This window comes from Pseudomonas sp. MWU347 (assembly GCF_017947305.1).
In the GTDB taxonomy this organism is placed as follows: Bacteria; Pseudomonadota; Gammaproteobacteria; order Pseudomonadales; family Pseudomonadaceae; genus Aquipseudomonas; species Aquipseudomonas putida_A.
In genome coordinates, this window is sequence record NZ_JAFGZB010000005.1 from 1 (window position 1) to 56,445 (window position 56,445).

General features: G+C 61.3%; 52 protein-coding genes and 2 pseudogenes (1 of these 54 only partly in view). 34 read left to right on the forward strand and 20 right to left on the reverse strand.

Annotation, left to right across the window (positions count from 1 at the left end):
- Positions 1-269 precede the first annotated feature (269 nt).
- The 5 genes from KCG87_RS11890 (at position 270) to KCG87_RS11910 (ending at position 5,470) form a co-directional block, all read left to right on the forward strand.
- Entirely contained in the window at positions 270-1,199 is a 930-nt protein-coding gene (locus KCG87_RS11890) for an amidohydrolase family protein (protein WP_007965237.1), read from the forward strand.
- A 4-nt stretch (positions 1,200-1,203) separates the two neighbouring features.
- Positions 1,204-2,109, forward strand: coding sequence for an amidohydrolase family protein (locus tag KCG87_RS11895; RefSeq protein WP_003224037.1), 906 nt, complete (start codon positions 1,204-1,206; stop codon positions 2,107-2,109).
- A 242-nt stretch (positions 2,110-2,351) separates the two neighbouring features.
- On the forward strand, positions 2,352-3,737 hold the full coding sequence (locus tag KCG87_RS11900) for a UbiD family decarboxylase (RefSeq protein WP_210557775.1): 1,386 nt from the start codon (positions 2,352-2,354) through the stop codon (positions 3,735-3,737).
- Positions 3,738-3,748: 11 nt separating this feature from the next.
- Positions 3,749-4,363: a UbiX family flavin prenyltransferase gene (locus KCG87_RS11905; protein ID WP_210557783.1), complete on the forward strand. Its 615-nt coding sequence runs from the start codon at positions 3,749-3,751 to the stop codon at positions 4,361-4,363.
- 66 nt (positions 4,364-4,429) lie between these two features.
- Positions 4,430-5,470, forward strand: coding sequence for a GTP-binding protein (locus KCG87_RS11910; protein WP_210557772.1), 1,041 nt, complete (start codon positions 4,430-4,432; stop codon positions 5,468-5,470).
- Between the two features lie 69 nt (positions 5,471-5,539).
- On the opposite strand, the pseudogene KCG87_RS27450 reads toward KCG87_RS11910, so the two are convergent.
- Positions 5,540-5,665: pseudogene (locus tag KCG87_RS27450) on the reverse strand (DUF4381 domain-containing protein); the annotation flags it as partial.
- A 48-nt stretch (positions 5,666-5,713) separates the two neighbouring features.
- Between KCG87_RS27450 and KCG87_RS11915 the strand changes: the two are divergent.
- The 3 genes from KCG87_RS11915 to KCG87_RS11925 all read left to right on the forward strand — a co-directional run bounded on the left by KCG87_RS11915 (position 5,714) and on the right by KCG87_RS11925 (position 8,903).
- The gene (locus tag KCG87_RS11915; protein ID WP_139055946.1) at positions 5,714-7,069 is read left to right on the forward strand and encodes a nucleobase:cation symporter-2 family protein; all 1,356 of its coding nucleotides are present in this window, start codon (positions 5,714-5,716) and stop codon (positions 7,067-7,069) included.
- A 13-nt stretch (positions 7,070-7,082) separates the two neighbouring features.
- Positions 7,083-8,471, forward strand: coding sequence for an amidohydrolase family protein (locus KCG87_RS11920; RefSeq protein ID WP_098968237.1), 1,389 nt, complete (start codon positions 7,083-7,085; stop codon positions 8,469-8,471).
- A gap of 222 nt (positions 8,472-8,693) precedes the next feature.
- On the forward strand, positions 8,694-8,903 hold the full coding sequence (locus tag KCG87_RS11925; RefSeq protein ID WP_003224027.1) for a hypothetical protein: 210 nt from the start codon (positions 8,694-8,696) through the stop codon (positions 8,901-8,903).
- 130 nt (positions 8,904-9,033) lie between these two features.
- Here the strand turns inward: KCG87_RS11925 and KCG87_RS11930 are convergent, their stop codons facing one another.
- Both KCG87_RS11930 and KCG87_RS11935 read right to left on the reverse strand, forming a co-directional pair.
- Positions 9,034-10,317, reverse strand: coding sequence for a Zn-dependent hydrolase (locus tag KCG87_RS11930; RefSeq protein WP_115990118.1), 1,284 nt, complete (start codon positions 10,315-10,317; stop codon positions 9,034-9,036).
- A gap of 144 nt (positions 10,318-10,461) precedes the next feature.
- Positions 10,462-11,946, reverse strand: a complete 1,485-nt coding sequence (locus KCG87_RS11935; protein ID WP_210557770.1) for an NCS1 family nucleobase:cation symporter-1 — start codon at positions 11,944-11,946, stop codon at positions 10,462-10,464.
- Positions 11,947-12,569: 623 nt separating this feature from the next.
- On the opposite strand from KCG87_RS11935, the gene hydA reads away from it, so the two are divergent.
- The 3 genes from hydA (at position 12,570) to preA (ending at position 16,810) form a co-directional block, all read left to right on the forward strand.
- On the forward strand, positions 12,570-14,009 hold the full coding sequence (gene hydA, locus KCG87_RS11940) for a dihydropyrimidinase (protein ID WP_210557768.1): 1,440 nt from the start codon (positions 12,570-12,572) through the stop codon (positions 14,007-14,009).
- A 158-nt stretch (positions 14,010-14,167) separates the two neighbouring features.
- Positions 14,168-15,535 (forward strand): NAD(P)-dependent oxidoreductase, encoded by a 1,368-nt coding sequence (locus tag KCG87_RS11945; RefSeq protein WP_210557766.1) that lies wholly within the window; start codon positions 14,168-14,170, stop codon positions 15,533-15,535.
- Positions 15,536-16,810 (forward strand): NAD-dependent dihydropyrimidine dehydrogenase subunit PreA, encoded by a 1,275-nt coding sequence (gene preA, locus KCG87_RS11950; protein WP_007965265.1) that lies wholly within the window; start codon positions 15,536-15,538, stop codon positions 16,808-16,810.
- Between the two features lie 329 nt (positions 16,811-17,139).
- Here the strand turns inward: preA and KCG87_RS11955 are convergent, their stop codons facing one another.
- The gene (locus tag KCG87_RS11955; protein WP_007965266.1) at positions 17,140-17,760 is read right to left on the reverse strand and encodes a TetR/AcrR family transcriptional regulator; all 621 of its coding nucleotides are present in this window, start codon (positions 17,758-17,760) and stop codon (positions 17,140-17,142) included.
- A 138-nt stretch (positions 17,761-17,898) separates the two neighbouring features.
- Here KCG87_RS11955 and copC point away from each other — a divergent pair, with 138 nt between their 5' ends.
- Positions 17,899-18,261, forward strand: coding sequence for a copper homeostasis periplasmic binding protein CopC (gene copC / locus KCG87_RS11960; protein WP_098968231.1), 363 nt, complete (start codon positions 17,899-17,901; stop codon positions 18,259-18,261).
- Between the two features lie 3 nt (positions 18,262-18,264).
- A complete protein-coding gene (gene copD / locus KCG87_RS11965) occupies positions 18,265-19,122 on the forward strand; it encodes a copper homeostasis membrane protein CopD (RefSeq protein ID WP_210557764.1) in 858 nt (285 codons plus the stop codon).
- 118 nt (positions 19,123-19,240) lie between these two features.
- On the opposite strand, the gene KCG87_RS11970 is transcribed toward copD, so the two are convergent.
- Positions 19,241-20,383: an HlyD family secretion protein gene (locus tag KCG87_RS11970; RefSeq protein ID WP_027613204.1), complete on the reverse strand. Its 1,143-nt coding sequence runs from the start codon at positions 20,381-20,383 to the stop codon at positions 19,241-19,243.
- Positions 20,380-22,035 carry an MFS transporter gene (locus KCG87_RS11975; protein WP_027613205.1) on the reverse strand — a complete coding sequence of 552 codons (1,656 nt, stop codon included), beginning with the start codon at positions 22,033-22,035 and terminating at the stop codon, positions 20,380-20,382. Before KCG87_RS11975 ends, KCG87_RS11970 begins: the two co-directional genes overlap by 4 nt.
- Before the next feature lie 266 nt (positions 22,036-22,301).
- On the opposite strand from KCG87_RS11975, the gene KCG87_RS11980 reads away from it, so the two are divergent.
- The 7 genes from KCG87_RS11980 to KCG87_RS12010 all read left to right on the forward strand — a co-directional run bounded on the left by KCG87_RS11980 (position 22,302) and on the right by KCG87_RS12010 (position 29,664).
- The gene (locus tag KCG87_RS11980) at positions 22,302-23,252 is read left to right on the forward strand and encodes a polysaccharide deacetylase family protein (protein ID WP_210557762.1); all 951 of its coding nucleotides are present in this window, start codon (positions 22,302-22,304) and stop codon (positions 23,250-23,252) included.
- Between the two features lie 165 nt (positions 23,253-23,417).
- A complete protein-coding gene (locus KCG87_RS11985) occupies positions 23,418-24,713 on the forward strand; it encodes an OprD family porin (RefSeq protein WP_098968228.1) in 1,296 nt (431 codons plus the stop codon).
- Between the two features lie 282 nt (positions 24,714-24,995).
- Positions 24,996-25,820, forward strand: a complete 825-nt coding sequence (locus KCG87_RS11990; protein WP_134786066.1) for an NAD(P)-dependent oxidoreductase — start codon at positions 24,996-24,998, stop codon at positions 25,818-25,820.
- Positions 25,821-25,850: 30 nt separating this feature from the next.
- The gene (locus tag KCG87_RS11995; RefSeq protein WP_210557759.1) at positions 25,851-26,744 is read left to right on the forward strand and encodes an SMP-30/gluconolactonase/LRE family protein; all 894 of its coding nucleotides are present in this window, start codon (positions 25,851-25,853) and stop codon (positions 26,742-26,744) included.
- A 64-nt stretch (positions 26,745-26,808) separates the two neighbouring features.
- Positions 26,809-27,780 carry a TRAP transporter substrate-binding protein gene (locus KCG87_RS12000; protein ID WP_210557757.1) on the forward strand — a complete coding sequence of 324 codons (972 nt, stop codon included), beginning with the start codon at positions 26,809-26,811 and terminating at the stop codon, positions 27,778-27,780.
- 76 nt (positions 27,781-27,856) lie between these two features.
- On the forward strand, positions 27,857-28,384 hold the full coding sequence (locus KCG87_RS12005; RefSeq protein WP_210557755.1) for a TRAP transporter small permease: 528 nt from the start codon (positions 27,857-27,859) through the stop codon (positions 28,382-28,384).
- The gene (locus KCG87_RS12010; protein ID WP_202370769.1) at positions 28,384-29,664 is read left to right on the forward strand and encodes a TRAP transporter large permease; all 1,281 of its coding nucleotides are present in this window, start codon (positions 28,384-28,386) and stop codon (positions 29,662-29,664) included. Before KCG87_RS12005 ends, KCG87_RS12010 begins: the two co-directional genes overlap by 1 nt.
- A gap of 102 nt (positions 29,665-29,766) precedes the next feature.
- Here the strand turns inward: KCG87_RS12010 and KCG87_RS12015 are convergent, their stop codons facing one another.
- The 3 genes from KCG87_RS12015 to KCG87_RS12025 form a co-directional block, all read right to left on the reverse strand.
- Positions 29,767-30,567 (reverse strand): sulfite exporter TauE/SafE family protein, encoded by an 801-nt coding sequence (locus KCG87_RS12015; RefSeq protein WP_103369163.1) that lies wholly within the window; start codon positions 30,565-30,567, stop codon positions 29,767-29,769.
- 9 nt (positions 30,568-30,576) lie between these two features.
- Positions 30,577-31,821, reverse strand: coding sequence for an FAD/NAD(P)-binding oxidoreductase (locus KCG87_RS12020; protein ID WP_210557753.1), 1,245 nt, complete (start codon positions 31,819-31,821; stop codon positions 30,577-30,579).
- Positions 31,822-31,987: 166 nt separating this feature from the next.
- On the reverse strand, positions 31,988-32,329 hold the full coding sequence (locus tag KCG87_RS12025) for a metalloregulator ArsR/SmtB family transcription factor (RefSeq protein ID WP_007965280.1): 342 nt from the start codon (positions 32,327-32,329) through the stop codon (positions 31,988-31,990).
- A 91-nt stretch (positions 32,330-32,420) separates the two neighbouring features.
- Here KCG87_RS12025 and KCG87_RS12030 point away from each other — a divergent pair, with 91 nt between their 5' ends.
- Entirely contained in the window at positions 32,421-33,284 is an 864-nt protein-coding gene (locus KCG87_RS12030) for an MBL fold metallo-hydrolase (RefSeq protein WP_210557751.1), read from the forward strand.
- A gap of 93 nt (positions 33,285-33,377) precedes the next feature.
- Here KCG87_RS12030 and bkdR read toward each other — a convergent pair whose 3' ends face one another.
- Positions 33,378-33,866, reverse strand: a complete 489-nt coding sequence (gene bkdR / locus KCG87_RS12035; RefSeq protein ID WP_027613216.1) for a Bkd operon transcriptional regulator BkdR — start codon at positions 33,864-33,866, stop codon at positions 33,378-33,380.
- A 185-nt stretch (positions 33,867-34,051) separates the two neighbouring features.
- On the opposite strand from bkdR, the gene KCG87_RS12040 reads away from it, so the two are divergent.
- The 5 genes from KCG87_RS12040 to KCG87_RS12060 all read left to right on the forward strand — a co-directional run bounded on the left by KCG87_RS12040 (position 34,052) and on the right by KCG87_RS12060 (position 40,296).
- Entirely contained in the window at positions 34,052-35,287 is a 1,236-nt protein-coding gene (locus KCG87_RS12040) for a 3-methyl-2-oxobutanoate dehydrogenase (2-methylpropanoyl-transferring) subunit alpha (RefSeq protein ID WP_003224001.1), read from the forward strand.
- A gap of 1 nt (position 35,288) precedes the next feature.
- Positions 35,289-36,347, forward strand: a complete 1,059-nt coding sequence (locus KCG87_RS12045) for an alpha-ketoacid dehydrogenase subunit beta (protein WP_123462612.1) — start codon at positions 35,289-35,291, stop codon at positions 36,345-36,347.
- The gene (locus KCG87_RS12050; protein ID WP_210557749.1) at positions 36,348-37,628 is read left to right on the forward strand and encodes a dihydrolipoamide acetyltransferase family protein; all 1,281 of its coding nucleotides are present in this window, start codon (positions 36,348-36,350) and stop codon (positions 37,626-37,628) included. It begins immediately after the preceding gene.
- Positions 37,629-37,632: 4 nt separating this feature from the next.
- Entirely contained in the window at positions 37,633-39,006 is a 1,374-nt protein-coding gene (lpdA, locus tag KCG87_RS12055) for a dihydrolipoyl dehydrogenase (RefSeq protein ID WP_210557747.1), read from the forward strand.
- A gap of 270 nt (positions 39,007-39,276) precedes the next feature.
- On the forward strand, positions 39,277-40,296 hold the full coding sequence (locus tag KCG87_RS12060) for a branched-chain amino acid aminotransferase (RefSeq protein WP_027613221.1): 1,020 nt from the start codon (positions 39,277-39,279) through the stop codon (positions 40,294-40,296).
- Between the two features lie 54 nt (positions 40,297-40,350).
- On the opposite strand, the gene KCG87_RS12065 is transcribed toward KCG87_RS12060, so the two are convergent.
- Positions 40,351-41,229 (reverse strand): LysR substrate-binding domain-containing protein, encoded by an 879-nt coding sequence (locus KCG87_RS12065; RefSeq protein WP_210557745.1) that lies wholly within the window; start codon positions 41,227-41,229, stop codon positions 40,351-40,353.
- Positions 41,230-41,334: 105 nt separating this feature from the next.
- On the opposite strand from KCG87_RS12065, the gene KCG87_RS12070 reads away from it, so the two are divergent.
- Complete coding sequence (locus tag KCG87_RS12070; protein ID WP_134786058.1) at positions 41,335-41,943, forward strand: LysE family translocator; 609 nt, start codon at positions 41,335-41,337, stop codon at positions 41,941-41,943.
- A 23-nt stretch (positions 41,944-41,966) separates the two neighbouring features.
- Here the strand turns inward: KCG87_RS12070 and KCG87_RS12075 are convergent.
- The 3 genes and pseudogenes from KCG87_RS12075 to KCG87_RS12085 form a co-directional block, all read right to left on the reverse strand.
- Positions 41,967-42,785 (reverse strand): annotated as a pseudogene (locus tag KCG87_RS12075) (TIGR03915 family putative DNA repair protein); the annotation flags it as partial.
- The gene (locus KCG87_RS12080) at positions 42,782-44,002 is read right to left on the reverse strand and encodes a putative DNA modification/repair radical SAM protein (protein ID WP_047601560.1); all 1,221 of its coding nucleotides are present in this window, start codon (positions 44,000-44,002) and stop codon (positions 42,782-42,784) included. The gene KCG87_RS12080 and the pseudogene KCG87_RS12075, both read right to left, overlap by 4 nt.
- Before the next feature lie 147 nt (positions 44,003-44,149).
- Positions 44,150-44,908: a helix-turn-helix transcriptional regulator gene (locus KCG87_RS12085; RefSeq protein ID WP_098968215.1), complete on the reverse strand. Its 759-nt coding sequence runs from the start codon at positions 44,906-44,908 to the stop codon at positions 44,150-44,152.
- Between the two features lie 78 nt (positions 44,909-44,986).
- Here KCG87_RS12085 and KCG87_RS12090 point away from each other — a divergent pair, with 78 nt between their 5' ends.
- Complete coding sequence (locus KCG87_RS12090) at positions 44,987-46,090, forward strand: cytochrome P450 (protein WP_134786055.1); 1,104 nt, start codon at positions 44,987-44,989, stop codon at positions 46,088-46,090.
- On the opposite strand, the gene dmeF is transcribed toward KCG87_RS12090, so the two are convergent.
- The gene (gene dmeF, locus KCG87_RS12095) at positions 46,087-47,016 is read right to left on the reverse strand and encodes a CDF family Co(II)/Ni(II) efflux transporter DmeF (protein ID WP_210557743.1); all 930 of its coding nucleotides are present in this window, start codon (positions 47,014-47,016) and stop codon (positions 46,087-46,089) included. The two genes, KCG87_RS12090 and dmeF, sit on opposite strands and share 4 nt — an antisense overlap.
- Positions 47,017-47,028: 12 nt before the next feature.
- Positions 47,029-47,304 (reverse strand): metal/formaldehyde-sensitive transcriptional repressor, encoded by a 276-nt coding sequence (locus tag KCG87_RS12100; protein WP_003223990.1) that lies wholly within the window; start codon positions 47,302-47,304, stop codon positions 47,029-47,031.
- A gap of 623 nt (positions 47,305-47,927) precedes the next feature.
- Between KCG87_RS12100 and KCG87_RS12105 the strand changes: the two genes are divergently transcribed.
- From KCG87_RS12105 to KCG87_RS12115, 3 genes are all read left to right on the forward strand, one after another.
- The gene (locus tag KCG87_RS12105) at positions 47,928-48,305 is read left to right on the forward strand and encodes a DUF6124 family protein (RefSeq protein WP_210557741.1); all 378 of its coding nucleotides are present in this window, start codon (positions 47,928-47,930) and stop codon (positions 48,303-48,305) included.
- Positions 48,306-48,462: 157 nt separating this feature from the next.
- Positions 48,463-48,732 (forward strand): hypothetical protein, encoded by a 270-nt coding sequence (locus KCG87_RS12110; RefSeq protein WP_139055920.1) that lies wholly within the window; start codon positions 48,463-48,465, stop codon positions 48,730-48,732.
- Positions 48,733-48,897: 165 nt separating this feature from the next.
- A complete protein-coding gene (locus KCG87_RS12115) occupies positions 48,898-49,209 on the forward strand; it encodes an XRE family transcriptional regulator (RefSeq protein WP_210557739.1) in 312 nt (103 codons plus the stop codon).
- Positions 49,210-49,258: 49 nt separating this feature from the next.
- Here the strand turns inward: KCG87_RS12115 and KCG87_RS12120 are convergent, their stop codons facing one another.
- Positions 49,259-49,597, reverse strand: coding sequence for an FKBP-type peptidyl-prolyl cis-trans isomerase (locus KCG87_RS12120; protein ID WP_210557738.1), 339 nt, complete (start codon positions 49,595-49,597; stop codon positions 49,259-49,261).
- A 187-nt stretch (positions 49,598-49,784) separates the two neighbouring features.
- The gene (locus tag KCG87_RS12125; protein WP_027613230.1) at positions 49,785-50,093 is read right to left on the reverse strand and encodes an RcnB family protein; all 309 of its coding nucleotides are present in this window, start codon (positions 50,091-50,093) and stop codon (positions 49,785-49,787) included.
- A gap of 425 nt (positions 50,094-50,518) precedes the next feature.
- Here KCG87_RS12125 and KCG87_RS12130 point away from each other — a divergent pair, with 425 nt between their 5' ends.
- Positions 50,519-51,811 carry an MFS transporter gene (locus KCG87_RS12130; RefSeq protein ID WP_210557736.1) on the forward strand — a complete coding sequence of 431 codons (1,293 nt, stop codon included), beginning with the start codon at positions 50,519-50,521 and terminating at the stop codon, positions 51,809-51,811.
- A 12-nt stretch (positions 51,812-51,823) separates the two neighbouring features.
- Positions 51,824-52,591: a substrate-binding domain-containing protein gene (locus KCG87_RS12135; RefSeq protein ID WP_098968203.1), complete on the forward strand. Its 768-nt coding sequence runs from the start codon at positions 51,824-51,826 to the stop codon at positions 52,589-52,591.
- Here KCG87_RS12135 and KCG87_RS12140 read toward each other — a convergent pair.
- Positions 52,581-53,495 (reverse strand): LysR family transcriptional regulator, encoded by a 915-nt coding sequence (locus KCG87_RS12140; protein WP_097088034.1) that lies wholly within the window; start codon positions 53,493-53,495, stop codon positions 52,581-52,583. The two genes, KCG87_RS12135 and KCG87_RS12140, sit on opposite strands and share 11 nt — an antisense overlap.
- A 251-nt stretch (positions 53,496-53,746) precedes the next feature.
- Here KCG87_RS12140 and KCG87_RS12145 point away from each other — a divergent pair, with 251 nt between their 5' ends.
- The gene (locus KCG87_RS12145) at positions 53,747-55,555 is read left to right on the forward strand and encodes a monovalent cation:proton antiporter-2 (CPA2) family protein (protein ID WP_096795893.1); all 1,809 of its coding nucleotides are present in this window, start codon (positions 53,747-53,749) and stop codon (positions 55,553-55,555) included.
- A gap of 123 nt (positions 55,556-55,678) precedes the next feature.
- Here the strand turns inward: KCG87_RS12145 and hcnC are convergent, their stop codons facing one another.
- Positions 55,679-56,445 carry the 3' portion of an FAD-dependent oxidoreductase gene (hcnC, locus tag KCG87_RS12150; protein WP_210557734.1) on the reverse strand. It continues 493 nt past the right edge of the window, so 767 of the gene's 1,260 nt are visible here — the last part of the coding sequence; its start codon lies beyond the right edge, outside the window; its stop codon occupies positions 55,679-55,681.

Sequence of the window (56,445 nt, forward strand, 5' to 3'; positions counted from 1 at the left end):
GGTTCCCTCTCCCTCCGGGAGAGGGCTAGGGTGAGGGCAAGGCTCTTGATCCAAGGCCCATATCCCAGAAGTATCACCACCCCACCCAATTAATATTGTACGAACCCTCCCCCGCCTTCCAATACTCGCCCTCAGCAACCACCCACCCGGGCCGGATGCGAACAGGCGAGGGAATGCGCGAGTGCTGCGCATAGAAATGGCCAATAGCCCGGGGCGTGGATGCCGAGAGCCGCAAGGCTCCCTTCCCCGCTATCAGGAGATCGACTTCAATGATCATCGATATCAGCTGCTATCCCACGGATCTCGTGGACCTCGCCTGGAGGCATGACGGTGACCCGTTCACCGGCGAGCGTTTGCTGGAGATGATGGATGGCCCGTACATGGTCAACGGCAAACCTCGCCGGATCGACAAAGCCTTCATCCAGCCGCCGCAGGGCAACACCATTTACACCTGGACCGACGGCGAACTCTCGGGCCGCGAATCCATCGACGCCTACATGGCCTACACCCTGAAAATGGTGCAGACCTACCCCGATCGTTTCATCGGCTGCTTCGTCTACAACCCGCGCTGCGGCGTGGAAAACGGCGTCGAGGCGATCGAGCGCTACGTCAAGGAGCACGGTTTCAAGATGGTGCAGATGCAGGCCAATATGCACGCCTACCGGCCTGATCGTGCACTGGACTGGGTGCGCCCGTGCTTCGAGAAATGCGCCGAACTGGGCATCCCGGTCAAGCTGCACACTGGCGACGGGCCGTACAGCATCCCGTCGGAATGGGTGCCGATGATCAAGGAATTCCCCAACGTGAATTTCATCATGGCCCACTTCGGCGTGCAGACCGGCGGGGTCTACGTGTTCGAACCGATGCAATGGGCGATGGAGCTGCCCAACGTCTATTGCGAATCGGGCTGGTGCCTACAATCGCGGATCGTCGAGTTCGCCAAGGTCTTGCCAACGCACAAGATCCTGTTCGGCACCGACACCCCGCCGAACGAACCGGGCATGTGGCTGCGCCTGCTCGAAGTGTTGTGCCACGAGCCGCCGCAAGGCCTGAACCTCGACGAAGACACCCTCGAGGAATACCTGGGCAACAACACCGCGCGGATGATCGGCCTCGAACCGACCCCGCCGCCGCGTTCCGTTTCCGAAGCAGAGGCGCAACTCAAGCGCCCCGTCACCACGCAACTGGCCAGGAGCTGAACCGATGATCATCGACACCCATCTGCACCCCACCAATCTGGTCGACGAGGCCTGGCGCCACACCGGCGAACCGTTCACCGGCGAGCGCATGCTCAAACTGATGGACGGCCCGTACATGATCAACGGCAAACCGCGCCGCATCGACATGGGTTTCATCCAGCCGCCACCGGGCAACACCGGTTATCGCGACGGTAACCGCCGGGGCCGCGAGGGCGTGCGCGACTACATGTCGTATGTCGCCGAACTCTGTGTGAAGTACCCGGATCGCTTCATCGGCAACTTCAACTTCAACCCGCGCTGGGGACCGGAAAACGGTGCGGCGGAGCTGGAATTCCACATCAAGGAATACGGTTTCAAGATGCTCAAGCTGCACGCCAACATGCACGGCTATCGCCCGGACCGGGCGCTGGACTGGTTGCGCCCGGCAATGAAAGTCTGCGCCAAGTACAACATCGTGGTGCTGATCCATACCGGCGACGGCCCGTACACCATTCCGACGATGTTCTACCCGATCATCCGTGAGTTCCCGATGGTCAATTTCATCATCGGCCACTTCGGCATCCAGACCGGCGGCAACTACTCGTTCGAGGCGTTCTGGATGGCGATGGACACGCCGAACGTGTACTGCGAATCGGGTTGGTGCTTCCAGTCGCGGATCGTCGAGTTCGCCAAGGAACTGCCGCGCAACAAGATCGTGTTCGGCACCGACTCGCCGCCGAACGAACCGGGCATGTGGCTGCGCGAACTGGAGGTGTTGTGCTCACCGGCGCCGCAGGGCTTGGGCATCGATGAGGATCATCTGGAGGACTACCTGGGCAACAACATCGCCCGTTTGTGCGGGATCGAGCCGACGCCACCGCCGAAGGATCTGGTTGAGGCGGATATACGCCTGACCACCACGTACTTGTAGCCACACACAATCCATGTGGGAGCGGGCTTGCTCGCGAAAGCGGTGCGTCATTCAACAATGAAGGTGGCTGATCCACCGCATTCGCGAGCAAGCCCGCTCCCACATTGGGGCCGTGTTACGACAGTTACACAGCGACTTTACAGGCACGAAGATGACCCGGCGTTCCCTCGACCGGCAGGCCAACGGCTGCTCGATCGAACGCCCTCTCACCCCTGCGTGCCTGCTTTTTACGAGGTGAAACCATGACCCGTTCGACGCTCGGCGATTCTCAGGATTTTCACGTGTTCATCGACGCCTATCGCCGTGAGTACCCGGACGATGTGCTGACCATCACCCAAACCCTTTCTGCCGATCAGGACATCACCGCCCTGGTCGATGCCCTCGCCACACAGGGCCGCGATCCATTGCTGATCTGCGACAACGTCGGCGGCCTCAAGGTACCGGTGGCAACTAACCTGTTCGCCTCCCGCACCCGCATTGCCCGGTTGTTCGATGTCACCCCGGCACAACTGCACGAAACCTTCCAGCGCCGCGCCAACCAGCCCATCGCCCCGCGCTACGTGGAAAGCGGCCCCGTGCTTGATGAAGTGTTCGAAGGCGAAGCCGTAGATCTGGCGCTGCTGCCGATGCTCAAGCACTTCGACAGCGATCGCGGGCCGTACATCACCAACGCGATCATCATCGCCGAGGACCCGCTGACCGGCATCGCCAACATGAGCTACCACCGCTCGATGCGCCACGCTCGCCAGTCCCTGGCGACCAGCCTGCACTCGCGCGGACACCTGTGGCGGATGCTGCAGACCGCCCGTGAGCGCGGCGAAGAATTGCGCGTGGCGATGGTGGTCGGTGCACATCCGTTGTTCATGCTCGCGGCGGCAGCGCGTTTACCCTACGGCAGCGATGAACGCGCCGTCGCCGGCGGCTTGTTCGGCGCACCGCTGGAACTGGTCAAGACCCCGCGCTACGGCATCGGCGTCCCGGCATACGCCGAGTTCGTCCTCGAAGGCGCCATTGACCCGACGGCCTACGCCGAGGAAGGCCCGTTCGGCGAGTTCAGCGGTTATTCCTCGGATCGTTCGACCAACAACGTGCTGCGCGTCGACACCCTGTTGCGGCGCAAGGACGCCTGGCTGGTGGACGTGATGGGCGGCCGCTACGCCGAGCACCTGACCCTCGCCCGACTGCCGCGCGAAGCGGAAATGAGCGAGAAGCTCAAGGCGCGTTTCCCCGCCGTCACCGCCGTGCATTATCCGAACTCCGGCACCCACTTTCATTGCTACGTGGCGCTGGATCAAAGCCGCGACGGCGAGGCGCGGCAAATCATGCTCGCCCTGCTCGGCTGGGACCCGTACCTGAAAAACGTGATCGCGGTGGACAGCGATATCGACATCACTGACGACAGCCAGGTGTTGTGGGCGCTGGCCACGCATTTCCAGCCACATCTGGATATTTTCGTGATCGATGGCTTGCCCGGCAGTCCGCTGGATCCGTCGTCCTCGGTCAACGGCACCACTTCGCGCATGGGCTTGGACGCTACCCGAGGCTCGGGCTTCGACGGGATCAAGGCGCAGCTCGATCAGGACGTGCTCGAACGTGCGCGGCAACTGCTCAAAGGGCTGGCATCGTGAACCGTCGGCGGATGGTGGTCGGCATCAGCGGCGCGTCCGGCTTCATCTACGGCGTGCGTCTTTTGCAATTGCTCGCCGAACTGGAGATCGAAAGCCACCTGATCATCAGCCGCGCCGCGCTGCTGACCATGGCCCACGAGACCGACTACAAACTGGCCGAGGTCACTGCGCTCGCCAGCCACTACCACCGCGCCGACGACGTCGCCGCCGGGATCGCCAGCGGTTCGTTCCGCTGCCTGGGCATGGTGGTCGCGCCGTGTTCGATGCGCACCCTGGCGGAGATTGCCACAGGCACTTCGTCCGGGCTGATCGGCCGCGCCGCCGACGTCACCCTCAAGGAACGCCGCACCCTGGTGCTGATGGCCCGCGAAACCCCGCTGACCCTCGCCCACCTGCGCAACATGACTGCCGTGACCGAGATGGGCGGAATCATCGCCCCGCCGGTGCCGGCGTTCTACGCCCGGCCCGAAAGCCTGGCGCAGATGGTCGATCACAGCCTCGGCAGAGTGCTCGACCTGTTCGGCCTCGATGCCGGCGTTGCCACCCGCTGGAAAGAACACCGAGAACCCTGTGGGAGCGGGCTTGCTCGCGAATGCGGTGGGTCATTCAACAATGATGGTGGCTGAACCACCGCATTCGCGAGCAAGCCCGCTCCCACCCAAAGCAAATCCGCGTCCATCAAGGAGCTGCATATGAACACCCCCTTCAACGCCCCAACCCCCAACACCAAAATCCCCGTGACCATCCTCACCGGCTTCCTCGGTGCCGGCAAAACCACCCTGCTCAACTACATCCTCAAGGAAAACCACGGGCGCAAGATTGCCGTAATCGAAAACGAGTTCGGCGAGGTCGGCATCGACGGCGATCTGGTGCTCAGCTCGGAGACCGAAGAGATCTACGAAATGGTCAACGGCTGCGTGTGTTGTACCGCCGAGGTTCGTGAGGACCTGGTGCGCATCGTCCGCGAGCTGGTGGCGCGCCCGGTGCGCCTCGATCACATCCTCATCGAGACCAGCGGCCTCGCCGATCCGTACCCGGTGGCGCAGAGCTTTTTCATCAATGACCCCATTGCCGAAGAAGTCGAACTCGACGCGATCGTGACCATGGTCGACGCCAGGCACATCGCCCAGCACCTGGAGGATCTGCAACTGGATGGCGTCGACAATCAGGCGGTGGATCAGATCGTCTGCGCCGACCGCATCGTCATCAACAAGGTCGATCTGGTCAGCCCTGAAGAGGTGGACATTCTGCGCGGCAAGATCCGTGGTTTGAACGCCACCGCAGATCTGGTGACCTCCACCCACGCGCAGATCGACCTGACGAAAATCCTCGGCATCGGTGCGTTCGAGTGCACGCAGAAGCTTATGGAAATCGGCGCGGAACCTGAGCATCACGACCATGACCACCACCATGAATCAGAAGACCACGAACACGATCCGAGCGTGTCATCGGTGGGCATCGCCGTCGACGGCGCGGTCAACCTGATGGCGTTCCACCGCTGGATCAGCGAGCTGCGCTCGTCCCAGGCCGACAACCTCTATCGCATGAAAGGCGTGCTCGCCGTGGCCAACGAAGACCAGCGCTATGTGCTGCAGGGCGTGCACAGCCTGGTGGAATTCCGCGCCTCGACCGCCTGGGGCACGGAGCCCCGTTCGAGCAAGATCGTGTTCATCGGCCGCGACCTGGACCGTGCGGCGCTAAACCAGGGCTTTGCCGCCTGCCTGGCAGGCTGAACAAGGCCTCGGAGCCGGTGGATGGCGGCTTCGCAGCACGAATGACTGATGTTCTTTCGCCTGGCGCAGAACATGTGGGAGCGGGCTTGCTCGCGAATGCGGTGGGTCATTGCACAGTGATGTCGACTGACACAACGCTTTCGCGAGCAAGCCCGCTCCCACAGGGTTACACCGTGTTCTGGCGCTACGCGGCATCAGACGAATACCCCTCTCTACCGCATAAAAACAGCCAGAGGTGATTCCATGTCGTCAGCCACTCCTTCCTCCACCGTGCACCCCGTCGACCGCGTTTTGCCGGTGCGACAGATGCTCACCCTCGGCCTGCAACACATGGCCGTCTCGTACATCGGCGCCATCGCCGTGCCGTTGATCGTCGCCAGTGCCCTGAAGATGTCCCACGCCGACACCGTGGTGCTGATCAGCACCACGCTGTTCTGCTCCGGCATCGCCACCCTTTTGCAAACCGTCGGCTTCTGGAAGTTCGGCGTACGCCTGCCGATCCTGCAAGGCGTGGCGTTCAGCAGCGTCGGTCCGGTGATTGCCATCGGCAGCAACCCCGACGTGGGGTTTGCGGGAGTCTGCGGCGCGGTGATCGGCGCCGGAATTTTCACCCTGCTGATGGCGCCGTTCGTGGGCCGATTACGGCGGTTTTTCCCGCCGGTAGTCACCGGTTGCATCGTCACGGTGATCGGTCTGCAGCTGTTCCCGATCGCCTATGAATGGGTCGGTGGCGGACGCAACGCGAGCAACTTCGGCGCCCCGGCATTTCTCGCGGTGGCGGTGGTGGTGCTGCTGACCATTCTGCTGGTCAATCGCTATGGCAGTCCGCTGCTGCGCAACATGGCGGTGCTGGTGGGCATGCTGGTCGGCGCCGGTCTGGCCTACGGTCTGGGCATGGGCAATTTCCACAGCGTCGAAGAGGCGCCCTGGCTGACCTTGCCCTACCCGTTCTACTTCGGCTTGCCGACTTTCAGCCTGATCCCCATCGCGACCATGGTGGTGGTGATGATCGTGCAGATGGTCGAGTCGATGGGGCTGTTCGTGGCCATCGGCGACATCGTCGACAAACCGGTGGAAGACCAGCAAGTGATCAACGGCCTGCGCGCCAATGGCCTGGCCAGCACCATCGCCGGGATGTTCGCCGCGTTCCCGTTTATCGCCTTCATGGAAAACGTCGGCCTGGTGATCCTGACCGGCGTGCGCAGCCGTTGGGTGGTGGCGGTCAGCGGCCTGCTGATGTGCTCGATTGCGCTGGTGCCCAAGGCCGGGGCGATCATCGCGTCGATGCCGACGGCGGCGTTGGGCGGCGCCGGTATCGCGATGTTCGGCGTGGTCGCGGCGGCGGGCATCCAGACCCTGGCCAAGGTCGATTACGAGCGCAATCGCTACAACGTATTGATCGTCGGTTTCACCATCGCCGCCGCGCTGGTACCGGTGCTCGCGCCCACCCTGTTCAAACAAATGCCCGAGTGGTCACAGCCGTTCCTGCACAGCAGCGTGGTCATCGCCTGCCTGGTGTCGGTGCTGCTCAACGCGGCGCTCAACGGCGTCAGCGTGCCAGACACCACACCCGGCAAATCCGCCTCGCACATTCTCTGACTGGAGCCTGCCCATGACTCGACTTCAAAACATCCTGATCAAAAACCCGCTGGCGGTGATGACCGGCCTGCGCGGCCCGCGTGCCCGGGCCGGTGCGGTGGACATTCGCGTGGTCAACGGCCGCATCGCCGAAATGGCCGCCGACCTTCAAGCGCAACCCGGCGAGCGCGTGATCGATGCACGCAACTGCGTGGTCTATCCGGGCTGGATCAACACCCACCATCACCTGTTCCAGAACCTGCTCAAAGCCGTGCCCGAAGGTTTGAATCAGGATCTGCAAGGCTGGCTGGCGAGCGTGCCCTACCCAAGGTTGAACCGCTTTACCCCGCAACTGGCGCGGATCGCCGCTCGGCTGGGCATGGTCGAATTGCTGTTGTCCGGGGTGACGACCTGCGCCGATCATCATTATCTCTACCACGCCCACGGCACCACCGAGACCGGGGATTTGCTGTTCGATCTGGCGGACGAATTCGGCCTGCGCTTTGTGCTGTGTCGCGGTGGCGCGCTGGAATCCGCCAGCGCGCACCCGGGTTTCTCGAAAACCGCGCTGCAACCGGAAAGCCTCGAACAAATGGTCGGCGATATCGAGCGACTGAAATCGCTGTATCACCAGGACACCCCGGATGCCCTGCGCCGGGTGGTCGTCGCGCCAACCACACCGACCTTTTCGCTGCCGCCGACCCTGCTGCGCGAACTGGCGCACACCGCGCGCGGCCTCGGTTTGCGCCTGCACACGCACCTGTCGGAAACGCAGAACTACGTGAATTTCTGCCGCGAGAAATACAACTGCCTGCCGGTGGAGTTCGTCGCCGAACACGAATGGCTCGGCCCCGACGTGTGGTTCGCCCACGCCGTGCACCTGCAACCCGGCGAAATCCGCATGCTCGCCCAGACCGGCAGCGGCATCTCGCATTGCCCGGTGAGCAACGCGCGCCTGGGCAGCGGCGTCGCGCCGGTTCCGCAAATGTATGAGGCCGGCGTACCGATCTCCCTCGGCGTCGACGGCGTCGCGTCCAACGAATCCGGAAGCATGGTCGGCGAAGCCAACACCGCATGGCTGATCCACCGCGCCGAACAAGGCGCCTCGGCGACCACTGCCGAAGACGTGATCCACTGGGGCACGGCGGGCGGTGCGCAGGTATTGGGACTGGGCGCGGTCGGTACGCTGGAAATCGGACAAGCGGCGGATCTGGTGATCTACAGCCTAGATCATCCACGGTTCTTCGGCTTCCACGATTGCGCGGTTGCACCGGTGGTCGCGGGAGAACCGATCACGGTGAAGTACAGCCTGGTGGGCGGCCGGATCGTGGTCGATAACGGCGTGATTCCGGGGCTGGATATCGAACGGATGCGCGCCGAGGCATGGGAAGGTGTGCAGGCGATGATGAATATCGACGATTGACCGCGGATCCGCATGCAATGCAAAACCTGTAGGAGTGAGCCTGCTCGCGATAGCGGTGTGTCAGCTGACATTTGCGCTACTGACACACCGCTATCGCGAGCAGGCTCACTCCTACAGGGAACAACGCCACATTCGCGGACTCGAGGATTCTCGACTAAGGTTACCCCCTCATCGGATTGAGCCCCTGCCAGATCCACCGGGCTCTTGATCAAGGAGAGACTGATGACGTCGCGTCGCAACATCGAACAGACTTATCGCACCTGGTCCAGCCCGATTCTGCTGGAGCTGAAAAAGCGCGAACACCAAATGGCGCCGGTCGAGCGTCAGGCGCTGGAGAATGTTTTGGTCGAACGACGGTTGCTGGATGTCGGCAACCCCAACGGCCCCGACCGACGCCAGGGCACAGCGGGCAAGAATGACCGGCCCGGCTGATCACTTTACTCAACTGAACAAAAACCTGTGGGAGCTGGCTTGCCAGCGATGACGGACTTTCAGTTAATCCAGGGTCGACTGCTCCACCGCCATCGCTGGCGAGCCAGCTCCCACAGATCACGCCGCGTTTTCAGGCCGCGCGCTGCCCCTCCGCCACCATCGCCGAAGCCGCCAGCATCGCCCGCAACAACACCGCACACCCGGCCGCCAGATCATCCGGCGCGGCATTCTCGATTTCGTTGTGGCTGATCCCGCCTTCGCACGGTACGAAGATCATCCCCGCAGGACCGAGTTCGGCGAGGAAGATCGCGTCATGCCCGGCGCCGCTGACGATGTCCATGTGCGACAGGCCCAGACCTTTTGCCGCGCCGCGCACGGCTTCGACGCAACCCTTCTCGAAGTACAGCGGCGGAAAGTCGGCCGTCGGGGTCAGTTCATAGGTCAGGCCGTGTTCTTCGCAGGTCGCCTCAATGACTTGTTTCACCTCGCTGATCATCGAATCCAGCCGCTCCGGTTGCAGATGCCGGAAGTCAAGGGTCATGCGCACTTCGCCGGGGATGACGTTGCGCGAACCGGGGTAGGCTTGCAGGCAACCGACCGTGCCGCAGGCGTGGGGTTGATGGCCGAGGGCGGCGCGGTTGACCGCACCAACGATGACCGAGGCGCCGACCAGCGCGTCCTTGCGCAGGTGCATCGGCGTTGGCCCGGCGTGGGCTTCGACGCCGCGCAACTTCAGGTCGAACCACTTCTGCCCGAGTGCGCCGAGTACCACACCGATGGTTTTCTGTTCGTCTTCGAGGATCGGGCCTTGTTCGATGTGCGCTTCAAAATAGGCGCCGACCTTGTGCCCGCTGACCTTGCGTGAACCGGCATAGCCGATGGCATTCAGGGCTTCGCCGACGGTGACGCCGTCGGCATCGACCTTGGCCAGAGTTTCTTCAAGGGTGAATTTCTCGGCGAACACGCCGGAACCCATCATGCACGGAGCAAAGCGCGAGCCTTCTTCGTTGGTCCAGACCACCACTTCCAGCGGTGCTTCGGTTTCCACGCCGAGGTCATTGAGGGTACGCAGCACCTCGACGCCGGCGAGCACGCCGAAGCAGCCGTCGAATTTGCCGCCGGTGGGTTGGGTGTCGATGTGGCTACCGGTCATCACCGGCGGCAGGTTCGGGTTACGCCCGGGACGGCGGGCGAAGATGTTGCCGACTTCATCCACCGTGACGCTGCACCCGGCGTCCTTGCACCACTGCACGAACAGGTCACGGGCCTGACGATCGAGGTCGGTCAGGGCCAGGCGACAGACCCCGCCCTTGACCGTGGCACCGAGCTTGGCCAGTTCCATGAGCGAGGCCCAGAGGCGGTCGCGGTTGATGTGCTGATGGGTGGATTGCAGAACGTCTACGGCTGCGTTCATGTTGATCTCCTCAGGCAGTTTTTTTATGAGTTTCTTCAGGCAGTTCTTGTGTGTATTTGAGGCCGTCTTCGCGAGCAAGCCCGCTCCCACATTTGGAATGCGTTCACCCTGTGGGAGCGGGCTTGCTCGCGAAGGGGCCATTCCTCACACCGAAGATTTCACAACAGAGGGGCTGCTTCGCATCGAACACAACCCGTAATAAATCACCCCACCCAGCGCCGAACCGGTAAACCAGCCGTAGCTGTAAAACCAACTGAACGCATCGCTGCCCAGCGACAGCAAGGTCAGCACCACCGGCACGCCAAATGCGGTAAACCCGGCCCAGTTCCACGCCGGATACACGTCGTCGCGATAAAGCCCGGCCAGGTCCAGCTGCTGTTTCTTGATCAGGAAATAGTCCACCACCATGATCCCGGCGATCGGCCCGAGCAGGCTCGAATAGCCCAGCAGCCAGTTGGAATACACGGTTTCCAGGCTGACATCGGAAACGATCAGCCCGAGCTTTTTCAGCAGCTCGTGGGCCATCAACGCCAGCCCCACTAAACCAGTGAGCAACACCGCTTTGGTGCGGTTGATCACCTTGGGCGCGATGTTCTGAAAGTCGTTGGTCGGCGAGACAATATTCGCTGCGGTGTTGGTCGACAGCGTGGCAATGATGATCAGTGCCATGGCCACCGCCACCCACAGCGGGCTCTGGATATGGCCGATCAGACTCACCGGGTCGGACACCGTCACGCCGACCAGTTTCACCGACGCGGCAGTCATCACCACACCCAGCGAAGCGAACAGGAACATGGTCAGCGGCAGACCGAAAATCTGCCCGAGGATCTGGTCCTTCTGGCTCTTGGCGTAACGGCTGAAGTCAGGAATGTTCAGCGACAGCGTGGCCCAGAAGCCGACCATCGCCGTCAGCCCGGCGGCGAAGTAACTGACCACGCTCGCGCCCTCAGGACGCTTGGGTGGAATCGCCAGCAGCTCGGTCATCGACACATTGGGCATCGCCCACATCAGCAGGCCGATGCCGACCGCCACCAGCAACGGCGCGGACAGGGTTTCAAGCCACTTGATCGACTCGGCGCCGCGGATCACCACCCACAGATTCAGCGACCAGAAGATCATGAAGCCGATCACCTCGCCGGTTCCGCCGAGGGATTTCCAGCCGTCGAAGATCGAGCCGAGAAACAGGTGAATCGCCAATCCGCCAAACATCGTTTGAATACCGAACCAGCCACACGCCACCAGTGCACGAATCAGGCACGGCACGTTGGAACCGAGCACGCCGAACGACGAGCGCAGCAGCACCGGGAATGGAATGCCGTACTTGGTGCCGGGGAAAGCATTGAGGGTCAACGGGATCAGCACGATGACGTTGGCCAGCAGAATCGCCATCAGCGCTTCGCCGACGGTCAGGCCGAAATACGCGGTAAGTACGCCGCCGAGGGTGTAAGTCGGCACGCACACCGACATGCCGACCCACAGCGCGGTGATGTGCCATTTATTCCAGGTTCGTTCGCGCACCTTGGTCGGTGCCATGTCGTGGTTGTAACGGGGACTGTCGAGGACGTCACTGCCGGCTTCGAGTTCGAACAAGCCGTCGCGCTCGGTCACTTGCGATCTGTTCTGTTGCATGGCCGCTCCACTGTTCTTCTGATTATTTTTTTGCTCATCAGGCGGCTGCACACGGGGTGCGAGCCGGACGATGGCCGGAGGAACTGACAACTTTCGTGTACCGGCCATGGTGTCAGCGGCGGCATCAATAAACGTGCCGGGTGCCCCATCTGACGCCTAGGCGGTGGTTCAAACACATTGCAACTTTCTGATATTGCTGGGTTTTAATTATTCACCGAAAGAGTCCGCGAAAACTTGTCTGCACGCTCAGGCCAAACGTTTGCCAAGTTGTTCGAACTGTCAGGACTCAATCTGGTGCACTGCACTTTTTTTCATCACGGGCGCTCAACCGCAGCTCAACTTCAAGCGGCTGATTTCACATAGGAAATCTTGCTCATATTTCCATCCTGTCAAGTGCGTCAAAATGGTGAACAGCCTCACCATTTTGGTGATTTGCGTTTTTTATCGTTATGTTTCATACACTTAAAACAGCAATAAGCTTATAAAAAATAATCTTGATCAATTGCAAAACTGCGACTAGCTTCTATTCCTGACAGCGCTGACAGGAATACGCCGATCAGCGTTGTACATCAATAAAACATTTAGAACCGGCACAAGTCGGTCATGCCTGCGAGGAACTCGGAATGTCTCTGTTGATCCGTGGCGCCACCGTTGTTACCCATGATGAAAGTTATCGCGCCGACGTCTATTGCGCCGACGGCGTGATCAAAGCCATTGGTCAGAACCTGGATGTTCCCGCCGGCGCCGAAGTGCTCGACGGCAGCGGCCAATACCTGATGCCCGGCGGCATCGACCCACACACTCACATGCAACTGCCTTTCATGGGCACCGTGGCCAGCGAAGACTTCTACAGCGGCACCGCTGCAGGTCTGGCCGGCGGCACTACCTCGATCATCGACTTCGTGATTCCCAATCCACAGCAGTCGTTGATGGAAGCGTTTCATCAGTGGCGCGGCTGGGCCGAGAAGTCGGCATCGGACTATGGCTTCCACGTCGCGATCACCTGGTGGAGCGAGCAAGTGCGTGAGGAAATGGCCGAGCTGGTCAGCCATCACGGGATCAACAGCTTCAAGCATTTCATGGCCTACAAGAACGCGATCATGGCCGCCGACGACACGCTGGTGGCAAGTTTCGAACGCTGCCTGGAACTCGGCGCGGTGCCGACCGTGCATGCGGAAAACGGTGAACTGGTCTATCACCTGCAACGCAAGTTGATGGCCCAGGGCATCACCGGACCGGAAGCGCATCCACTGTCGCGGCCATCGCAGGTGGAAGGCGAAGCGGCGAGCCGGGCGATCCGTATTGCCGAGACCATCGGCACGCCGTTGTATCTGGTGCACGTTTCCACCAAGGAAGCGCTGGACGAAATCACCTACGCCCGCAGCAAGGGTCAACCGGTGTACGGCGAGGTGCTGGCCGGGCATCTGCTGCTCGACGACAGTGTCTACCAGCACCCGGACTGGCAGACCGCCGCCGGTTACGTGATGAGCCCGCCGTTCCGCCCGCGCGGCCATCAGGAAGCGCTGTGGCACGGTCTGCAAAGCGGCAATCTGCACACCACCGCCACCGACCATTGCTGCTTCTGCGCCGAGCAAAAAGCCGCCGGACGCGACGACTTCAGCAAGATCCCCAATGGCACCGCCGGCATCGAAGACCGCATGGCGGTGCTGTGGGATGAAGGGGTCAACAGCGGACGTTTGTCGATGCAGGACTTCGTCGCCCTCACCTCCACCAACACCGCGAAAATCTTCAACCTCTACCCGCGCAAAGGCACGATCCGCGTCGGCGCCGATGCCGACCTGGTGCTGTGGGACCCGCAAGGCACCCGCACCATCTCCGCCAAGACCCACCATCAGCAGGTGGACTTCAACATCTTCGAAGGCAAGACCGTGCGCGGCGTACCGAGCCATACCGTCAGCCAGGGCAAAGTGGTCTGGGCCGACGGCGACCTGCGCGCCGAGCGCGGGGCCGGGCGGTACATCGAACGGCCGGCGTATCCGGCGGTGTTTGATTTGCTGAGCAAGCGGGCTGAGCAACATCGCCCGACTGCCGTTAAGCGCTAAAGCGAGGCCTTCGGCCTCATCGCGAGCAGGCTCACTCCTACAGATGTACGCATTCCAATTGTAGGAGTGAGCCTGCTCGCGATAGCGCCAGTTCAGACACCACAAAAACCACTGCCCATCAGAGGCAGAGAACCTCAATAACCGTGAGGCACAAAACCGTGATCGAGACCCTGAACCATCTCCCGCATCCGCACGAAAGCGCGGCCGCCCTCGCCGGTCATTTCACCGATCTGGCGCCACCGCTCAACGCCCGGCAGGCGCATCTGGAAGCCTCGCGCTGCCTGTATTGCTACGACGCGCCATGCGTCAACGCGTGCCCAAGCGAGATCGATATTCCGTCGTTCATCCGCAATATCCATCAGGACAACGTGCCCGGTGCGGCGCAGAAAATTCTTTCGGCGAACATCCTCGGCGGCAGTTGTGCGCGGGTCTGTCCGACGGAAATCCTTTGTCAGCAAGCCTGTGTGCGCAACAACGCCCAAGAATGCGCGCCGGTACTCATCGGTTTGCTGCAACGCTACGCCGTGGACAATGCGAATTTCACCGAGCACCCGTTCCAGCGTGCGGCCAGCACCGGCAAGCGCATCGCCGTGGTCGGCGCCGGGCCAGCGGGCTTGTCCTGCGCCCACCGCAGTGCGATGCACGGGCATGACGTGGTGATTTTCGAAGCACGGGAGAAGGCTGGTGGCCTCAATGAATACGGGATCGCCAAGTACAAACTGGTCGATGACTATGCGCAGAAAGAGCTGGATTTTCTCCTGCAGATCGGCGGCATCGAAATCCGTCACGGACAGAAACTCGGCGAGAATCTGACCCTCAGCGAGCTGCATCAGCAGTTCGACGCGGTGTTCCTCGGCCTCGGCCTCAACGCCAGCAAACAGCTCGGTCTGGCCCACGAAGACGCGCCCGGCCTGCTCGCCGCCACCGACTACATCCGTGAACTGCGCCAGGCCGATGACCTGACGCAACTGCCACTGGCCGAGCGCTGCATCGTCCTCGGCGCCGGCAACACCGCGATCGACATGGCCGTGCAGATGGCCCGCCTCGGTGCCCGTGACGTGAATCTGGTGTATCGCCGGGGAGCGGCGGACATGGGCGCCACCGGTCACGAACAAGACATCGCCAAAGCCAATCAGGTGCGCCTGCTGACCTGGGCACAACCGGAGGAAGTGCTGCTCGACGCGCAAGGCAAGGTGCGCGGCATGCGCTTCGCCCGTACGCAACTGGTCGACGGTCGCCTGCAAACCACTGGCGAAACTTTCGAGCTGGCCGCCGACGCGATCTTCAAAGCCATCGGCCAGGCCTTCGACAGCAGCGCCCTCGCCGACCCACTGGCCCGTGAACTCCAGCGTCAGGGCGAACGGATTCAGGTCGATGACAACCTGCGCACGAGCATTCCCGGCGTGTATGCCGGCGGCGACTGCACCAGCCTCGATCAGGACCTCACCGTGCAAGCCGTACAGCACGGCAAACTCGCCGCCGAGGCGATCAACGCGCAACTGATGCTCAACGTGGAGGCTGCGTAAATGGCCGATCTCTCGATAGTCTTCGCCGGTATCAAAGCGCCCAATCCGTTCTGGCTGGCCTCTGCGCCGCCGACCGACAAGGCCTACAACGTGGTTCGTGCCTTCGAGGCCGGCTGGGGTGGCGTGGTCTGGAAAACGCTCGGCGAGGACCCGGCAGCGGTCAACGTCTCGTCGCGCTACTCGGCGCACTACGGCAACAACCGCGAGGTGCTGGGCATCAACAACATCGAACTGATCACCGATCGCTCGCTGGAAATCAACCTGCGCGAAATCACCCAGGTCAAGAAGGACTGGCCGGATCGTGCGCTGATCGTCTCGCTGATGGTGCCGTGCGTCGAGGAATCGTGGAAACACATCCTGCCGCTGGTGGAAGCCACCGGTGCCGATGGCATCGAGCTGAATTTCGGTTGCCCGCACGGCATGCCCGAGCGCGGCATGGGCGCGGCGGTCGGTCAGGTGCCGGAGTACGTCGAGCAGGTCACTCGGTGGTGCAAGACCTATTGCTCGCTACCGGTGATCGTCAAGCTGACACCGAACATCACCGACATCCGTGTCGCCGCCCGCGCTGCGCATCGCGGGGGCGCCGATGCGGTGTCGCTGATCAACACCATCAACTCGATCACCAGCGTCGACCTGGAACACATGGTCGCCCTGCCCACCGTCGGCAGCAAAAGCACCCACGGCGGTTACTGCGGCTCGGCCGTCAAACCGATCGCGCTGAACATGGTCGCCGAAATCGCCCGTGATCCACAGACCCAGGGCCTGCCGATCTGCGGCATTGGTGGCATCGGCAGTTGGCGTGACGCGGCGGAGTTCATGGCGTTGGGCAGCGGCGCGGTGCAGGTGTGCACGGCGGCGATGCTCCACGGTTTCCGGATTGTCGAGGAGATGAAGGACGGTCTGTCGCGCTGGATGGACAGCCAAGGCTACGCCAACATCGCCGAGTTCTCCGGGCGCGCAGTGGGCAATACCACCGACTGGAAGTACCTCGACATCAACTACCAGGTGATCGCCAAGATCGACCAGGACGCGTGCATCGGTTGCGGGCGTTGCCACATTGCTTGCGAAGACACTTCACACCAGGCGATCAGCAGCTTGAAACAGGCTGACGGCACGCATAAATATGAAGTGATCGATGAGGAGTGTGTGGGTTGTAACTTGTGCCAGATCACTTGTCCGGTGGCGGACTGTATCGAGATGGTGCCGATGGAAACCGGCAAGCCGTTTCTGGACTGGAATCATGATCCGAGGAATCCTTACCACGTTGCCGTCTAGATCGCCGGCTGATCCAACAGCCCCCTCACCCTAACCCTCTCCCAAAGGGAGAGGGGACTGATTGGGGGATATTTCAGAAATCCACCGACTTGAGCGATTTACTTTGAATCCATAATCGATACATGCACAGGCACGGACGGCTTTGAATCCATAATCGATACATGCACAGGCACGGACGGCTTTGAATCCAAAATCGATGCATGCACATGCTCGGACGGCTTTTTGAGTCCATATTCGACTGGATTTTTCAGGTCGATGTAACTCGCAAGACACCTCGGTCGGCCCCCTCTCCCTCCGGGAGAGGGTTGGGGTGAGGGTCAGCTTTTGCTTCAGGGCTCCAACCCGATCCCGCGCAAGATCACACTGGTCACCGTCTGCACCGCCCGTTCGAACTGCATGTCCGACAGCGGCTGATGCTCGTTGAGAATATTCACCTGATGATCGAAGTCGGCGTAATGCTGGGTCGAAGCCCAGATCATGTACAGCAGGCTCGACGGCTCCACCGGCAGAATCCGCTTGTCCTCAACCCATTGGCGGATCTTCGCTTCCTTCATTTTCGCCCAGTCATACAGGCTGACATCCAGCGCCTCGCCTAACGTTGGCGCGCCGTGGATGATCTCGTTGGCCCAGACTTTCGAGCCGTGCGGCCGGCTGCGTGAGTGGTTCATCTTGGCGCGGATGTAGCTGCTGAGCACCACCCGTGGGTCATCGAACATCTCGAAGCACAGTGCGTCCTGCTTCCACACTTCCAGCAGGTCGAACAGCACCGCGCTGTACAGTTCGCTCTTGGTGGAAAAGTAGTAATGCAGATTGGAGCGCGGCAGTTGCACTTCGGCGGCGATGTCGGCCATGGCGGTGCCGCCGAAACCTTTTTCGGCGAAGACTTTTTCCGCCGCGAGCAGGATTTTCTCGACGTTACTGCGACGGATCTCGATCTTGTGATTGCCCATGAGGGCTCCCTGACAACGACGTTGTTGAAGACTAGCATCCGCTCTGGCCTCGGGGCGACCGCTGCAAACAAAACTTCGTATGAAGGCCGGCGCATGGCTAAACTGGCGCTTCTTTGTCCTGCCTCAGAGGTATCCGCGATGCTGTTCAAGAACGTCCTGACCACCACTGCCCTGCTCGCTTCGCTGTTCGCCGCATCTTCGGTTTTCGCCCACGCCCACCTGAAAAGTGCCACCCCGGCCGCCGACAGCACCGTCGCCACGCCGGCCGATCTGCGCCTGACCTTTTCTGAAGGCGTCGAAGCCAGTTTCACCAAAGTCAGCCTGACCCACGACGGCGCCCCGGTCGCAATCAAACCGCTGACCACCGAAGGCGACAAGAAAACCCTGATCGTCACCCCCGCCGCACCTCTCGGCGCCGGTGAATACAAAGTCGAATGGCACGCGGTGTCGGTCGACACACACAAGAGCGAAGGCGCCTACCAGTTCAAGGTTGGCCAGTAATTCATGAGTGAAGCGCTGGTGCTGTGCCGCTTTGTGCATTTCAGCGCGGTGTTGATGCTGTTCGGCGCCTGGCTGTTCGGGCCGTTGCTGCTCAAGGCACCAGTGCCGACATTGGATCGGCATCTGGCGCGACTGGCGCGTTGGCTGACCGCGATTGCGTTGGTCAGCGGTGTCACCTGGGCACTGTTGATCACCGCGAGCATGGCCGGTTCGGCGGCGGCAGCGTTCGATCCGGACACTGTTGGCGTGGTGCTCGGCAATACCTTTTTCGGCCAGGTCTGGCGCTGGCATCTGCTGATCAACGCGCTGTTGCTGGCACTGCTGTTCACGCCGTGGCGTTCGAATGTGCTGCTGCGCCTGGGCTTGAGCGCGCTGCTCTTGGCGACCCTGGCGCCGGTCGGTCACGGCGCGATGCTCGACGGCCTCAGCGGGCAACTGCTGATCCTCAACCAGATCGTTCATCTGACTTGCGTCGCTGCATGGCTGGGCGGCTTGTTGCTGTTGGTGTTGATCCTGCGTCAGCCGAGCACAGCGATGGGCCGGATCCTGCAACGCTTCAGCGGTGTCGGTTATGCGATCGTTGGCGGCCTTCTGATCACCGGGTTGATCAACGTGCGCGTGCTGACCGGGCAATGGTGGCCGACGCCGCTCTTTGCAGGGTTTGCCTTGATTCTGCTGATCAAGGCCTTGCTGGTGCTGGGCATGCTCGCGCTGGCGCTGTTCAATCGCTTGCGGATTGATGATTGCGAACAGCGGATGGGCACGCTCAAACGCAGTGTGGTACTGGAGTGGTTGTTGGGGATGGGTGCGGTGGCGGCCGTCTCCCTGCTCGGTACCCTGCCGCCGATGATTGCTGGATAAACCCAATCAGACTGTGGGAGCGGGCTTGCTCGCGAAGGCTGTGTATCAGATACGAAAATATCGCCTGACACACCGCTTTCGCGAGCAAGCCCGCTCCCACATTTTTGATCTGCGCAGGTCAATGCGGTTGTGTGTCACCCGCCGCGGTGTCGATGCTGACCACCACCGACATCCCCGGGCGCAAGCGCTCCTCTTCCTGCTGCCCCTCATCAATGGTGATCCGCACCGGCACGCGCTGGGCGATTTTCACGAAGTTGCCGGTGGCGTTGTCGGCCTGCAACAGGGCAAATTCCGAACCGGTGCCGGGCGAAATGTGCTGCACATGGCCGGTGAACTTGCGGTGGTTCAGCGCATCGACGGTGAAGCGCACCGGCTGCCCGACGCGCACATTGTTCATCTGGGTTTCCTTCATGTTGGCGATCACCCATTTCTGGTTCGGCACCAACGCCATCAACTGCGCCCCTGAGTTGACGTAAGCGCCGAGGCGCACGCCGATCTGCCCGAGCTGGCCGTCACGCGGGGCGACGATGCGGGTGTTCGACAAGTCGATCCGCGCCAGTTGCACCGCTGCTTCAGCGCTGGCCACCGAGGCTTCCAGCGAACCGCGATTGACGATCACCGTCTGCAGATCCTGCCGGGCGATTTCCAGATTGGCCTTTGCCTGCGCCACCGCCGCAATGCTCTGCGCATTGGCCGCGAGCGTCACGTCCATCTCGCGTTTCGACACCGAGCCGTCACTCACCAGCTCCTTGTTACGCCGCAGATCCGCCTCGCTTTTGCGCAACTGCGCCTCGCTGTCGGCCACCACCGCCTGACGCAGTTTGATCGTCGCTTCGGCGCTGTTGCGTTGCTGCACCACGTTGGCCAGCGCGGCTTTCTGCACCGCCAGTTGCGCCAGCGACTGGTCGAGGCGCTGCTGATAAATCCGGTCGTCCAGGCGCACCAGCAGGTCGCCGGCCTTCACGTACTGGAAGTCCTGCACCGGCACCTCGAACACGTAACCGCTGAGCTGCGGGCCGATGATCGTCACCTGGCCACGCACCAGGGCGTTTTCAGTGGTTTCGACCGCACTGCTGAATGGCGGCAACTGCCAGGCGTAGAGCACGATCAGCACACCGACGATGGCAATCGCGGCAAAGCCCAGTGACGAGATGATCCGCACCCGCAACGAGCGCGGCTCGGTGTTCGGCGAGGACGGCGGTGCCACGCCTTCCGGGGTGGCGGCGATGGCATTGGTGGTTGTGGTGGTGGGTTCGGTCATGAATTGGAAGCACCGTCAGGAGGTACGGAAGGCGCGGGGTCGACGGCTTTGGTGGTGCTCATCAGCCACAGCGCACGAATGGACAGCCAGATCATGGTCAGCACCGCAATCACGGCGATCAGCATGAATACATCGTTATAGGCCAGCACGTTGGCTTCGCGAGTGGCCGCGTTGGACAGGCTGCGAATCCCGGCCAGATTGCGCAGGCTCGGGTCGGCCAACAAGGAACCGTAAGCCGACCCGCCGCTCTGCACACGGGCAGCCACCAGCGGATCGGACAACGTCAGGTGCTCGACCAGGTGACTGGAATGGAATTTCTCGCGCACGATCTGGAACGTGCCCAACAACGCCGCGCCGAGCAGGCCGCCGAGGTTGTTGCAGATCCCGAACAACACCGAAAAACTCACCAGATTGCGCGGATTGGTCAGCACGTTGCGGGTGCCGAAAACCATGGTCGGTCCCAGAAAAAACGTGCTGCCGAAGGCCAGCAGAAACTGGCTGAAATACAGGTTTTGCGGGCGGGTCAGGTTATTGGAAAAACTGTCCATCACCGAACCGGTGGCCATCAGCGCCAGCGAGATGATCAGCGGCATCAGCAGGTGCTTGGGGTCGATGGTCAGTGCGCTGGTCGCCAGCCCGGCGACGCTGCCGATCAGCATCACCACATACAGGCTGTGCAACTGCTCATAACCCATGTTGAGGTTCTGCATGAAACCGACGGCGCCGGTGGACTGTTCCGAGGTGACCATGCGGATCAGGGTCACCGCCAGCGCCAGGCGGATCATCGTGCCGCTGCCGAGCCAGCGGGTCATCAGCATCGGGTTGCTGCGATTGTGTTCGATGGCCAGGCCAGCAAGGATCAACGCAATCGAGGCCGCCAGCGCATAGCCGATCCAGTTGGCTTCCAGCCACCAGTCGATGCGCCCCAGCGACAACACCGCACACAGCAGTGCCACGCCGCTGGCGAGAATCGCGAAGGTGAGAAAGTCCAGCGGCTCGAAGGTTTTGAAGCGGTCACCGGGCGGCAACTTGAGCAGCAACACGCAGCCCAGCGACAGCAACGCCATGCCCAATTCAAACAGGTACAAGCCGCGCCATTCGGCAATCTGCAGCAAGTCTTCGGAGAACAAGCGCGCCAGCGGCAGCGCCAGTTGCGAGGCGCCGAGGCCCAGCACCAGCGCCTTCAGCCGCCACTTGGCCGGAAACGCCTGGACCATGTAATACAGACCCAGCGAACTCAGCGCCGCACCGACCATGCCGTGCGCCGCCCGCACCGCGATGGCCGAGCTCAAGTCGTTGACGAACAGATGACCGAACGTCACCAGCGCATACAGCACCAGAAACACTTCGGTGAATGCACGCAGGCCAAACTGCTGGCGAAACTTCACCAGCAGCAGGTTCATCGACACGTTGGTCATCACGTACGCAGCTGGCAGCCAGGCCATCTCCGCCGTGGTCGCGCCCAGCGCGCCTTGCAGGTAAGGCAGGTTGGCGACCACCAGCGAGTTACCCAAACCACCGGTCACCGCCACCAGCAGCCCGACCAGCGCATAGGCCAGGCGCTTGGGGTTGGAGTGCAGCGGCGTCGAGGGGGAACCGGGCAGACTGGGCTTCTCGTGAGGCTGCCAGTCGCGCGGGGCGTATCGATCCATTGAGAGGCCTTGTGCTTGTGTTGCCGGGAGTTTGCCGCAAATCTTGCGGCAAACCCACAATCCTGTGGGAGCTGGCTTGCCGGCGATGACGGCAGTCGGCTCGGCAACAGGGTGACTGGCAGACCGTTATCGCGGGCACGCCCGCTCCCACGGGTTTGCGGTGGATTCGTAAATTCTGTTTAAAGGTCCTCTCGCCCGCAACGGATTTTTCCCGCGGCGGGCAACTGCCACCCTTGCAGCACTTCTCAACCTGCAAGGTGCCCGTTATGACCACGCCCCACCGGCAACGCTCCCCACGCCTGCTGAAAAACCTTCTGGCTGCCGCCCTGTTGCTGCCCGCCCTCGCCTTCGCCCAGGAACGCCCGTGGCCGGACGGCTCGCAACTGGTGATTTCGGTGTCGATGCAGTTCGAAACCGGCGGCCAGCCCGAGGGTGCGGAAAGTCCGTTTTCCGGCAGCCCACTGCCCAAGGGTTACCCTGATCTGCCGGCGCAGACCTGGTTTGATTATGGCTACAAGGAAGGCTTGTGGCGGATGCTCGACCTGTGGGATCGCACCGGGATCAAGGTCACCTCGCATGTGGTCGGCGAAGCGGCGCTCAAGCACCCGGAACTGGCGAAAGCGATTGCCGAGCGCGGCCACGAACTGGCAGCCCACGGCATGCGCTGGGCCGATTCCTACAACATGAGTTACGACCAGGAAAAACAGTTCATCGGCGACGGTGTCAACGCGGTGGAAAAACTCACCGGCCAGCGCTCGCTGGGCTACAACGCCAACTGGCTGCGGCGCAGCCCCAACACGCTGAAGGTCCTGCAAGACCTGAACTTCACCTACCACATCGATGATGTCAGCCGCGACGAACCGTTCGTGACCATGGTCCGTGGGCGCAAATTCGCCGTGGTGCCGTATACCTTGCGCAACAACGACATCGTGTTGATCGAGGGTCGGCATTTCTCCGCCGAGCAGTTCTATCAGCAATTGGTGCTGGAATTTGATCGCCTGTACGCGGAAGGCGCGAGCAAGCGGCGGATGATGTCGGTGAGTCTGCACGACCGCATCGGCGGCACCCCGGCGATGGTCGAGGCGATGGAACGTTTTATCCGCTATGCGCAGTCCCATCCGAAAGTGACATTCATGCGCAAGGACCAGATCGCCCGGATCGTCCTGACCGAGAAAAACCCGCTGATCGACAACACAGAGGCGCTCTATAACCGGTAAACCCGCCGAAAACAGCCCTCTTCGCAGCATTTGGAGGGCTGCCAAATCGCGCAAAACAATCGTAACAAGCCCTGTTGACTTTTGCGGAAAACCTCGCAACTATCCGCAACCATGTTGTACGACGACGTATGACAAATAATAAAAACAACAACAGGGAGCGTCACAGTGAGCACACTCGTCTGCAATTCCGTTCGCACGTCCCGTATTTCCTTCCCCCGCCCGTGTTCCACCCTGAGTTTGATCGGCTGCAGCAGCCTCGCCCTGGTTTTGCCGATGAGCGCAGACGCCGAAGGCTTCCTCGAAGACAGCAAAGCCACGCTGAACCTGCGCAACGCCTACTTCAATCGCAACTTCGTCAACCCGAACTACCCGCAGGGCAAGGCTGAAGAGTGGACGCAAAACTTCATCCTTGATGCCAAATCCGGCTTCACCCAAGGCACCGTCGGCTTCGGTCTCGATGTGCTGGGGATGTATTCGCAAAAACTCGATGGCGGCAAGGGCACCGGCGGTACGCAACTGTTGCCGATTCACGATGACGGGCGTCCGGCGGACAACTTCGGTCGCCTCGGCGTGGCGCTGAAGGCCAAGGTGTCGAAGACCGAATTGAAGGTTGGCGAATGGATGCCGGTGCTGCCGATCCTGCGCTCGGACGATGGCCGCTCGTTGCCGCAGACCTTTCGCGGTGGCCAGATCACCTCCACCGAAATCAACGGCCTGACCCTCTACGGTGGGCAGTTCCGTGGCAACAGCCCGCGTAACGACGCCAGCATGGAAGACATGTCGATGAACGGCCGCGGCGCCTTCACCTCCGACCGTTTCAACTTCGGCGGCGGCGAATACACCTTCAACGACAAGCGCACCCTGGTCGGCGTGTGGTACGCCGAACTCAGCGACATCTACCAGCAGCAGTATTTCAACCTCAGCCACAGCCAGCCGCTGGGTGACTGGACGCTGGGCGCCAACCTCGGTTTCTTCACCGGCAAGGAAGACGGCAGCGCCCAGGCCGGCGACCTCGATAACAAGACCGCGTTCGCCATGCTGTCGGCCCGCTACGGCGGCAACACCTTCTATGTCGGCCTGCAAAAACTCAGCGGCGATGACGCGTGGATGCGGGTCAACGGCACCAGCGGCGGCACCCTGGCCAACGACAGCTACAACGCCAGTTATGACAACGCCAAAGAGCGCTCCTGGCAGTTGCGGCATGACTACAACTTTGTCGCCCTCGGCATTCCCGGCCTGACCCTGATGAACCGCTACATCAGCGGCGATAACGTGCACACCGGGACGATAACCGACGGCAAGGAATGGGGGCGCGAGTCGGAACTGGGATACACCGTGCAGAGCGGGCCGCTGAAAAACCTCAACGTGAGATGGCGCAACGCGACGATACGCCGGGACTTCAGCACCAATGAGTTCGACGAGAACCGGGTCTTTATCAGCTATCCGATTTCGTTGTTGTAAAGCCAGTCCTCACACCGGGTTTCCCTGTGGGAGCGAGCTTGCTCGCGAATGCGTCGGGTCAGTCAATTCATCTTTCAATGACACACCGCTTTCGCGAGCAAGCCCGCTCCCACAGGGGGATTGCATTGCAACGAAGGCGTCGCGGTGATTGAAAAGTGAATGAGCCCCTTCCGTCATTTACCCCAAAAGTCGCGTTGACAAGTTCCGGAAACCCTACCGATACTTCAGCGCAGTCATACGACAACCTACAACAAACCTAATAACAACGTGTAAGGGATTGCCATGACGTCTACCTCTACTCCCCGCGCCCCGTTCAACCGTCTGCTGCTGACCGGCGCTGCCGGTGGCCTGGGCAAAGTCCTGCGCGAACGTATGCGCCCTTATGCCCATGTCCTGCGCCTGTCGGACATCGCGGCTCTCGCCCCAGCCATTGATGATCGCGAAGAAATCGTCCCCTGCGACCTTGCCGACAAACAGGCAGTGCACCAACTGGTCGAAGGCGTCGACGCGATCCTGCATTTCGGCGGTGTCTCCGTGGAGCGGCCCTTCGAAGAAATCCTCGGCGCCAACATTTGCGGCGTATTTCACATCTACGAAGCTGCACGCCGCCATGGTGTGAAGCGAGTGATCTTCGCCAGTTCCAACCACGTCATCGGCTTCTACAAACAGGACGAGCCGCTCGATGCCAGCTGCGCCCGCCGCCCCGACGGCTACTACGGATTGTCCAAGTCCTACGGCGAAGACATGGCCAGTTTCTACTTCGATCGCTACGGCATCGAGACGGTCAGCATCCGCATCGGCTCCTCATTTCCCGAGCCGCAGAACCGCCGAATGATGCACACCTGGCTGAGCTTCGACGACCTCACCCAATTGCTCGAGCGCGCGCTGTACACGCCAAACGTTGGCCATACCGTGGTCTATGGCATGTCCGCCAACAAGGACGTCTGGTGGGACAACCGCTTCGCCAGTCACCTCGGTTTTGAGGCCAGGGACAGCTCCGAAGTGTTCCGCGAAAAAGTCGAAGCGCAGCCTATGCCCGCCGCCGATGACCCGGCGCGGATCTATCAGGGCGGCGCGTTCGTCGCGGCCGGCCCCTTCGGCGACTGAACACTCTGCCAACGACGCAAAGGAATGAGTATGCAAGCCGAATTGATCGTCGATGCGCGCAACGCCGTGGGCGAAAGCCCGGTCTGGGTGCCGCAGGAAAACGCGCTGTATTGGGTCGATATTCCCAACGGCGGACTGCAACGCTGGAACGCTGACACCGGCCATGTGCAGGCCTGGAAAACCCCTGAAATGCTCGCCTGCATCGCCCGTCACAGCGGTGGCGGCTGGGTTGCCGGCATGGAGAGCGGCTTTTTTCATCTGCACCCGCACAGCGACGGCAGCCTCGACAGCGAATGGCTCGCCACCGTCGAGCACAGCCGAGAAGACATGCGCCTCAACGACGGTCGCTGCGACCGCCAGGGCCGTTTCTGGGCTGGCAGCATGGTGCTGAACATGGGCCTGAACGCGTCCGAAGGCCGGCTCTACCGCTACGGCGCCGGGCAGTCTGGTGTGATCGAAGCGCAACTCGACGGCTTCATCGTGCCCAACGGCCTCGGCTTCAGCCCTGACGGCAAGACGATGTACCTGTCCGATTCACATCCGCACGTGCAATTGATCTGGGCCTTCGATTACGACACCGAGACCGGCACACCATCGAATCGGCGGATCTTCGTTGACATGAACCACTTCCCCGGCCGGCCGGATGGCGCTGCCGTGGATGCCGAAGGCTGCTACTGGATCTGCGCCAACGACGCCGGACTGATTCACCGTTTTGCCCCGGACGGGCGCCTCGATTTCTCGCTGGAAGTGCCGGTGAAGAAGCCGACGATGTGTGCCTTCGGCGGCAGCCGCTTGGACACCCTCTTCGTGACCTCGATTCGTCCCGGCGACGACCACGACCCGCAATCCCTGGCCGGCGGCGTGTTCGCCCTCACCCCCGGGGTCAAAGGCCTGGAAGAACCGCTGTTCGACGATTCCCTGTAACACCCGCCTCTGCTGCACCGCTGCGCCTTGAACACAACAATAACAAGACTGGAGACTCACCCCCATGAACTTCAAACGCACCTTGCTGGCCGCTGCACTCCCGCTGATGTTCACCTTCACTGGCGCCGCCCAGGCCCTGCAACTCAAATTCGCTGACATCCATCCCGCCGGTTATCCCACCGTGGTAGCCGAAGAAAACATGGGCAAGACCCTGACCCGGGAAACCAACGGCGAGCTGACCTTCCAATACTTTCCCGGGGGTGTGCTGGGCTCAGAAAAGGAAGTCATCGAGCAGATGCAAGTCGGCGCGGTACAGCTGTCTCGCGTCAGCCTGGGTATCGTCGGCCCGGTAGTGCCGGATGTGAACGTGTTCAACATGCCGTTCATCTTCCGCGACCATCAACACATGCGTAACGTCATCGACGGCGCAGTGGGCGACGAGATCCTCGACAAAATCACCAACTCCGAATTCGGCCTCGTGGCGCTGGCCTGGATGGACGGCGGCACGCGCAACGTCTACACCAAGAAACCGGTGCGCAAGCTCGAAGACCTCAAGGGCATGAAGATTCGTGTCCAGGGCAACCCGATGTTCATCGACATGATGAACGCCATGGGCGGAAACGGTATCGCCATGGACACCGGGGAAATCTTCAGCGCCTTGCAAACCGGCGTGATCGACGGCGCGGAAAACAACCCGCCGACCCTGCTCGAACACAACCACTTCCAGAACGCCAAGTTCTACAGCCTGACCGGTCACTTGATCCTGCCAGAGCCGATTGTGATGTCGAAAATCACCTGGGAAAAACTCACCCCGGATCAACAGGCGCTGGTCAAGAACGCCGCCAAGGCTGCCCAGGCTGAAGAGCGTGTGCTGTGGGACAAGAAGTCCGCTGCCAGCGAAGAAAAACTCAAGGCCGCTGGCGTCGAGTTCATCGAGGTCGACAAGAAACCCTTCTACGACGCCACCGCACCGGTGCGGGAAAAGTACGGTGCGAAGTACGCCGACCTGATCAAGAAAATCGAAGCCGTGCAGTAACGCCTCCCGCTCCGTCCTCATTAACCAGGCCCGGCGCACCTGATCACTCAGGCGCGCCCGGTTACGGTGGAACCCGATGAAGAATCTACTGCTGCGTATCAACGACAAGATCTACATGGCGTGCATTTGGGTCGCCGGCCTTTCCGTTCTGGCGATTTCCCTGATGATTCCCTGGGGCGTGTTCGCCCGCTACGTGCTGGGCACCGGTTCGAGCTGGCCAGAGCCTACGGCGATCCTGCTGATGATGGTGTTCACCTTCATCGGTGCCGCCGCCAGTTACCGCGCCGGTGCGCACATGGCCGTGGCCATGCTCACCGACCGCATGCCACCCCGGCTGAGATCTGCGGCGGCGATATTCTCGCAACTGCTCATGGCGTCGATCTGCATTTTCATGACCATCTGGGGCGCAAAGTTGTGCCTGTCCACCTGGAATCAGTTCATGGCAGCCCTGCCCGATCTGCGGGTTGGCGTGACCTATCTGCCGATTCCCGTGGGCGGCTTGCTGACGCTGGTTTTCGTCCTGGAAAAACTCTTGCTCGGTGACCAGAGCAAACGGCGGGTCGTGCAGTTCGATCTGGTTGAAGAAAGTGAAGGTGGCGCTTGATGGACGCTCTGATTCTGCTGGGCAGTTTTATCCTGTTGATCCTGATCGGCATGCCGGTCGCCTATGCGCTGGGCGCCGCCGCGCTGATCGGTGCATGGTGGATCGACATCCCGTTCCAGGCGGTGATGATCCAGGTCGCGTCGGGGGTGAACAAATTCTCGCTGCTGGCCATTCCGTTCTTCGTCCTGGCCGGTGCGATCATGGCCGAGGGCGGCATGTCCCGGCGTTTGGTGGCGTGTGCCGGGGTGCTGGTGGGTTTCGTGCGCGGTGGCCTGTCGCTGGTGAACATTGTCGCCTCGACCTTCTTCGGCGCGATCTCCGGTTCCTCGGTGGCCGACACCGCGTCGGTGGGTTCGGTGCTGATTCCGGAAATGGAACGCAAAGGCTATCCACGGGACTTCTCCACCGCGGTGACCGTCAGCGGCTCGGTGCAAGCCCTGCTCACGCCGCCAAGCCATAACTCGGTGCTCTACTCCCTGGCCGCCGGTGGTACGGTTTCGATTGCCTCGCTATTCATGGCCGGCATCGTGCCGGGCTTGATGATGAGCGCCTGCCTGATGGTGCTGTGCCTGATCTTCGCGAAAAAGCGCAACTACCCCAAGGGTGAAGTGATCCCGATGCGCCAGGCGCTGAAAATCGTCGGCGAAGCCCTCTGGGGCATGATGGCGATGGTGATCATCCTCGGCGGCATCCTCTCGGGGATCTTCACCGCCACGGAATCGGCGGCCATCGCCGTGTTGTGGTCGTTCTTCGTGACCATGTTCATCTACCGCGACTACAAGTGGCGTGAACTGCCGAAGCTGATGCATCGCACGGTACGCACCATTTCCATCGTGATGATCCTGATCGGCTTCGCCGCGAGCTTCGGCTACATCATGACCCTGATGCAGATTCCGGCGAAAATCACCACGCTGTTCCTGACCCTGTCGGACAACCGCTACGTGATCCTGATGTGCATCAACGTCATGCTGCTGTTGCTCGGCACGGTGATGGACATGGCGCCGCTGATCCTGATTCTGACGCCGATCCTGATGCCGGTGATTCTCGGCATCGGTGTCGACCCGGTGCAGTTCGGCATGATCATGCTGGTCAACCTCGGGATCGGGCTGATAACACCGCCGGTGGGCGCGGTGCTGTTTGTCGGCTCGGCGGTGGGCAAGGTCAGTATCGAGAGCACCGTGAAAGCGCTGCTGCCGTTTTATGCGGTGCTGTTTCTGGTGTTGATGCTGGTCACTTACATCCCCGCCATTTCCCTGTGGCTACCGCATCTGGTGTTGTAACAGCCTGAAAGATCGCAGCCTCGTTTCACTCGACAGCTCCTACATGGGAATGCGATTCCTGTAGGAGCTGCCGAAGGCTGCGATCTTTTGATCTGCCAACATTCAGGCACGCAACAACATATACCCCGCCACCACCAGACACACGCTGGCAAACCCCACCTGCAACGTCCGCGCCGGCACCCGCGCACAAAGCTTGCGGCCGATGATCATGCCGACGATGCTGGCCACGATAAACGCCGCGCCCTGAGCATCAATCCGCACGCCCGCGTGAAACGAGCCGATCACGCCAATCGCCGAAATCAGGCTGATCACCATCAGCGACGTCGCGACAATCCCGCGCATCTGCACATCGGTCAGTTGCTTGAACGCCGGCACGATCAGGAAGCCACCGCCGACGCCGAGCAAGCCCGAGACCACGCCGGTCACCGCACCCAGCGCCGCGAGGGTCGCGGTGCATTTGGCGGTCCAGTCGAAACGCCCGGTCTGCTCATTGAGCATGCAGTTTTTCTGCCCCCAACTGGCGTGGCCGTGGTCGCTCGGTCCCTCTTGCGCACGCTCACGGCGCAGCATGCGCCAGGCCACCATGACCATCAGCAGACTGAAGAGGATCATCAGGATCTTCTCCGGCAACTGGTGCGCGAAATAAATGCCCAGCGGCGAAAACAGCGCACCGAGCGCGGCAATCAGCAACGCCGCGCGATAGCGCACCAGGCCATGACGCAAACCGTCGATCGCCCCGACTGCCGCCGCACTGCCGACGGCGAACAACGCCACGGGCGCGGCCTGGGTCATGCTCCAGCCGAGACCAAGCACCAGCGCCGGCACCGCGAGAATCCCGCCGCCCGCCCCGGTCAGTCCGAGAATCAGCCCCATCAACACGCCAAACAGACTTGCCAGCAACATAGGGAGTTCTCAGTCGACTTTGGACAAACCGGTCAGCCACTCGCGGCCCTTGAGCATGCCGTTCCAGTAGAACCACGGCAGCAGCGTCGCCTTGAGGAACCACGCCGAGCGGCGCGGCACGGTCGCATCGAGGGCGAAGGTCGGCAGCAACTTCCCGCCGTAGCCGAATTCGGCGAGGATCACCTTGCCCTTCTCCACCGTCAGCGGGCACGAACCGTAGCCGTCGTACTTCAGTGGCAGCGGTTGTTGTTTGCGCAGGGCCAAGAGGTTTTCGGCGACTACGACGACCTGCTTGCGCACGGCGGCAGCGGTTTTCGCATTGCTGGTGCCGCAGATATCACCGAGGCCGAACACCTCGGGGTAACGCGGATGTTGCAGGCTATGCGGATTGACTTCGCACCAGCCGGCAGCGTCGGCCAGCGGGCTCTGGGCGATGAAATCCGGCGAGACTTGCGGCGGCACCACGTGCAGCAGATCGAAGGTTTTCGCCTGTGTGGTGAGGTTGCCGTCGGCGTCCTTGATCTCGAACCACGCGGTTTTCGCCGGGCCGTCGACCTTGACCAGGTTGGAGTTGAAAGCCAGTTGCGCGTTGTACTTTTTGATGTACTTCATCAGCGGCGGGACGAAGGTCGCGACGCCAAACAACGCGGCGCCGGCCAGGTTGAACTCGACTTTAACGTTGTTCAGGACGCCGGTTTTACGCCAGTGATCGCACGACAGGTACAACGCCTTCTGCGGCGCGCCGGCGCATTTGATCGGCATCGCCGGCTGAGTGAACAACGCCTTGCCGCCACGCAGTTTCTGCACTTGATCCCAGGTGTACTGCGAGTGCTGATAGCTGTAGTTGGAGGTCACGCCATGCTGACCGAGGCTTTCCTGCAGGCCTTCGATCTTCTCCCAGGCCAGCCGCAGGCCGGGGCAGACGATCAGGTTCTGGTAAGTGACGGTGCGCTGATCGTTGAGGGTCAACTGGCGCAGATCGGGATCGATACCGGTCACCGCCGCCTGAATCCAGGTGGCCTGACGCGGCATCACTTTGCTCATCGGCCGCACGGTGTCCTTGACGTCGTAGGCGCCACCGCCGACCAGCGTCCACGCCGGTTGGTAGTAGTGCTGGGCGCTTGGCTCGATCACAGTGACTTTAAGAGTGGGATCACGCTTGAGCAGACTGGCGACGAAGCCGATGCCGGCGGTGCCGCCGCCGATGACCACGATATCGGCACTGATGGATGGGCCCCAGTGTTGATCGTTCATTGCTTGTTCCTTATTGCTGCATGCAAGGATTTCTTGGCCATCGCACAAATCCATTGTAGGAGTGAGCCTGCTCGCGATAGCGGTATGTCAGTCTATGAAGATGTTGGCTGATACACCGCTATCGCGAGCAGGCTCACTCCTACAGAGATTGTGTGGTGGCTGACATTTATTGATGGCCCAGGCTTTTCAGCACCGCTCCGCAATACAACCCGGACAGGGTCTTCATCACCTGAATCACTTCAGGACTGGCCAGACCGTAAAAGATGTATTTACCTTCGCGACGGGTCGCCACCAGGCCTTCATCGCGCAGGATGCCCAGTTGCTGGGACAGGGTCGGCTGGCGCACGCCGGTCATTTTTTCCAGCTCGCCGACATTGCGCTCGCCCTGAGTCAACTGGCACAGGATCAACAGGCGATCCTCATTGGCCAACGCCTTGAGCAGCGCACAGGCCTTGGAGGCGGACGCCCGCAATTGGGCGACTTCACATTCGGTCAGACTGGATTGCATTTGCACGAGGCCTTCAACGTCACTTAAGCTGCGAACATTATGTTTTTAGATAAAGTGTTGCAACCCATTTCCCTGATTCAGGTTGGTGTCCATGCCCGCGCAGATTGAAGCTTTCCTCGACCCCGCCTCCTCGACCTACAGCTACGTGGTCTATGAAGCCGATGGCGGGCAGTGTGCAATCGTCGATCCGGTACTCGATTACGACGGCGCCGCCGGACGCACCTGCACCACGCAGGCCGACAAAATCATCACCTTCGTCCGAGAACACCACTTGCAGGTGCAATGGCTGCTGGAAACCCACGCTCACGCCGACCACCTGTCCGCTGCGCCGTACTTGCGCCGCGAACTGGGCGGCAAGATTGCGATCGGCCAGTCCATCAGCAAGGTGCAGAACGTGTTCAAGGCGCTGTTCAACCTGGAACCGGAATTCTGCGTCGACGGCTCGCAGTTCGATCACCTGTTCGCGCCGAACGAGTCGTTCATGATCGGCAACCTCAAGGCCACCGCCCTGCACGTCCCCGGCCACACCCCGGCGGACATGGCTTACCTGATCGACGGCGAACAGATTCTGGTCGGCGACACGCTGTTCATGCCCGATGTCGGCACCGCCCGCTGCGACTTCCCCGGCGGCAACGCCCATCAACTGTTCAACTCGATCCACAAACTGCTGGCCTTCCCCGCCAGCGTCAAACTCTACGTCTGCCACGACTACCCGCCGGAAGGCCGCGCCGCGCAGTGCCAGACCACCGTCGGTGAACAGCGCAAGAGCAATATTCATGTGCATGACGGGATTGATGAAGCGGCGTTTGTCGAGATGCGCACCAAACGCGATGCCGGGTTGGGCATGCCGACGCTGTTGCTGCCGGCGATTCAGGTGAATGTGCGGGCGGGGAACATGCCGCCCGCCGAGGACAATGGTGTGGTTTATTTGAAAGTGCCGATCAACAAGCTCTAGAAGCAAAAGATCGCAGCCTTCGTCAGCTCCTACAGGAACACGGTTTATGCGTGCTCTGTGTAGGAGCTGACGAAGGCTGCGATCTTTTGATTTTCAGGACCCGAGGGTCAAACCATTCGCCGGCAACGGCAACGCCGTCTTGTAGCGCACCTGCTTCAAGGCAAAACTCGAGCGGATATTCGCCACCCCCGGCACCTTGGTCAGAAAGTCCATCATGAACCTCTCCAGCGCCTGAATCGTCGGCACCAGCACCCGGATCAGATAGTCCGGGTCGCCGGCCATCAGGTAGCACTCCATCACTTCGGGGCGATCGGAGATCGCCTCTTCGAAATGCTGCAACGCTTCCTCGACCTGTTTCTCCAGGCTGACGTGAATGAACACGTTCACATGCAGCCCCAGCAGATCGGCATCGAGCAGCGTCACCTGCTCGCGAATCAGCCCTAACTCCTCCATCGCCTTGACCCGGTTGAAACACGGCGTCGGCGACAGGTTCACCGAGCGCGCGAGGTCGGCGTTGGTGATGCGCGCGTTCTCCTGAAGGCTGTTGAGAATGCCGATGTCGGTACGGTCCAGTTTGCGCATGAGACAAAACCACCTGTTTTTTATGTTTATGCAGAATTTCTATCTGCAAATCGTCTCCAGCGCAACGAAACAGAGAGAAATATTCTTCTGGCCCGGGCCTATGATTGTTGTAGGACAAGATTTCTTTCACCCAAGAATGATTGCCAGCTCACTACAAGAAATTCACAAGATCGAGCGTAGAAGCCATGACCCAAGCGTATGAACCGCTGCGTCTGCACGTCCCTGAACCCTCGGGCCGCCCAGGCTGCAAAACCGACTTCTCCTACCTGCATCTGACCGATGCCGGCACGGTGCGCAAACCTTCCATCGACGTCGAACCTGCCGACACCGCCGACCTGGCGCGTGGGCTGATTCGGGTGCTCGACGATCAGGGCAACGCCCTCGGCCCCTGGGCTGAAAACGTGCCGGTCGAAATCCTGCGCAAGGGCATGCGCGCCATGCTCAAGACGCGGATCTACGACAACCGCATGGTGGTCGCCCAGCGGCAGAAAAAAATGTCGTTCTACATGCAGAGCCTTGGCGAGGAAGCCATCGGCAGCGCCCAGGCCCTGGCCTTGAACATCGACGACATGTGCTTCCCGACCTACCGTCAGCAAAGCATTCTGATGGCCCGCGAAGTCCCGCTGGTCGATCTGATCTGCCAACTGCTGTCCAACGAGCGTGATCCGCTCAAGGGCCGGCAGTTGCCGATCATGTATTCGGTCAAGGACGCCGGTTTCTTCACCATCTCCGGCAACCTCGCGACCCAATTCATTCAGGCCGTCGGCTGGGGCATGGCCTCGGCGATCAAGGGCGACACGAAAATCGCCTCGGCCTGGATCGGTGACGGCGCCACCGCCGAATCGGACTTCCACACCGCCCTCACCTTCGCTCACGTTTACCGCGCGCCGGTGATCCTCAACGTGGTCAACAACCAGTGGGCGATCTCGACCTTCCAGGCCATCGCCGGGGGTGAAGCCACCACTTTCGCCGGACGCGGCGTTGGTTGCGGCATCGCCTCGCTGCGGGTCGATGGCAACGACTTCTACGCGGTCTACGCCGCTTCCGCCTGGGCTGCCGAACGCGCCCGGCGCAACCTCGGCCCGACCATGATCGAATGGGTCACCTACCGCGCCGGCCCGCACTCGACCTCCGACGATCCGTCGAAATACCGTCCTGCCGATGACTGGAGCCACTTCCCGCTGGGCGACCCGATTGCCCGCCTGAAACAGCACCTGATCAAGGTCGGCCACTGGTCGGAAGAAGAGCACGCCGCCGTCAGCGCCGAGCTCGAAGCCGAAGTGATTGCCGCGCAGAAACAGGCCGAACAGTACGGCACCCTCGCCGGCGGGCAGATTCCAAGCGCCGCAACCATGTTCGAAGACGTCTACAAAGAGATGCCGGAGCACTTGAAGCGCCAGCGTCAGCAGTTGGGGATCTGACATGAACGATCACAACAACAATATTCAGTTGGAAACCGCCATGACCACGACCACCATGACCATGATCCAGGCCCTGCGCTCGGCCATGGATGTGATGCTTGAGCGTGACGACAATGTGGTGGTGTTCGGGCAGGACGTCGGCTACTTCGGCGGCGTGTTCCGTTGCACCGAAGGCCTGCAGACCAAGTACGGCACCTCGCGGGTATTCGACGCGCCGATCTCCGAAAGCGGCATTGTCGGTGTTGCGGTGGGCATGGGCGCTTACGGCCTGCGCCCGGTGGCCGAGATTCAGTTCGCCGACTACGTCTACCCGGCTTCCGACCAGATCATTTCCGAAGCGGCGCGCCTGCGTTATCGCTCGGCCGGCGAGTTCACCGCGCCGATGACCCTGCGCATGCCGTGCGGCGGCGGGATCTACGGCGGCCAGACCCACAGCCAGAGCATTGAGGCGATGTTCACTCAAGTCTGCGGCCTGCGCACCGTCATGCCATCCAACCCGTACGACGCCAAGGGCCTGCTGATCGCCTCGATCGAAAACGATGACCCGGTGATCTTCCTTGAGCCGAAACGCCTGTACAACGGCCCGTTCGACGGCCACCACGACCGCCCCGTAACCCCGTGGTCGAAACATCCGCAGGCCCAAGTGCCGGACGGTTACTACACCGTGCCGCTGGACGTCGCCGCGATCACCCGTCCGGGCAAGGACGTGACCGTGCTGACCTACGGCACCACCGTGTACGTGTCGCAAGTTGCCGCCGAAGAATCCGGCGTTGACGCTGAAGTCATCGACCTGCGCAGCCTGTGGCCGCTGGACCTGGAAACCATCGTCAAGTCGGTGAAGAAAACCGGCCGCTGCGTGGTGGTGCACGAAGCCACCCGTACCTGCGGTTTCGGCGCCGAACTGGTGGCGCTGGTGCAAGAGCACTGCTTCCATCACCTGGAAGCGCCGATCGAACGCGTCACCGGTTGGGACACACCCTACCCGCACGCGCAAGAGTGGGCGTATTTCCCAGGGCCGTCCCGAGTGGGCGCGGCGTTGAAACGGGTCATGGAGGTCTGAATGGGCACGCACGTTATCAAGATGCCGGACATCGGCGAAGGCATCGCAGAAGTAGAACTGTCGCAGTGGCACGTCAAGGTCGGCGACCTGGTGGTTGAAGACCAGGTGCTGGCGGACGTGATGACCGACAAGGCGATGGTCGATATTCCGTCGCCGGTACACGGAAAGGTGATTGCGCTCGGCGGTCAGCCGGGTGAAGTGATGGCGGTCGGCAGTGTGCTGATCAGCATTGAAGTTGAAGGTGCCGGTAACTTGAAAGAGTCCACCGCCCCTGCACCTGTGGCTGCGAAACAGCCGCCTGCTGCAGCGAAAGTTGAAACCGCAGTCGAGAGCAAACCTGCCGCTGCTGCTGCACCGCGTTCCGCACCGGTTTGCCAGGGCCCGATGGTTGCCCGCGAGGCTGATGAACGTCCGCTGGCCTCGCCGGCCGTGCGCAAACATGCGCTGGATCTGGGCATTCAGCTGCGTCTGGTACGCGGCACCGGCCCGGCCGGTCGTGTGCTGCACGAAGACCTCGAAGCCTATCTGGCGCAAGGTCAGTCGAACGCTTCGGCGCCGGCAGCTGCCGCGTACGCCCAACGTCACGATGAAGAACAGATTCAAGTAATCGGCATGCGCCGCAAGATCGCCCAGCGCATGCAGGACGCCACTCAGCGTGCCGCACACTTCAGCTACGTCGAGGAAATCGACGTTACCGCGATTGAAGAACTGCGCTCGCATCTGAATGAAAAACACGGCGCCAGCCGTGGCAAGTTGACCTTACTGCCGTTCCTGGTCCGCGCACTGGTCGTCGCCCTGCGTGACTTCCCGCAGATGAACGCCCGTTACGACGACGAAGCCCAGGTCATCACCCGCCTCGGCGCAGTGCATGTCGGTGTCGCCACGCAAAGCGATGTCGGCCTGATGGTGCCGGTGGTGCGTCACGCCGAAGCGCGCAGCCTGTGGGACAGCGCCGCGGAAATCTCGCGTCTGGCCAATGCCGCACGCAATGGCAAGGCCAGCCGCGACGAATTATCCGGCTCGACCATCACCCTCACCAGCCTCGGTGCGCTGGGCGGCATCGTCAGCACCCCGGTGCTGAACCTGCCGGAAGTGGCGATCGTCGGCGTGAACAAAATCGTCGAACGGCCAATGGTCGTCAAAGGCCAAATGGTGATCCGCAAGATGATGAACCTCTCCAGCTCCTTCGATCACCGCGTGGTCGACGGCATGGACGCGGCGCTCTTCATCCAGGCCATTCGTGGCTTGATCGAACAACCCGCAACCCTGTTTGTGGAGTGATGCAATGCAAACCTTGAACACCACGCTGCTGATTATCGGCGGCGGCCCCGGCGGTTACGTCACGGCGATCCGCGCCGGGCAACTGGGCATTTCGACGATTCTGGTCGAAGGCCAATCGCTGGGCGGCACTTGCCTGAACATCGGCTGCATTCCATCGAAAGCGTTGATTCACGTGGCCGAGCAGTTCCACCAGACCCGCCATCACAGCGAGCATTCGGCGCTGGGTATCAGCGTTTCGGCGCCAACCCTCGACATCAGCAAGAGCGTCGAGTGGAAGGACGGCATCGTCGATCGCCTGACCACCGGCGTCGCCGCACTGCTGAAAAAGAACAAGGTCCAGGTCATCAATGGCTGGGCCAAAGTCATCGACGGCAAAACCGTGGAAGTCGGCGATACGCGGATCCAGTGCGAACATCTGGTGCTGGCCACCGGTTCGACCAGCGTCAACCTGCCGATCCTGCCGATTGGCGGGCCGATCATCTCCTCCACCGAAGCGCTGGCACCGAAGTCCGTGCCCAAACGTCTGGTGGTGGTGGGCGGCGGTTACATCGGTCTGGAGCTGGGCATTGCTTACCGCAAGCTCGGCGCCGAGGTCAGCGTGGTCGAGGCGCAGGATCGTATCCTGCCGGCCTACGATGCCGAGCTGACCCAACCGGTCCACGAAGCACTGAAGCAACTGGGCGTGAAGCTCTATCTCAAGCACAGCGTGCTGGGTTTCGACGGCACCTTGCAGGTGCGTGACCCGAACGGCGACACCCTCAATCTGGAAACCGATCAGGTGCTGGTGGCGGTCGGTCGCAAGCCGAATACGCAGGGCTGGAACCTTGAAGCGCTGAACCTGGACATGAACGGCTCGGCGATCAAGATCGACAGCCGCTGCCAGACCAGCATGCGCAACGTCTACGCCATCGGCGACCTGAGCGGCGAACCGATGCTCGCGCACCGCGCCATGGCTCAGGGCGAAATGGTTGCCGAGCTGATCAGCGGCAAATCCCGCGAATTCAACCCGACCGCCATCGCCGCCGTGTGCTTTACCGACCCGGAACTGGTGGTGGTCGGCCAGACCCCGGACGAAGCCAAGGCTGCGGGGCTGGACTGCATCGTTTCCAGCTTCCCGTTCGCTGCCAATGGCCGGGCGATGACCCTGGAATCAAAAAGCGGCTTCGTGCGGGTGGTCGCGCGTCGCGACAATCATCTGATAGTCGGCTGGCAAGCGGTCGGGGCAGGCGTTTCCGAGTTGTCGACCGCGTTCGCGCAAAGCCTGGAAATGGGCGCACGCCTGGAAGACATCGGCGGCACCATTCATGCGCATCCGACCCTGGGTGAAGCGGTGCAGGAAGCGGCGTTGCGTGCTTTGGGGCATGCGTTGCATCTGTGATGGATGGTGGCAGTGGTGGCCTCTTCGCGAGCAAGCCCGCTCCCACAGGGAAATGTATTCCAAAATGTGGGAGCGGCTTCTTCAGGGAAATGCATTCCCCCTGTGGGAGCCGGCTTGCTCGCGAATTCTTGAGGCCGACACGATTTATCTGCCTGTCATCCGATAGTACGGGCTGCGAAACCGCGCAAGAATGAAGTATTGTTGTGCCCATCCAAAAAAACGTCAGAAGCCTTGAACCGTTTCGACGGTTGTTCAGTGATAGAGGGTGTCATGGGTAACGAAAGCATCAATTGGGACAAGCTGGGTTTTGACTACATCAAGACCGACAAACGCTATCTGTCGTACTTTCGCAATGGCGAGTGGGACAAAGGCACCCTGACCGAAGACAACGTGCTGCACATCAGCGAAGGCTCGACTGCCCTTCACTATGGCCAGCAGTGCTTCGAAGGCCTGAAGGCTTATCGTTGCAAGGACGGCTCGATCAACCTGTTCCGTCCCGACCAGAACGCCGCGCGCATGCAGCGCAGCTGCGCCCGCCTGCTGATGCCGCACGTGTCGACCGAGCAGTTCATCGAAGCGTGCAAGGAAGTGGTTCGCGCCAACGAGCGCTTCATCCCGCCATACGGCACCGGCGGCGCGCTGTACCTGCGTCCGTTCGTGATCGGCGTGGGTGACAACATCGGCGTGCGTACCGCGCCGGAGTTCATCTTCTCGGTATTCGCGATCCCGGTCGGCGCCTACTTCAAGGGCGGCCTGACTCCGCACAACTTCCAGATCTCCAGCTTCGACCGCGCCGCCCCACAAGGCACTGGTGCGGCCAAGGTCGGTGGCAACTACGCCGCCAGCCTGATGCCGGGCTCCCAGGCCAAGAAAGCGCACTTCGCTGACGCCATCTACCTGGATCCGCTGACCCACAAGAAGATCGAGGAAGTCGGTTCGGCCAACTTCTTCGGGATCACTCACGACAACAAGTTCATCACCCCGAACTCGCCATCCGTGCTGCCAGGCATCACCCGTCTGTCGCTGATCGAACTGGCGAAAACCCGTCTGGGTCTGGAAGTGATTGAAGGCGACGTGCTGATCGACAAACTGTCGGACTTCAAGGAAGCCGGCGCCTGCGGTACCGCGGCGGTGATCACCCCGATCGGCGGGATCAGTTACAACGACCACCTGCACGTGTTCCACAGCGAAACCGAAGTCGGCCCGGTCACCCAGAAGCTCTACAAAGAGCTGACTGGCGTGCAGACCGGCGACATCGAAGCGCCAGCGGGCTGGATCGTCAAGGTTTGATCTGACGGCTGCTGATGCACAAAAGCCCCCATCGAGTGATCGATGGGGGCTTTTTCATGGGCGCTGTTGCTGTAGCCACTCAATCAACACTTTGGTGTGCGCCGACGCTTGCGGGGCAACGCCGTAGTAATAGCGTGGCAGCGGCATGCGCAGATCCGGCAACGGACAGATCAGGCGACCACTCGACAAATGCGTGCCGAGCAAAGTAGTCGGACACAGCGCGATGCCCTCGCCCGCCACGGCCGCTTCCAGCACCCGGTGCATGTAATCAAACTGGCGGATCACCTGGCTACTGCTCTGGCTCTGGCCAAAATGCATGGCCCAGTGGTGCCAGTCTTCACGCCGCGCCCTGACGGTCAGCAAGGTATGCGCACTGAGGCCGGCGAGATTTGTCAGTGGCAGTCGCTCAATCAATGCCGGCGCCGCGACCATGACCAATTCATCCTCGAACAACGCGTGCGCCTCCAGCGTCGGCGCCCAATCGTCACGGCCCCGGCGGATGACAATGTCGAAATCGTCGCGGGCCGGATCCGGCGACTGGGTCTGCGTGACGACCTGGGTGTCGATGTGCGGATGCTGCACCGAAAAGTCCGCCAAACGAGGCGTCAGCCATAACAGGGCGAAGGACGGCCGGACATTGATCGTGATCGTCAACCGCGCTGCCTGTCGCCTCACCTCGGCAGCGGCGTCGGCAATCTGCGCCAGACCGGCGCTGACTTGCTGATAAAAAAGCTCACCCGCCGGCGTCAGCAGCGACTGCCTGATGCGCCGTTCAAACAACAAAACGCCCAGATGTTCTTCAAGCAATTTGACGTGGCGGCTGACCGCACTATGGCTGACATGCAGCTCGTCGGCCGCCACGCTGAAACTCTGATGACGAGCAGCCACAGCGAAGGCGCGAACCGCATTGAGCGGGGGAAGTGAATTTTTCATGGGTCTAATTTAGTCACATATGCACTGCATTTAAAGCGTTTGTCAGCGCGTTGCCGCCACGCCAATCTGCCCGCACGCAGATACGCGATTCGACGGAGCAACATCATGCACAGCTACGGACTCTTTGTATTGTTCGCCGCCCTGACCATTTTGAGCCCCGGCCCGGGCGTGGTGCTGACCCTGTCCAACGCCGTGCGCCTGGGCTGGACCGGCGCAGTACCCGGTATTCTGGGCATCGCCTCGGGCGCTTTCGTGGTGGCTGCCCTCAGCGCCACCAGCGTCGGCTTGATCCTCAGCGCCTCGGCCGAGGCGTTTACCGTGCTGAAATACGCCGGAGCTGCATACCTGTTGTACTTAGGCTTCAAGAGCTGGCGTTCAGATCGTTTCCGTAGCCTGCAGCAGGTTCGCCCTTCTCGTCCGGGCTACCGTTTTCTCGAAGCCGCGTCCCTGCAGTTTCTCAATCCGAAAGCGATCTTCTTCTTTCTGGCCGTATTCCCGCAGTTCATCGACACTGAACAGGTTTTTTACCCGCAGTTCTTCAAACTGGTGGCCTCTTACGCGGTGCTGGTAATTCTGGTGCACGGCAGCTACGCCCTGCTCGCCAATGCGGCCAAAGGCTGGCTGTCGAGCCCGAAAGGATCCTGGCTGGCGGCAAAAGTCTCGGGGGTGACCTTTGCCGGTTTTGGTCTGCTGATGGCGTCGGCAACCCGCTGATCGACCTGCTCAGGCTCATCCTGTTTCAAGGCAATTCGCTTGCCGGCTCGCGCGGCTATCCCGCTGGCCTGACCATTTTGCTGTTTGCCCATCCGCGCCTGGGTGATCAACCCTGGGATCAATTCCCCTTCCGGCAGATTCTTCCAGAACCGTACCGGCAAGTGCCCTTGCATGACCTTCTCGTTCAACCGCGCCGGGTTGAAGATGTGGCTGTAATAGGTCAGCCATAGCTCGCCATGCGGGTCATCGACGTTCTGCGCCAGTTGCTGCCATTCCACCGGGCACTGGCGCTGATGAATCAACTGTTCACCGTCGTAATAAACCCCGTCACGCGGCGTGGCGATCAACCAGCGATGCCGGCCCATGCGTCCGATGAAATGTTCGCTGGCACTGTGCAGGATGTCGTGGGCCGGTTCGTGCCACGCGACGTATTGCGGGCCTGGCTGATCCTGCGGGCGTTCGATGAAACGCACGAACGCATGCAAATGGTGGGCTTCACGCTGCACCTGCTTGATCCGCCGCTGCAACTCGCTGCCGAGCTTGTCGCCGGCCATCATCGCCGTGCGATCGCCATGGCTGACTCGCCACAGCACTTCATACAACAGACTCCAGCGCTGGTCGCCCCGGTAGCGCGCGGCTTGCTCCAGGGTATCGAGCAGTGCACGGGGGATGCGTGCCTGAAACGGCCCCTGTCCCTCGGGCACCGAAACGTCACTGGCAAACAGATCGCTCACCCCTTCCGACGCCCAACTCACCAGAGTCGGGTCGACTTCATGACTGAGCAGCCAGCGCGCCTGCTGGCGCCAGGTGTCGAACAGGTCGTCGCAATCGAGATTGATCATCCCCACAACCCCATCTGCTGCGGCTGCGGCCGGTCGCGCAGTTGCTGGTAAAGCATATGACTGGTGACTTCGGCCTGTTGCGGGTGGTAGTCGCTGGTGATGATGAACGGCTTGGCCTTGGCCAGCACACAACGCATGCGCGCCACATCTTCGTAGCGGATGCGCCGTTGCTGGCGCAATTGCACCAGACGCTCGGTGGTGCGCAGACCGATGCCCGGGATGCGTGCGATCAGCGACGGCTCGGCGCGGTTCAGGTCCAGCGGAAATACCTCGCGATTCTGCAGCGCCCAAGCCAGTTTCGGATCGATGTCCAGCGCTAGATTACCCGGGCCCTTGAGCAGCTCATCGGCGCTGTAGCCGTAACTGCGCAAGAGGAAATCGGCCTGATACAACCGGTGTTCGCGCATCAGCGGTGGCGCGGCCAGTGGCACGCTTTTCGGGCTGTCGGGAATCGGGCTGAAGGCCGAATAGTAGACGCGCCGCAAGCGGTAGTTGCCATACAGCGACTGGGCGCTGTGCAGGATCGTGCTGTCGTCGGTGTCATCGGCGCCGACAATCATTTGCGTGCTCTGCCCGGCGGGAGCGAATTTTGCCGAACGCGGTTCGTTGAGCACCGTTTGTACGCCGGTGTAAATGGTGTTCATTGCCTGCTTGATCGAACCGATCTGCTTCTCCGGCGCCAGGGTTTGCAGGCTGGCGTCGGTGGGCAGTTCGATATTGACGCTGAGGCGATCGGCGTAGCGCCCGGCCTCCTCGATCAATGCCGGATCGGCCTCGGGAATGGTCTTGAGGTGAATGTAGCCGCGAAACTCGTGCTGCTCGCGCAACAGCTTCGCCACGCGCACCAGTTGTTCCATGGTGTAGTCCGCCGAACGGATGATCCCCGAACTGAGAAACAGCCCGCTGACGCAGTTGCGACGGTAGAAATCCAGGGTCAGCGTGACCACTTCCTCGGGGGTGAAGCGTGCGCGCGGCACATCGCTGGAGCGACGGTTGACGCAATACTGGCAGTCGTAGAGACAGAAATTGGTCAGGAGGATTTTCAGCAGCGACACGCAACGGCCGTCCGGCGTGTAGCTGTGGCAGATGCCCATGCCATCGGTCGAGCCCAACCCGCTCTTGCCTTCGGAGCTGCGCTTGGGCGCACCGCTGCTGGCGCAGGAGGCGTCGTACTTGGCGGCGTCGGCGAGAATGCTGAGCTTGTCGATGATTTGCATGGCGCGGGCTCTTTACTGTGTGGATATACAGTATAGGTCCGAGCACGGGGTTACAAGGAGCCAGAAGCGCACCTCGTCGGGCAGAAGCTCAAGATCAAAGGATCGCAGCCTGCGGCAGCTCCTACATGGATTGGGCAGGGTCGAGATTTATCGGGTGTACGGACTTACTGTAGGAGCTGCCGCAGGCTGCGATCTTTTGATCTTCGCGTCTAAAGGCAACTCAAGACCAAACCGCTTACCCATTTCCTTTCGCCCCGCCACGGTGAGCGCCAACGCTCGACTATCAAGATCCTGCGTCACCCACTTGCGTTTCAACGCCATCTGCAACAACGCCGCGCCCAACGATCCGCCCAGATGCGGCCGGCGCATGCTCCAGTCCAGGCACGGGCAAGCAAACTTGCGGCGCAAGGTACTCAAGTCCTGCACCTCAATTCCCAAGCTCGCAAACAACGCGTCGCCGGTGCCGCTCAAGCGATAAACCCGCTCATCGGTTTCCACCAGCCACCCCGCCTCGAGCAAACGGTCGTGGAGCAACACCGCGAGCGTCCCAGCCATGTGGTCGTAGCAGGTGCGGGCGAATTGCAGGCGATCCGGGGTGTGCGGCTTGAAGCCCGGCGCGGCGTTCTGTCCGATCACCATCAACGCTTCCAGCGCCTGAGCCACCCGCTGATCGGCGAGGCTGTAATAACGATGGCGGCCCTGCACGTGCAGGCGCACCAGTGCCAGATCCTTGAGCTTGGCCAGATGTGCACTGGCGGTGGAGGCGCTGACTTCCGCCACGGCCGCTAATTCAGTGCTGGTGCGGGCGTGGCCGTCCATCAGCGAGCAGAGAATTTTCGTGCGTGCCGGTTCGGCGATGGCGGCCGCCACCTGCGAAACGCCGATGTCTTGATGTTCTGCGTGCATATTTCGCTCCCCGACGAATCGTCGTCGCTGCGAACTGAAGATACTCGCATCACTTTCCCGACCACAAGGCTGTGAACCATGGACCCGATCATCGCTGCGACGCATGCCGATCCCTACCCCTACTACGCCAAACTGCGCGCCGAGGGCGGACTGACCTTTGATCATGGATTGAAGCTGTGGGTCGCCAGCAGCGCCCGAGCGGTGCGTGCGGTGCTGACGCATGCCGATTGTCGGGTGCGACCGTTGCAGGAACCGGTGCCCAAGGCGATTGCCTCGGGGCTGGCCGGCAAGGTGTTCGGGCAGTTGATGCGGATGAACGATGGCGAACGTCAGCGCTGTCCGCGTGCGGCAATCGAGCCGTCACTGCAGTTGATAGATGACGAGCAGGTACGCGCACTGGTGGCCGCGCGTCTGATTACAGCGGACGCCGACGGCTTAAATAAGGCGATGTTTCGCGGCCCGGTGTGCGTGGTCGCGGCGCTGCTCGGCTTCACCCCGGCGCAGGGCCGGGCGATCAGTGATCTGACCGCGGACTTCGTCGCCTGCCTGTCGCCGCTGAGCAATGACCTGCAACTGGCGGCGGCGCATGCGGCGGCGGAGCAATTGCGCGGTTACTTCGTCGAGTTGCTGGCCGAACCGCCTAGCGATTTGCTCAAGGCCGTCGGGCAGCGATTTGATGGCGATGAGGAGACCATGATTGCCAACCTGATCGGCCTCTGTTCGCAGACGCTCGAGGCCAGTGCGGGACTGATCGGCAATGCACTGATTGCGCTGCGACGTCAGCCCGAATTGCGCCATGCCTCAGTGGACGCACTGTTGGCCGAGGTTCAGCGCTTTGATCCGCCAGTGCAGAACACTCGGCGCTTTGTCGCGCAGACTTGCGAGATCAATGGCGTGCGGCTTGAGGCCGGTGAGGTGATTCTGGTGCTGCTGGCCTCGGCCAACCGCGATCCTTTGTTGAATGCAGAGCCCGAGCGGTTTCTGCTGGATCGTCCTGACCGGCGCAGTTTCAGCTTTGGCAGCGGCCGGCATCAGTGTCCGGGGCAGACGCTGGCGTTGAGCATTGCCGCTGCGACTGTCAGAGAAATCCTTGATCAGGGTATGAATCTGCAACAACTGACGTGGCATTACCGCCCATCGCTCAATGGGCGGATTCCACTGTTCAGCGCAATGCAGCCTTAAGCGCTGCGCAGCTCAATGGTCAGGTGCGACAGCTCATGCACCGGCGCCAGCCGCTCGCGGATCGCCTCCGCTGTCACGCCCGCCGCCGCGACCACACTGACAATCGCCGCCCGCGCCTGCGGGCCGACCTGCCAGACATGCAGGTCGCTGATGCGCACGTTGTCCGAGGTTTCCAGCAGTTCGCGAATCTCTGCGGCAACCGGTTCGTCGGTGGTGTCGAGCAGCACCGCAGCGCTGTCGCGCATCAGGTTGTAAGCCCATTTCGCGATGACAATGGAGCCGACAATCCCCATCGCCGGGTCCAGCCACACCCAACCCAAATAGCGTCCGGCCAGCAACGCGGCAATTGCCAGCACCGAGGTCAGGGCATCGGCCAGCACGTGGACATAGGCCGAACGCAGATTGTTGTCGTGATGGTGATGATGATCATGACCGTGGTCATGATGATGGCCGTGGTCATGGCCGTGATGGCCCATCAGCAGGAAGGCGCTGAGGATGTTCACGCCCAGCCCGACGATCGCAATCACGGTCGCTTCGCCAAACGCCACGGTGGTCGGTTCGAACAAACGAAAAATCGACTCGCCGGCAATGCCCAGCGACACCAGCCCCAGCACCATGGCTGAAGCAAAACCGGCCAGATCGCCGACCTTGCCGGTGCCGAAACTGTAGCGGCGGTTGTTGGCGTTGCGCCGGGCGAAACCGTAGGCCGCCGCGGCAATGCCCAATGCACCGGCATGGGTCGCCATGTGGAAACCGTCGGCCAACAGGGCCATGGAGCCGGTGAGATAACCGGCGGCGATCTCGCCGATCATCATCACAAAGGTCAGCGCCACCACCCACAAGGTGCGGCGGGCGTTTTCGTCGTGAGACGCGCCGAGGAATTGGTGATCGTGGCTGAAACGCTCAGCGCTTGGGGTCAGGCTCATGATACGGATGCTCTATTTGGAATAACGGCGGATGGCTTGCAACAGATCTTCGGCGCCCTGAGCGCGCTGTTCATCGGTGAGATCGGGATGCGCCACGTGCTCACGGGTGTGGGCCTCAATGAACTGCTCCATCAACCCGTTGACCGCCCCGCGAATCGCCGCCACCAGATGCAAGGTCTTGGCGCAATCGGCATCGCCCTCGAGCGCTTTCTCGACGGCCTGTACCTGGCCGGCAATGCGTCGTACACGGTTGAGCAGCTCGTCCTTGTGTTCATGAATGTGCGACATACCTATACCCCCTACCCCTATATGGCGCGCATAGTCGCCGAAGGCTTGGGCAATCGCAAGCTCGGTGAGTGTTCAGGGGATGAACGGGATGCTGAAAGCGGCCTCAATCCCGTTGTAGGAGTGAGCCTGCTCGCGATAGCGGTGTGTCTGGAAACAAAGATGCTGGATGTACCGGCCCCTTCGCGAGCAGGCTCACTCCTACATTTTTCCGGGGGGTGCTCGGGTTCCGCGCCGTACGCAGATTCCCCTGTAGGAGCCAGCCTGCTGGCGATGGCAGCCTGAAAAACGCAGCATCATTTCAGCATCATCCAAGAGGCTACATCGCCTTGCGCCTTTGCCTACAAGTACGCCAGAATCCGCCGGCTTGTGCGGTTTGGGGGGCATCGGTAACTTGGCTCGCGTCACTGAATGATCAGTGATCGGGTTTAGTCGCTCGGTGTTATCTCAAGTTCGCAAGCTGTTATTCAGTCAGGCATCTCTACGCCTGCGCTCAATGGCGGCTGTGCGCAGGGCGCCTTCTGGCGCGCCGGTAATGCTTGGGTACTGGTCGACTAACCTGCGTACAGCTGCCACCCATTGTTTAGTCGCAAGTGCGTGTCAGCCTCATTGAGGTTACCCAGCAAATGTTTAAAGTGACGCCAAATCCGCCTGAAGCGGACGCAATACCTGACCCCGAATCAACGTCCCCCTACTCCGACCCCAATTCCAGAAAACTCCACGAAGCCGCCGAACGCGCCCTCGATCACTACCTGAGACCGCAAGCCCCGCCCGAGCGCAAACCCAGCCACATGTTCGTCGTCGCCCCGAACATGGACAACGAAGAACTGCTGGCCCACGCCTGCGAATCCATGGCCTCGGCCAGCATCATGCTCAGCGACTTCGCCGGCCTGCTCGACACGCCCTATCGCAACACCGTGCTCGGCATCCAGCAAGTAGTCATGCTCGGCGAACTCGCCGTCAACCGCGCCCTCGACAACCTCGAGCCCCCGATCAGCAATTGAAAAAGCATCCCTGTGGCGAGGGAGCTTGCTCCCGCTCGACTGCACAGCAGTCGAAAATCCGGATCCGAACCGGATCGATGGGGCTTGGGGTCGCTTCGCAACCCAGCGGGAGCAAGCTCCCTCGCCACAAGGAAAACGACGCAAAGGAGAACTTCACATGGCCAATAAACCAGATGCCCACGTCGTCGCCGCATTAGTCGCCATGGGCCTCAACGAACGGGATCGCCGCTGGGCGCAGAACGCATGCCTGGTGTTGTTTGAAAGCGAGCGAGAAACAATTGTGGCCTCGGCCGTGAACGCTCTAGGGAAACTTGATGGGCTTGAAATGGAGGCTGTGCTGCCAGCGCTACAGCGGGTGAAACGCCGCTTTCCTGCATTGGAACGGACGGTGGCAGAAACGATGGGCGAGATCGCTATGGTTGCCTGATTAACCGCGTCATCGTTCTTCACGAACAGGCGCGCTCCCGCATTGGATCGGCGGTGTACTCGAGTTCCAAGAGCCAGCAATCATCTGTCGGAGTGAGCCTGCTCGCGAAGACGCCCTTTCTGCTAACGAATTTCTAATAACAAAGCCAAGGAAGAGAACCTAATCATGAAACATCACCCACCCGACTCCAGGTGCTTTACAAGCGTCTGGGACGCACTGGAAGACACGCCGCAGGACGTGGCCAGCATGCGCCTGCGGGCCAAACTAATGCGCAGGCTTTGCGAGACAATCCGTGCCTGGGAGCTTCCCCAGAAGGATGCCGCCAAGCGCTTGGGAATTACTCAGCCACGCCTCAATGACGCGCTCAACGGGAAAATCGACAAATTTTCTCTGGATGCGCTGGTCAATCTGTCGGCCGCAGCAAAACTGGAAGTAGACATCTGCTTCCCCCAGGCCGCACCGCTGCACTGGGCTTAAAGGCAGCTCGGATTCTTAGGCCAAGAGGCGGTGTCGTTACACACCCGCCTCAATCCTCCCGCGTCAAAACCTCCAGCAACTCGATCTCAAACACCAGATTCGAATTCGGCGGAATCTTGCCCATCGTCCGCTCGCCATAGCCCAAATGCGCCGGCACCAGCAGTTTGCGCTTGCCGCCCACTTGCATGCCCATCAGCCCTTGATCCCAGCCCTTGATCACCCGGCCCGTGCCAATCACGCACTGGAAAGGTTTGCCACGGCTGTGGGAAGAATCGAACTCGCTGCCGTCTTCCAGCCAGCCAGTGTAATGGGTGGTGATCAGCGCGCCTTTGACGGCAGCCTTGCCCTCGCCCACCAGGAGGTTGATTACCTGCAGTTCATCAGTCATGACATTCACTCAATCGCTTAACTGGCGGCCGTTTTCCCAGAATTGCCGGTGATTGGCAAGCCGATTGCGCAGAGCAACGCTACTACTCCGCGGATTGTGGATCTGACGATGCAGGAGGTCAGACGCAGCAGGATTTTGAGGTGAGAAGCCCTGCACGAGTGCATGCGCAGGGCTTTGAGTAGGGGACTTAACGCTCGACAGGTTGCATCTCGACAATGGTGCCGTTGGTAATCATGACCATCACGTACTTGTCATTGATCTGCACCCACTGCGCCTGATCGACCGGGGCTTTCAAGCCTTTCTGTTTCCAGTTTTTCAACGCTTTGTCGCTGCGCTGATAAATGTCTGGAGCCCGGTCGTTGACCTTCAATTCGCGGTCGCTGGTCGGCGACTGGACCGTGGGTTCGCTTGAGGTTTGCGCCGCTTGAACAAGTGGGCTGATCCCGGCAATGCCGGCGACCAGGGCCAGGCTGGCGATTAGGGTTTTGCTGTTCATCGGTGAACCTCCTTCAGATGTGTGATACCTGAACTCCGACTGCGGAGGACTGGAATCATTCCTTGTTTTTTTGCCTGAGCTGGCTGGGGAATTGTCGTTGGCAGGCAGATCGTCATCGCTGGCAATTCAGCTCCCACAGGGTCCGCTGATGAAACAGGATGTGTGATCGCCCCGCAAAACTGTGGGAGCGGGCTTGCTCGCGAAGAGGCCGGCAGATTCAACACTTTTCCGCCTGAACCACCGCTTTCGCGAGCAAGCTCGCTCCCACAGGTTAGACGGTGTTTTCAGGATTGATCCGCTTGGTGCATCAATCCATGCCAACAATGCAATTAACATCCTGTTACAGCTGCGCGACCATCCGCCGCAATAACAACCGTGCGCCGCTTCCACGTCGCGCACGTCATAAAAGCGGTGGAGATTTTTCTATGACAGCCTCAATCCCACACGGCGGCTCGCGGGCCGGCGCCATTTTCCGGGTCACCTCGGGCAACTTCCTCGAACAGTTCGACTTCTTTCTGTTCGGCTTCTACGCCACGCAGATCGCGGCGGTGTTCTTCCCGGCGAGCAGTGAGTTCGCTTCCCTGATGATGACCTTTGCCGTATTCGGCGCAGGCTTTCTGATGCGTCCGCTGGGCGCCATCGTGCTGGGTGCGTACATCGATGACGTCGGTCGGCGCAAAGGGTTGATCGTCACCCTGTCGATCATGGCCAGCGGCACGATCCTGATTGTGCTGGTGCCCGGATACGAGACCATTGGTCTGTTTGCGCCAGCGCTGGTGCTGGTCGGACGGCTATTGCAAGGCTTCTCCGCCGGTGCGGAACTGGGCGGTGTTTCGGTGTACTTGTCGGAAATCGCCACCCCTGGCCGCAAGGGCTTTTTCACTGCCTGGCAGTCGGCCAGTCAGCAAGTGGCGATCATCGTCGCGGCAGCCTTGGGCTATGCGTTGAACGCGTGGATGGCGCCAGACGTGATTGCCGATTGGGGCTGGCGCATTCCGTTTTTCGTCGGTTGCATGATCGTGCCCTTCATCTTTTTCCTGCGCCGTAACCTGGCAGAAACCGAAGAGTTTGCCGCACGCAAACACCGCCCGAGCATGAAGGAAGTGTTTCGCACGCTTGGTCAGAACTGGGGCGTGGTGCTGGGCGGCATGTTGATGGTCGCGCTGACTACCACCGCGTTCTACCTGATCACCGTGTACGCGCCGACCTTCGGTAAAACCGTGCTGCACCTGAGCACTTCCGATGCGTTGCTGGTGACCTTGCTGGTCGGCGTGTCGAACTTCTTCTGGCTGCCGATTGGCGGCATGTTGTCCGACCGTATCGGCCGGCGTCCGGTGCTGATCGCCATGTCACTGCTGGCTCTGGCTACTACCTATCCGGCGCTGTCGTACCTGGTGCAGGCGCCGAGCTTCAGCCATATGTTGCTGTCGCTGCTGTGGCTGTCGTTCATCTACGGCATGTACAACGGCGCGATGATTCCGGCGCTGACCGAGATCATGCCGGTGGAAGTGCGAGTAGCCGGTTTCTCCCTCGCCTACAGCCTGGCGACCGCGATTTTTGGCGGTTTCACCCCGGCGATGTCGACCTTCCTGATCCAGTACACCGGCGACAAAGCGGCGCCGGGTTACTGGATGAGCGTCGGCGCACTGTGCGCGTTGTGCGCCACGTTGTACCTCTATCGCCGCGCAGGCGGCCGTTTGCAACCGGTTGCCGCCTAAGGAGTAATCACCTTGAAAAAACTGATCAATCTCAGCGCCATCGCCCTCTTCGCTTTCAGCGCCCTGGCCCATGCTGAACAGCTGAACGTGATGACGTCGGGCGGCTTCACCGCCGCCTACAAAATCCTCGGCCCGAAATTCGCGGCCGCCACCGGCAACACCCTCGACACCCAACTCGGCCCGTCGATGGGCAAGGCGCCGGAAGCCATCCCCAACCGCCTCGCCCGCGGTGAGCACGCCGACGTGGTGATCATGGTCGGCTACGCCCTCGATGACCTGATCAAACAGGGCAAGGTCGACCCGGCCTCGCGGGTCGAACTGGCGGATTCACGGATCGGTCTGGTGGTGCGTGAAGGCGCGCCGAAGCCGGATATCAGCAGCGTCGAAAGCCTGAAGAAAACCCTGCTCGACGCAAAATCGGTGGCCTACTCCGACAGCGCCAGCGGCGTGTACATCGAGAAGGAGTTGTTCAACAAACTCGGCGTTGAAGATCAGCTGAAACCGAAAGCGAAAATGGTCCCGAAAGTCCCGGTCGGCTCGGTGGTTGCCACCGGCGATTACCAACTGGGCTTCCAGCAGGTCAGCGAATTGCTGCCGGTGCCGGGGGTGACGTTTGTCGGGAAGATTCCGGAGTCGGTGCAGTCGGTGACGCGCTTCGCCGCCGGCATCCCGGTCGGCGCGCAGCATCCAAAAGAGGCCAAGGCCCTGCTCGACTATCTTGCCGCGCCTGCCGCCCAGGCTGACGTGCAAGCCACCGGGCTGGATTCGGTCAAGCGCTAAGCGTTGGCGGCTGGACTTTCATTTCCACTACCAGCCGCTCCAGTTCCAATGCCGCCGGGGTCAACGTGCGACCCCGGCGCTTGAGGATGCCGACACTGCGCATCACTTGCGGATCGGTCAGCGGCACCCGCGTCAGGATCGGATGATCCGGCCCGGGCATCGCCATCAACGGCACCGCCGCCACGCCAAGCCCCGCCTCCACCAGACCAATCATGGTCGTCACATGCCGCGTCTCGCAGATGCTCGGGCGCTGCGGCACCACGCTGCTCAAGGCCTGATCGAGCAGAAAACGGTTGCCGGACGTCTTGTCCAGCGAGATGTAATCCTGCTGATAGAACTCGTCCCAGGTCACGCTGCTGCGTCCGGCCAAAGGGTGATCGCGCCGGCAAGCGACGACATAGCACTCCTGCACAAGCGGTTCGAAATCGACTTTGGCATCCTGCGTGCCCAGAAAACTCAACCCGAAATCCGCCTCGCCGTTGACCACTGCGCTCAACACGTCGTGGGCGCTGGAGTCGAGGACTTTGACCTTGATCCGCGGAAACTGCTGGTGATAGCGAGCGACCACCCGCGGCATGAAGTAGTACGCCGCCGAGGGTACGCAAGCCACGGTGACATGACCGAGTCGGGTCGATGCGACTTCACTGATGCCCAGCAGCGCCACGTCCAGATCATCCAGCAAACGCTCGACGCTGGGCATGAAGCCACGCCCGGCCTGGGTCAGGCTGACTTTGCGCGTGGTGCGCTCGAACAGCTTTACGCCGAGGGCGTCTTCAAGCTTCTCGATGCGTCGGCTCAGGGCCGGTTGTGACAGGCGCACGGTGTCGGCGGCCTTGCGGAAACTGCCCTGCTCGACCACGGCGCGAAAGGCTTGCAGGTCGTTGAGGTCGAAGTTGATGGCCATGGCGGACTCGAAAAGATTGATTCGTGAAGGCTATCAATGTAACCAAATGATGCAACTTATTACAGATTTGATGATATCGCCCTAGTGGGAGCGGGCTTGCTCGCGAATGCGGTGTCACAGTCGCCATCAACATCGACTGAACCAGCGCTTTCGCGAGCAAGCCCGCTCCCACAGGGTTTTGTGGTGGATTGACGAGCGGCGCAGCCTTTATCCTTGTCACCCCCCGCCGTACCGCTGTCAGGAGTCAACCCATGCCCCATGAAGGCAACCTGTTACAAGCCGCTGTCGTGTTTCTCTTCGCAGCCGTGCTCACCGTGCCACTGGCCAAGCGTCTGCAACTGGGCGCGGTGCTCGGTTATCTGTTGGCGGGGGTGATCATCGGCCCGTCGGTGCTCGGCCTGATCGGCAATCCGCAGAGCGTCGCGCATATTTCCGAGTTGGGCGTGGTGTTGCTGTTGTTCATCATCGGCCTTGAGCTGTCACCCCGTCGCTTGTGGGTGATGCGCAAGTCGGTGTTCGGCGTGGGTCTGGCGCAGGTGCTGCTGACGGCGGCAGTGATCGGCGTGCTGGCGTTGTACGTGTTCGGTCAGCCGCTGAACAGTGCGATTGTGCTCGGTCTTGGCCTGGCGCTGTCGTCCACCGCATTCGGCCTGCAAAGCCTGGCCGAGCGCAAGGAGCTGACCAGCCCCCACGGGCGACTGGCGTTTGCGATTCTGCTGTTTCAGGACATCGCCGCGATCCCGTTGATCGCGCTGGTGCCGATGCTCGCCGGCAGCGCCCACGCCAGCAGCAACGCGGAAAGCCTGAACCACGGTTTGCAAGTACTCGGCGGGATCGCCGTGGTGGTGGTCGGCGGGCGTTATCTGTTGCGTCCGGTGTTTCGCGTGGTGGCAAAAACCGGTCTGCCGGAGGTGTCTACCGCCACCGCATTGCTGGTGGTGATCGGCACGGCGTGGCTGATGGATCTGGTCGGCGTGTCGATGGCGCTCGGGGCTTTCCTCGCCGGCCTGCTGCTGGCGGACTCGGAGTATCGCCATGAACTGGAAGCGCAGATCGAGCCGTTCAAAGGCCTGCTGCTCGGGCTGTTTTTCATCAGCGTCGGCATGGGCGCCAACCTGAGTCTGCTACTGAGTGCGCCGATCACCGTGCTGGGCCTGACGCTGCTGCTGATCGGCTTGAAGTTGCCGCTGCTGTTTGTGGTCGGGCGTCTGGCCGGTGGGCTGACCAAGGTCAGTGCGATTCGCTTGGGTATCGTGCTCGCCGCCGGCGGTGAATTTGCCTTTGTGGTGTTCAAGATCGGGCGCGATCAGGGCCTGTTCGAACCGCGCCTGTATGACTTGCTGGTGCTGACCATCACTCTGTCGATGGCCTTGACGCCGTTGCTGCTGTTGATCTGTGCACGATTGGTCAGCCCGAAAGTGCAGCCAGTGGAGGTGCCGGAGAAATTCCGCGAAATCGACACCGAGGCACCGCGCGTGGTGATTGCCGGCATGGGCCGGATGGGCCAGATCGTGGCGCGGATTCTGCGGGCGCAGAACATCAAGTTCGTGGCGCTGGACACCTCGGTGGAAACCATCGAACTGTCGCGCAGTTTTGGCGGCGTGCCGGTGTTCTACGGCGACCCGATGCGCCCGGAAATCCTCAATGCGGCGAAGGTTGGCGAGGCGGAGTATTTCGTGATTGCCACGGATGATCCGGAGACCAACATCAAGACCGCCGAGATCGTGCGCAAGCTGTATCCGCACATGAAGATCATCGCTCGCGCACGTAACCGTCAGCACGTGCACCGCCTGGTCGATGTCGGCGCCGAAGCGATTCGCGAGACCTATTACTCCAGCCTGGAAATGAGCCGCCGTACCCTGGTCGGCCTCGGTCTGACCCAGGCCCAGGCCGATGCGCGGATCAAGCGTTTCAAGCACCACGACGAACAGGTGCTGGAAGCCCAGCACGCGGTCTACGACGACGCGGCCAAAGTCCTGCAAACCGCCCAGGAAGCCCGAGCGGAACTGGCGCGGTTGTTCGAGTCGGATCAACTGGAAGAAGAAGCGCGCAAGGTCTGACTTCAGCGCAATTCCAATTGTAGGAGTGAGCCTGCTCGCGATGGCGATCTATCAGTACCCATCTCTGTTACTGACACACCGCCATCGCGAGCAGGCTCACTCCTACAGGGATTGTGGATGGGCTCAGGCCATTTCCAATTCACGCTCTTGCTTGACCGGTACAGTCTCAAACCGATCCGCCAGGAACGGTGTGATATCCAGCGGCAGCGCTTCCTGATTGACCAGTTTGTCCAGCAGCACGCCGGTGATCGCTGAGGTCAGAATACCGGTGCGGAAGTGTCCGCAGGCATTCAGGTATCCCTCCACCCCACGCATCGGCCCGAGGATCGGCAGCTCATCCGGCGAGCCCGGACGCAGTCCGGCCCAGGTGCGCTTTAGATTGACGTCCTTGAGTTCCGGCAGGCACCGCACCGCGCCCTGCACCAGTCCGGCGATTTCCGGGTAGGTGGTGGTGACGTCGAAGCCTTTGTCTTCGGTGGTGCTGCCGATCAGGATCTCGCCGTTGTCCTTCTGTGCCACATAGCAGTCGCTGGTGGTCAGGCAGCCGTTGAGGATCTTCGGCATGCGTTCGGTCAGCAGAATCTGGCCCTTGACCGGTTTCACCGGGATACGAATCCCCGTCGCCCACTCGCTCAAGTCCGCCGCCCAGGCACCAGCGGCGTTGATCAGGGTCTTGCAGTGGAACACGCCCTCCTCGGCCGTCTGCACGCCAGTCACGCGGCTGCCGTGGTGCAACACACCGGTGACGTTGGTGTTGACGAAGATGTCGACGCCATTCTGCCGCGCGCCTTCCATGTAGGCGTCGGCGAGACGGAACGGGCTGACCTGGTGATCGCAAAGAAACTCCAGCGCGCCACGGGCCTCATGGCTGACGCTCGGTTCCGCTTCAC

What these genes read in the sequence shown, in the direction of transcription:
- KCG87_RS12060 (WP_027613221.1), top strand. Translation starts at nt 39,277, where the DNA reads ATGGGTAACGAAAGCATCAATTGGGACAAGCTGGGTTTTGACTACATC.
- KCG87_RS12050 (WP_210557749.1), top strand. Translation starts at nt 36,348, where the DNA reads ATGGGCACGCACGTTATCAAGATGCCGGACATCGGCGAAGGCATCGCA.
- KCG87_RS11970 (WP_027613204.1), bottom strand. Translation starts at nt 20,383, where the DNA reads ATGACCGAACCCACCACCACAACCACCAATGCCATCGCCGCCACCCCG.
- KCG87_RS12010 (WP_202370769.1), top strand. Translation starts at nt 28,384, where the DNA reads ATGGACGCTCTGATTCTGCTGGGCAGTTTTATCCTGTTGATCCTGATC.
- KCG87_RS11925 (WP_003224027.1), top strand. Translation starts at nt 8,694, where the DNA reads ATGACGTCGCGTCGCAACATCGAACAGACTTATCGCACCTGGTCCAGC.
- KCG87_RS11980 (WP_210557762.1), top strand. Translation starts at nt 22,302, where the DNA reads ATGACCACGCCCCACCGGCAACGCTCCCCACGCCTGCTGAAAAACCTT.
- KCG87_RS12085 (WP_098968215.1), bottom strand. Translation starts at nt 44,908, where the DNA reads ATGCACGCAGAACATCAAGACATCGGCGTTTCGCAGGTGGCGGCCGCC.
- KCG87_RS12065 (WP_210557745.1), bottom strand. Translation starts at nt 41,229, where the DNA reads ATGAAAAATTCACTTCCCCCGCTCAATGCGGTTCGCGCCTTCGCTGTG.
- KCG87_RS12020 (WP_210557753.1), bottom strand. Translation starts at nt 31,821, where the DNA reads ATGAACGATCAACACTGGGGCCCATCCATCAGTGCCGATATCGTGGTC.
- KCG87_RS12000 (WP_210557757.1), top strand. Translation starts at nt 26,809, where the DNA reads ATGAACTTCAAACGCACCTTGCTGGCCGCTGCACTCCCGCTGATGTTC.
- KCG87_RS11905 (WP_210557783.1), top strand. Translation starts at nt 3,749, where the DNA reads ATGGTGGTCGGCATCAGCGGCGCGTCCGGCTTCATCTACGGCGTGCGT.
- KCG87_RS12070 (WP_134786058.1), top strand. Translation starts at nt 41,335, where the DNA reads ATGCACAGCTACGGACTCTTTGTATTGTTCGCCGCCCTGACCATTTTG.
- KCG87_RS12130 (WP_210557736.1), top strand. Translation starts at nt 50,519, where the DNA reads ATGACAGCCTCAATCCCACACGGCGGCTCGCGGGCCGGCGCCATTTTC.
- KCG87_RS12005 (WP_210557755.1), top strand. Translation starts at nt 27,857, where the DNA reads ATGAAGAATCTACTGCTGCGTATCAACGACAAGATCTACATGGCGTGC.
- KCG87_RS12080 (WP_047601560.1), bottom strand. Translation starts at nt 44,002, where the DNA reads ATGCAAATCATCGACAAGCTCAGCATTCTCGCCGACGCCGCCAAGTAC.
- KCG87_RS12125 (WP_027613230.1), bottom strand. Translation starts at nt 50,093, where the DNA reads ATGAACAGCAAAACCCTAATCGCCAGCCTGGCCCTGGTCGCCGGCATT.
- KCG87_RS11935 (WP_210557770.1), bottom strand. Translation starts at nt 11,946, where the DNA reads ATGCAACAGAACAGATCGCAAGTGACCGAGCGCGACGGCTTGTTCGAA.
- hydA (WP_210557768.1), top strand. Translation starts at nt 12,570, where the DNA reads ATGTCTCTGTTGATCCGTGGCGCCACCGTTGTTACCCATGATGAAAGT.
- lpdA (WP_210557747.1), top strand. Translation starts at nt 37,633, where the DNA reads ATGCAAACCTTGAACACCACGCTGCTGATTATCGGCGGCGGCCCCGGC.
- KCG87_RS12090 (WP_134786055.1), top strand. Translation starts at nt 44,987, where the DNA reads ATGGACCCGATCATCGCTGCGACGCATGCCGATCCCTACCCCTACTAC.
- KCG87_RS11930 (WP_115990118.1), bottom strand. Translation starts at nt 10,317, where the DNA reads ATGAACGCAGCCGTAGACGTTCTGCAATCCACCCATCAGCACATCAAC.
- KCG87_RS12105 (WP_210557741.1), top strand. Translation starts at nt 47,928, where the DNA reads ATGTTTAAAGTGACGCCAAATCCGCCTGAAGCGGACGCAATACCTGAC.
- KCG87_RS12115 (WP_210557739.1), top strand. Translation starts at nt 48,898, where the DNA reads ATGAAACATCACCCACCCGACTCCAGGTGCTTTACAAGCGTCTGGGAC.
- KCG87_RS11915 (WP_139055946.1), top strand. Translation starts at nt 5,714, where the DNA reads ATGTCGTCAGCCACTCCTTCCTCCACCGTGCACCCCGTCGACCGCGTT.
- KCG87_RS11895 (WP_003224037.1), top strand. Translation starts at nt 1,204, where the DNA reads ATGATCATCGACACCCATCTGCACCCCACCAATCTGGTCGACGAGGCC.
- preA (WP_007965265.1), top strand. Translation starts at nt 15,536, where the DNA reads ATGGCCGATCTCTCGATAGTCTTCGCCGGTATCAAAGCGCCCAATCCG.
- KCG87_RS12040 (WP_003224001.1), top strand. Translation starts at nt 34,052, where the DNA reads ATGACCCAAGCGTATGAACCGCTGCGTCTGCACGTCCCTGAACCCTCG.
- KCG87_RS11890 (WP_007965237.1), top strand. Translation starts at nt 270, where the DNA reads ATGATCATCGATATCAGCTGCTATCCCACGGATCTCGTGGACCTCGCC.
- KCG87_RS11920 (WP_098968237.1), top strand. Translation starts at nt 7,083, where the DNA reads ATGACTCGACTTCAAAACATCCTGATCAAAAACCCGCTGGCGGTGATG.
- KCG87_RS12045 (WP_123462612.1), top strand. Translation starts at nt 35,289, where the DNA reads ATGAACGATCACAACAACAATATTCAGTTGGAAACCGCCATGACCACG.
- KCG87_RS12025 (WP_007965280.1), bottom strand. Translation starts at nt 32,329, where the DNA reads ATGCAATCCAGTCTGACCGAATGTGAAGTCGCCCAATTGCGGGCGTCC.
- KCG87_RS12015 (WP_103369163.1), bottom strand. Translation starts at nt 30,567, where the DNA reads ATGTTGCTGGCAAGTCTGTTTGGCGTGTTGATGGGGCTGATTCTCGGA.
- bkdR (WP_027613216.1), bottom strand. Translation starts at nt 33,866, where the DNA reads ATGCGCAAACTGGACCGTACCGACATCGGCATTCTCAACAGCCTTCAG.
- KCG87_RS12140 (WP_097088034.1), bottom strand. Translation starts at nt 53,495, where the DNA reads ATGGCCATCAACTTCGACCTCAACGACCTGCAAGCCTTTCGCGCCGTG.
- copC (WP_098968231.1), top strand. Translation starts at nt 17,899, where the DNA reads ATGCTGTTCAAGAACGTCCTGACCACCACTGCCCTGCTCGCTTCGCTG.
- KCG87_RS11910 (WP_210557772.1), top strand. Translation starts at nt 4,430, where the DNA reads ATGAACACCCCCTTCAACGCCCCAACCCCCAACACCAAAATCCCCGTG.
- KCG87_RS11955 (WP_007965266.1), bottom strand. Translation starts at nt 17,760, where the DNA reads ATGGGCAATCACAAGATCGAGATCCGTCGCAGTAACGTCGAGAAAATC.
- KCG87_RS12145 (WP_096795893.1), top strand. Translation starts at nt 53,747, where the DNA reads ATGCCCCATGAAGGCAACCTGTTACAAGCCGCTGTCGTGTTTCTCTTC.
- KCG87_RS12110 (WP_139055920.1), top strand. Translation starts at nt 48,463, where the DNA reads ATGGCCAATAAACCAGATGCCCACGTCGTCGCCGCATTAGTCGCCATG.
- KCG87_RS11900 (WP_210557775.1), top strand. Translation starts at nt 2,352, where the DNA reads ATGACCCGTTCGACGCTCGGCGATTCTCAGGATTTTCACGTGTTCATC.
- KCG87_RS12100 (WP_003223990.1), bottom strand. Translation starts at nt 47,304, where the DNA reads ATGTCGCACATTCATGAACACAAGGACGAGCTGCTCAACCGTGTACGA.
- KCG87_RS11975 (WP_027613205.1), bottom strand. Translation starts at nt 22,035, where the DNA reads ATGGATCGATACGCCCCGCGCGACTGGCAGCCTCACGAGAAGCCCAGT.
- KCG87_RS11995 (WP_210557759.1), top strand. Translation starts at nt 25,851, where the DNA reads ATGCAAGCCGAATTGATCGTCGATGCGCGCAACGCCGTGGGCGAAAGC.
- KCG87_RS12120 (WP_210557738.1), bottom strand. Translation starts at nt 49,597, where the DNA reads ATGACTGATGAACTGCAGGTAATCAACCTCCTGGTGGGCGAGGGCAAG.
- copD (WP_210557764.1), top strand. Translation starts at nt 18,265, where the DNA reads ATGAGTGAAGCGCTGGTGCTGTGCCGCTTTGTGCATTTCAGCGCGGTG.
- KCG87_RS11990 (WP_134786066.1), top strand. Translation starts at nt 24,996, where the DNA reads ATGACGTCTACCTCTACTCCCCGCGCCCCGTTCAACCGTCTGCTGCTG.
- dmeF (WP_210557743.1), bottom strand. Translation starts at nt 47,016, where the DNA reads ATGAGCCTGACCCCAAGCGCTGAGCGTTTCAGCCACGATCACCAATTC.
- KCG87_RS12030 (WP_210557751.1), top strand. Translation starts at nt 32,421, where the DNA reads ATGCCCGCGCAGATTGAAGCTTTCCTCGACCCCGCCTCCTCGACCTAC.